The organism is Micromonospora sp. FIMYZ51, assembly GCF_038246755.1.
Classification (GTDB): Bacteria; Actinomycetota; Actinomycetes; order Mycobacteriales; family Micromonosporaceae; genus Micromonospora.
On the sequence record NZ_CP134706.1, the window covers coordinates 2435827 to 2493497 of the forward strand.

At 72.2% G+C, this 57671-nt stretch carries 52 protein-coding genes and 1 pseudogene (2 of these 53 only partly in view); 45 read left to right on the forward strand and 8 right to left on the reverse strand.

Translation table 11 applies throughout. From position 1 onward, the window contains the following. The 3 genes from alaS to mltG form a co-directional block, all read left to right on the forward strand. Nucleotides 1-2178, forward strand: partial view of an alanine--tRNA ligase gene (alaS, locus tag QQG74_RS11870; protein WP_341720342.1) — the 3' portion only. Its footprint begins 501 nt before the window's first position; 2178 of the gene's 2679 nt are visible here — the last part of the coding sequence; its start codon lies off the left edge, out of view; its stop codon occupies nt 2176-2178. An 87-nt stretch (nt 2179-2265) separates the two neighbouring features. Further along, nucleotides 2266-2727 carry a Holliday junction resolvase RuvX gene (gene ruvX / locus QQG74_RS11875; RefSeq protein WP_341720343.1) on the forward strand — a complete coding sequence of 154 codons (462 nt, stop codon included), beginning with the start codon at nt 2266-2268 and terminating at the stop codon, nt 2725-2727. Beyond that, entirely contained in the window at nt 2724-3905 is a 1182-nt protein-coding gene (gene mltG / locus QQG74_RS11880; protein ID WP_341720344.1) for an endolytic transglycosylase MltG, read from the forward strand. The genes ruvX and mltG overlap by 4 nt, the downstream gene beginning before the upstream one ends. Before the next feature lie 29 nt (nt 3906-3934). Here mltG and QQG74_RS11885 read toward each other — a convergent pair whose 3' ends face one another. Then, nucleotides 3935-5194: an endo-1,4-beta-xylanase gene (locus QQG74_RS11885; protein WP_341720345.1), complete on the reverse strand. Its 1260-nt coding sequence runs from the start codon at nt 5192-5194 to the stop codon at nt 3935-3937. 45 nt (nt 5195-5239) lie between these two features. Between QQG74_RS11885 and QQG74_RS11890 the strand changes: the two genes are divergently transcribed. Beyond that, nucleotides 5240-6058 carry a shikimate dehydrogenase gene (locus tag QQG74_RS11890; RefSeq protein ID WP_341720346.1) on the forward strand — a complete coding sequence of 273 codons (819 nt, stop codon included), beginning with the start codon at nt 5240-5242 and terminating at the stop codon, nt 6056-6058. Between the two features lie 33 nt (nt 6059-6091). Here the strand turns inward: QQG74_RS11890 and QQG74_RS11895 are convergent, their stop codons facing one another. Genes QQG74_RS11895 through QQG74_RS11905 form a run of 3 tightly spaced genes read right to left on the reverse strand, consistent with a single transcriptional unit; the run spans nt 6092 to nt 9706 of the window. After that, complete coding sequence (locus QQG74_RS11895; RefSeq protein ID WP_341720347.1) at nt 6092-8386, reverse strand: VWA domain-containing protein; 2295 nt, start codon at nt 8384-8386, stop codon at nt 6092-6094. A gap of 10 nt (nt 8387-8396) precedes the next feature. Beyond that, nucleotides 8397-9401, reverse strand: a complete 1005-nt coding sequence (locus tag QQG74_RS11900) for a hypothetical protein (protein WP_341720348.1) — start codon at nt 9399-9401, stop codon at nt 8397-8399. Next, on the reverse strand, nt 9398-9706 hold the full coding sequence (locus QQG74_RS11905; protein WP_341720349.1) for a CU044_2847 family protein: 309 nt from the start codon (nt 9704-9706) through the stop codon (nt 9398-9400). The genes QQG74_RS11900 and QQG74_RS11905 overlap by 4 nt, the downstream gene beginning before the upstream one ends. 125 nt (nt 9707-9831) lie before the next feature. Between QQG74_RS11905 and QQG74_RS11910 the strand changes: the two genes are divergently transcribed. The 13 genes and pseudogenes from QQG74_RS11910 (at nt 9832) to QQG74_RS11970 (ending at nt 24660) form a co-directional block, all read left to right on the forward strand. Continuing rightward, nucleotides 9832-10887: a hypothetical protein gene (locus tag QQG74_RS11910; protein ID WP_341720350.1), complete on the forward strand. Its 1056-nt coding sequence runs from the start codon at nt 9832-9834 to the stop codon at nt 10885-10887. Between the two features lie 198 nt (nt 10888-11085). Continuing rightward, nucleotides 11086-13026, forward strand: a complete 1941-nt coding sequence (locus QQG74_RS11915; protein ID WP_341721212.1) for a hypothetical protein — start codon at nt 11086-11088, stop codon at nt 13024-13026. A 50-nt stretch (nt 13027-13076) separates the two neighbouring features. Next, nucleotides 13077-14689 (forward strand): annotated as a pseudogene (locus tag QQG74_RS11920) (lipopolysaccharide biosynthesis protein). Between the two features lie 111 nt (nt 14690-14800). Continuing rightward, a complete protein-coding gene (locus QQG74_RS11925; RefSeq protein ID WP_341721213.1) occupies nt 14801-16042 on the forward strand; it encodes an O-antigen ligase domain-containing protein in 1242 nt (413 codons plus the stop codon). 221 nt (nt 16043-16263) lie between these two features. Beyond that, a complete protein-coding gene (locus tag QQG74_RS11930) occupies nt 16264-17862 on the forward strand; it encodes a lipopolysaccharide biosynthesis protein (RefSeq protein ID WP_341721214.1) in 1599 nt (532 codons plus the stop codon). Nucleotides 17863-17867: 5 nt separating this feature from the next. Then, nucleotides 17868-18770, forward strand: coding sequence for a sulfotransferase domain-containing protein (locus QQG74_RS11935; protein WP_341721215.1), 903 nt, complete (start codon nt 17868-17870; stop codon nt 18768-18770). After that, nucleotides 18767-20029 (forward strand): hypothetical protein, encoded by a 1263-nt coding sequence (locus tag QQG74_RS11940; protein ID WP_341720351.1) that lies wholly within the window; start codon nt 18767-18769, stop codon nt 20027-20029. Before QQG74_RS11935 ends, QQG74_RS11940 begins: the two co-directional genes overlap by 4 nt. Nucleotides 20030-20118: 89 nt before the next feature. Next, nucleotides 20119-20601 (forward strand): UDP-N-acetylglucosamine--LPS N-acetylglucosamine transferase, encoded by a 483-nt coding sequence (locus QQG74_RS11945; RefSeq protein WP_341720352.1) that lies wholly within the window; start codon nt 20119-20121, stop codon nt 20599-20601. Then, the gene (locus QQG74_RS11950; protein WP_341720353.1) at nt 20598-21209 is read left to right on the forward strand and encodes a glycosyltransferase; all 612 of its coding nucleotides are present in this window, start codon (nt 20598-20600) and stop codon (nt 21207-21209) included. The genes QQG74_RS11945 and QQG74_RS11950 overlap by 4 nt, the downstream gene beginning before the upstream one ends. After that, nucleotides 21206-22123 (forward strand): glycosyltransferase family 2 protein, encoded by a 918-nt coding sequence (locus tag QQG74_RS11955; RefSeq protein WP_341720354.1) that lies wholly within the window; start codon nt 21206-21208, stop codon nt 22121-22123. The genes QQG74_RS11950 and QQG74_RS11955 overlap by 4 nt, the downstream gene beginning before the upstream one ends. A 49-nt stretch (nt 22124-22172) precedes the next feature. Then, complete coding sequence (locus QQG74_RS11960) at nt 22173-22832, forward strand: class I SAM-dependent methyltransferase (protein ID WP_341720355.1); 660 nt, start codon at nt 22173-22175, stop codon at nt 22830-22832. Nucleotides 22833-22969: 137 nt separating this feature from the next. Further along, on the forward strand, nt 22970-24148 hold the full coding sequence (gene aroC, locus QQG74_RS11965; RefSeq protein WP_341720356.1) for a chorismate synthase: 1179 nt from the start codon (nt 22970-22972) through the stop codon (nt 24146-24148). Then, a complete protein-coding gene (locus tag QQG74_RS11970; RefSeq protein WP_341720357.1) occupies nt 24145-24660 on the forward strand; it encodes a shikimate kinase in 516 nt (171 codons plus the stop codon). The genes aroC and QQG74_RS11970 overlap by 4 nt, the downstream gene beginning before the upstream one ends. A gap of 62 nt (nt 24661-24722) precedes the next feature. Here QQG74_RS11970 and QQG74_RS11975 read toward each other — a convergent pair whose 3' ends face one another. Both QQG74_RS11975 and QQG74_RS11980 read right to left on the reverse strand, forming a co-directional pair. Further along, nucleotides 24723-25523: a cytochrome c oxidase assembly protein gene (locus QQG74_RS11975; RefSeq protein WP_341720358.1), complete on the reverse strand. Its 801-nt coding sequence runs from the start codon at nt 25521-25523 to the stop codon at nt 24723-24725. Continuing rightward, nucleotides 25520-26068: a DUF2243 domain-containing protein gene (locus QQG74_RS11980; RefSeq protein WP_341720359.1), complete on the reverse strand. Its 549-nt coding sequence runs from the start codon at nt 26066-26068 to the stop codon at nt 25520-25522. Before QQG74_RS11980 ends, QQG74_RS11975 begins: the two co-directional genes overlap by 4 nt. Nucleotides 26069-26203: 135 nt before the next feature. Here QQG74_RS11980 and aroB point away from each other — a divergent pair, with 135 nt between their 5' ends. From aroB to nusB, 4 genes are all read left to right on the forward strand, one after another. Next, nucleotides 26204-27280 (forward strand): 3-dehydroquinate synthase, encoded by a 1077-nt coding sequence (gene aroB, locus QQG74_RS11985; RefSeq protein WP_341720360.1) that lies wholly within the window; start codon nt 26204-26206, stop codon nt 27278-27280. A 118-nt stretch (nt 27281-27398) separates the two neighbouring features. Continuing rightward, entirely contained in the window at nt 27399-27857 is a 459-nt protein-coding gene (gene aroQ, locus QQG74_RS11990) for a type II 3-dehydroquinate dehydratase (protein ID WP_341720361.1), read from the forward strand. Between the two features lie 147 nt (nt 27858-28004). Next, complete coding sequence (efp, locus tag QQG74_RS11995; protein WP_341720362.1) at nt 28005-28562, forward strand: elongation factor P; 558 nt, start codon at nt 28005-28007, stop codon at nt 28560-28562. 23 nt (nt 28563-28585) lie between these two features. Continuing rightward, nucleotides 28586-28996: a transcription antitermination factor NusB gene (gene nusB, locus QQG74_RS12000; RefSeq protein ID WP_341721216.1), complete on the forward strand. Its 411-nt coding sequence runs from the start codon at nt 28586-28588 to the stop codon at nt 28994-28996. A 144-nt stretch (nt 28997-29140) separates the two neighbouring features. Here the strand turns inward: nusB and QQG74_RS12005 are convergent, their stop codons facing one another. Beyond that, nucleotides 29141-29629 carry a transcriptional regulator gene (locus QQG74_RS12005; protein ID WP_007458348.1) on the reverse strand — a complete coding sequence of 163 codons (489 nt, stop codon included), beginning with the start codon at nt 29627-29629 and terminating at the stop codon, nt 29141-29143. Nucleotides 29630-29942: 313 nt separating this feature from the next. Between QQG74_RS12005 and pyrR the strand changes: the two genes are divergently transcribed. From pyrR to QQG74_RS12100, 19 genes are all read left to right on the forward strand, one after another. Beyond that, nucleotides 29943-30527, forward strand: a complete 585-nt coding sequence (gene pyrR / locus QQG74_RS12010) for a bifunctional pyr operon transcriptional regulator/uracil phosphoribosyltransferase PyrR (protein WP_341720363.1) — start codon at nt 29943-29945, stop codon at nt 30525-30527. Nucleotides 30528-30582: 55 nt separating this feature from the next. Continuing rightward, the gene (locus QQG74_RS12015; protein ID WP_341720364.1) at nt 30583-31509 is read left to right on the forward strand and encodes an aspartate carbamoyltransferase catalytic subunit; all 927 of its coding nucleotides are present in this window, start codon (nt 30583-30585) and stop codon (nt 31507-31509) included. Then, nucleotides 31506-32783 carry a dihydroorotase gene (locus QQG74_RS12020; protein WP_341720365.1) on the forward strand — a complete coding sequence of 426 codons (1278 nt, stop codon included), beginning with the start codon at nt 31506-31508 and terminating at the stop codon, nt 32781-32783. Before QQG74_RS12015 ends, QQG74_RS12020 begins: the two co-directional genes overlap by 4 nt. 43 nt (nt 32784-32826) lie before the next feature. Further along, entirely contained in the window at nt 32827-34005 is a 1179-nt protein-coding gene (carA, locus tag QQG74_RS12025; RefSeq protein WP_341720366.1) for a glutamine-hydrolyzing carbamoyl-phosphate synthase small subunit, read from the forward strand. Continuing rightward, on the forward strand, nt 33998-37390 hold the full coding sequence (carB, locus tag QQG74_RS12030; RefSeq protein WP_341720367.1) for a carbamoyl-phosphate synthase large subunit: 3393 nt from the start codon (nt 33998-34000) through the stop codon (nt 37388-37390). The genes carA and carB overlap by 8 nt, the downstream gene beginning before the upstream one ends. Next, complete coding sequence (locus QQG74_RS12035) at nt 37387-38412, forward strand: quinone-dependent dihydroorotate dehydrogenase (protein ID WP_341720368.1); 1026 nt, start codon at nt 37387-37389, stop codon at nt 38410-38412. Before carB ends, QQG74_RS12035 begins: the two co-directional genes overlap by 4 nt. A gap of 127 nt (nt 38413-38539) precedes the next feature. After that, the gene (locus QQG74_RS12040) at nt 38540-39814 is read left to right on the forward strand and encodes an adenosylmethionine--8-amino-7-oxononanoate transaminase (protein WP_341720369.1); all 1275 of its coding nucleotides are present in this window, start codon (nt 38540-38542) and stop codon (nt 39812-39814) included. A gap of 77 nt (nt 39815-39891) precedes the next feature. Beyond that, complete coding sequence (pyrF, locus tag QQG74_RS12045; protein WP_341720370.1) at nt 39892-40728, forward strand: orotidine-5'-phosphate decarboxylase; 837 nt, start codon at nt 39892-39894, stop codon at nt 40726-40728. Nucleotides 40729-40899: 171 nt separating this feature from the next. Further along, entirely contained in the window at nt 40900-41217 is a 318-nt protein-coding gene (gene mihF, locus QQG74_RS12050; RefSeq protein WP_088962722.1) for an integration host factor, actinobacterial type, read from the forward strand. Between the two features lie 25 nt (nt 41218-41242). Beyond that, nucleotides 41243-41776 carry a guanylate kinase gene (locus tag QQG74_RS12055; RefSeq protein WP_341720371.1) on the forward strand — a complete coding sequence of 178 codons (534 nt, stop codon included), beginning with the start codon at nt 41243-41245 and terminating at the stop codon, nt 41774-41776. A gap of 52 nt (nt 41777-41828) precedes the next feature. Beyond that, nucleotides 41829-42092: a DNA-directed RNA polymerase subunit omega gene (gene rpoZ, locus QQG74_RS12060; RefSeq protein WP_007075826.1), complete on the forward strand. Its 264-nt coding sequence runs from the start codon at nt 41829-41831 to the stop codon at nt 42090-42092. Nucleotides 42093-42105: 13 nt separating this feature from the next. Next, nucleotides 42106-43317: a bifunctional phosphopantothenoylcysteine decarboxylase/phosphopantothenate--cysteine ligase CoaBC gene (coaBC, locus tag QQG74_RS12065; RefSeq protein WP_341720372.1), complete on the forward strand. Its 1212-nt coding sequence runs from the start codon at nt 42106-42108 to the stop codon at nt 43315-43317. An 87-nt stretch (nt 43318-43404) separates the two neighbouring features. Next, nucleotides 43405-44598 (forward strand): methionine adenosyltransferase, encoded by a 1194-nt coding sequence (metK, locus tag QQG74_RS12070; protein WP_341720373.1) that lies wholly within the window; start codon nt 43405-43407, stop codon nt 44596-44598. 65 nt (nt 44599-44663) lie between these two features. Beyond that, a complete protein-coding gene (locus tag QQG74_RS12075) occupies nt 44664-46592 on the forward strand; it encodes a primosomal protein N' (RefSeq protein ID WP_341720374.1) in 1929 nt (642 codons plus the stop codon). Nucleotides 46593-46731: 139 nt separating this feature from the next. After that, nucleotides 46732-47715 (forward strand): AAA family ATPase, encoded by a 984-nt coding sequence (locus QQG74_RS12080; protein WP_341720375.1) that lies wholly within the window; start codon nt 46732-46734, stop codon nt 47713-47715. Between the two features lie 46 nt (nt 47716-47761). Then, entirely contained in the window at nt 47762-49030 is a 1269-nt protein-coding gene (locus tag QQG74_RS12085) for a cytochrome P450 (RefSeq protein ID WP_341720376.1), read from the forward strand. Between the two features lie 43 nt (nt 49031-49073). Next, entirely contained in the window at nt 49074-49634 is a 561-nt protein-coding gene (gene def, locus QQG74_RS12090) for a peptide deformylase (RefSeq protein WP_341720377.1), read from the forward strand. Nucleotides 49635-49639: 5 nt separating this feature from the next. After that, nucleotides 49640-50566, forward strand: coding sequence for a methionyl-tRNA formyltransferase (gene fmt, locus QQG74_RS12095; protein ID WP_341720378.1), 927 nt, complete (start codon nt 49640-49642; stop codon nt 50564-50566). Further along, a complete protein-coding gene (locus QQG74_RS12100) occupies nt 50563-51978 on the forward strand; it encodes a transcription antitermination factor NusB (RefSeq protein WP_341720379.1) in 1416 nt (471 codons plus the stop codon). Before fmt ends, QQG74_RS12100 begins: the two co-directional genes overlap by 4 nt. A 131-nt stretch (nt 51979-52109) precedes the next feature. Here QQG74_RS12100 and QQG74_RS12105 read toward each other — a convergent pair whose 3' ends face one another. Further along, nucleotides 52110-52997 (reverse strand): septum formation family protein, encoded by an 888-nt coding sequence (locus QQG74_RS12105; protein ID WP_341720380.1) that lies wholly within the window; start codon nt 52995-52997, stop codon nt 52110-52112. A gap of 247 nt (nt 52998-53244) precedes the next feature. Between QQG74_RS12105 and rpe the strand changes: the two genes are divergently transcribed. From rpe to pnuC, 5 genes are all read left to right on the forward strand, one after another. After that, nucleotides 53245-53925: a ribulose-phosphate 3-epimerase gene (gene rpe / locus QQG74_RS12110; RefSeq protein ID WP_341720381.1), complete on the forward strand. Its 681-nt coding sequence runs from the start codon at nt 53245-53247 to the stop codon at nt 53923-53925. Nucleotide 53926: 1 nt separating this feature from the next. Further along, the gene (locus tag QQG74_RS12115) at nt 53927-54907 is read left to right on the forward strand and encodes a response regulator (RefSeq protein ID WP_341720382.1); all 981 of its coding nucleotides are present in this window, start codon (nt 53927-53929) and stop codon (nt 54905-54907) included. A 372-nt stretch (nt 54908-55279) separates the two neighbouring features. Further along, entirely contained in the window at nt 55280-56341 is a 1062-nt protein-coding gene (gene ribD, locus QQG74_RS12120; RefSeq protein WP_341720383.1) for a bifunctional diaminohydroxyphosphoribosylaminopyrimidine deaminase/5-amino-6-(5-phosphoribosylamino)uracil reductase RibD, read from the forward strand. A 2-nt stretch (nt 56342-56343) separates the two neighbouring features. Continuing rightward, entirely contained in the window at nt 56344-57030 is a 687-nt protein-coding gene (locus QQG74_RS12125; RefSeq protein WP_341720384.1) for a riboflavin synthase, read from the forward strand. Further along, nucleotides 57027-57671, forward strand: the 5' portion of a protein-coding gene (gene pnuC, locus QQG74_RS12130) for a nicotinamide riboside transporter PnuC (RefSeq protein WP_341720385.1). The gene runs 48 nt beyond the window's last position; only the first 645 of its 693 coding nucleotides appear in the window; it begins with the start codon at nt 57027-57029; its stop codon lies off the right edge, out of view. Before QQG74_RS12125 ends, pnuC begins: the two co-directional genes overlap by 4 nt.

Here is a 57671-nt window from a genome sequence, read left to right on the forward strand (position 1 = left end):
GCGGGCCCCTGCTCCGAGCTGTACTACGACCGGGGCCCGGAGTACGGCGCGGAGGGCGGCCCGGAGGTCGACGAGGACCGGTACCTGGAGTTCTGGAACCTCGTCTTCATGCAGTACGAGATCGCCGACGTCCGGAGCAAGGAGGACTTCCGGATCGTCGGTGAGCTGCCGAAGAAGAACATCGACACCGGCATGGGCCTGGAACGGATGGCCTCCATCCTCCAGGGCGTCGACAACCTCTACGAGATCGACGAGGTCCGGCCGATCCTGGACCGGGCGGCGGAGCTGACCGGCAAGCGGTACGGCGCGCACTCCGGGCAGGCGGCCAACCAGTCGCACCCCGACGACGTGCGGCTGCGGGTGATCGCCGACCACGTGCGTACCGCGCTGATGCTCATCGGTGACGGGGTGACCCCGAGCAACGAGGGCCGGGGGTACGTGCTGCGGCGGATCATGCGTCGGGCGATCCGCGCGGTGCGGCTGCTCGGCTGGCAGGAGCGGGCGCTGCCGGAGCTGCTGCCGGTGGCCCGGGACTGCATGGCCCCCTCCTACCCGGAGCTGGCCGCCGACTTCGACCGGATCTCGGCGTACGCGTACGCGGAAGAGGACGCCTTCCTCGCCACCTTGCGCGCCGGCACCACGATCCTGGACACCGCGATCGCCGAGACCCGCACCGCGGGCGGCCGGGCGCTCTCCGGGGAGAAGGCGTTCCAGCTGCACGACACGTACGGCTTCCCGATCGACCTGACCCTGGAGATCGCCGCCGAGCAGGGGCTCAACGTCGACCAGGAGGGCTTCCGCCGGTTGATGGCCGACCAGCGGGCCCGGGCCAAGGCCGACGCGCAGGCGCGCAAGACCGGGCACACCGACCTGTCGGCGTACCGCTCGGTGCTGGACAGCGGCGGGCCGGTGACCTTCACCGGCTACACCGAGGTCACCCGCGAGTCGACGGTACGCGCGGTGCTCGGCGCCGACGGGCCGCGCGCGGCGGCGGTCGAGGGCGACCTGGTGGAGCTGGTGCTCGACACCACCCCGTTCTACGCCGAGGGCGGTGGGCAGCAGCCCGACCACGGCATGATCACGGTCGGCGGTGGCCAGGTCGAGGTGCTCGACGTGCAGCAGCCGGTACCGGGGTTGATCGTGCACCGGGCCCGGGTGATCCGGGGCGAGGTGCGGGCGGGGGAGACCGGCTACGCCGAGATCGACACCAGCCGTCGGCGGGCCATCTCCCGGTCGCACACCGCGACCCACCTGGTGCACCAGACGATGCGTAACTTCCTCGGCGAGTCGGCGACCCAGGCCGGGTCGCTCAACGCGCCGGGCCGGCTGCGGTTCGACTTCAACACCGCGACCGGGGTGGCCCCGAGCGTGCTGCGTGACGTGGAGCAGCAGGTGAACGAGGTGTTGCTGGCCGACCTGGAGGTGCACGCCTTCATCACCTCGCTGGACGAGGCGCGCCGCATCGGCGCGATGGCGCTGTTCGGCGAGAAGTACGGCGAGCAGGTGCGGGTGGTCGAGGTCGGCGACTACGCCCGCGAGCTGTGCGGCGGCACCCACGTGTCCCGTTCCGGCCAGCTCGGCCTGGTGAAGATCCTCTCCGAGTCCTCGATCGGTTCCGGCGTACGCCGGGTCGAGGCGCTTGTCGGCATGGACGCGTTCAACTTCCTGGCCCGTGAGCACCTGCTGGTCGCCCGGCTCGCCGAGTTGTACCGGGTCCCGTCCGAGCAGGTCGCCGACCGGGTCGAGCAGACGGTCACCCAGCTGCGCGACGCCGAGAAGGAGTTGGAGAAGCTGCGCGCCCAGCTGGTGCTCGGCGGCGCGGCGGCGCTGGCGGCCCAGGCCAAGGACGTGCACGGGGTGGCGTACGTCGGCACCGAGGCGCCCGAGGGGGCGGCCGGCAACGACGTGCGGACCCTGGCCCAGGAGATCCGGGGCCGGATCGATCCGGCCCGACCCGGCGTGGTCGCGGTGGCGGCCCGCTCGAACGGCAAGGCGTCCCTGGTGGTGGCGGTGAACCCGGCCGCCCGTGGCCGCGGGCTGGCCGCGAACGATTTGGTCAAGGCGGCCTTCTCCGGTCGCGGCGGAGGCAGCCCGGATCTCGCCCAGGGTGGCGGTTTGCCCGAGTCGGAGGTGCCGAAGCTGCTGCTCACGGTCGAGAAGGCGATCGCCGAGGCGTGAGCGGGGCGGCGTGAGTCACCAGCGAGGTGAGTCAGGGCGGACCAGTCCGGTCCGCCCTGACCCGTCTGGGTGGGGAGGTGACGTGGTGTGACCGAGTTGTCCCGGGGCGTGCGTTTGGGCGTGGACGTGGGTCAGGTCCGGGTGGGGGTGTCCCGGTCCGATCCGCACGGGGTGCTCGCCACCCCGCTGTGCACCCTCGCTCGGGAGCAAAACCCCAGGTCAGACGCGGTGCCGTCGGACGTCGCCGAACTCGCCGCGCTGGTCGCCGAGCACGAGGCGGTCGAGGTGGTGGTGGGCCTACCGGTGAACCTCGCTGGTAAACATGGACCCGCAGCGGAGCACGTGAAGGCGTACGCTCGACTTCTGGCTGATGTGTTATCGCCGGTACCGGTGACGCTTACCGACGAGAGGATGTCCACGGTCGTGGCGAGTCGCAGGCTCGCCGAGCGGGGTGTCCGGGGGAGGCGACAACGCGCGGTGGTCGACCAGGCCGCCGCGGTGGAGATTCTGCAGAGCTGGCTGGATGCGCAGCGGAGGCGGACGCGATGATGGACGATCTGGATCTCGGGTTCGACGAGCGGGAGAGGGGGGAGAAGGGCAAGCACCGGCGCGGTCGCAAGCGTTCCGGCGGTGGTCGGGGCAAGACCGTGCTGGCCCTGCTGCTGGCGTTGGTGCTGCTCGGCGGCATCGGCGGTGGTGCCTACTACGGCTTCGACCGGATCCAGAACGCCCTCACCACGCCGGACTACGACGGCGACGGCACCGAGGAGGTGACCGTCCAGATCCCGCAGGGCGCGTTCCTGGCGGACATGGCCCTCGTGCTCTACGAGAACGACGTGGTCAAGAGCACCAAGGCGTTCGTCAACGCCGCCAACGACAACTCCCGCAGCCGCAACATCCAGCCCGGCACCTACAAGCTGCGCAAGCAGATGAGCGGGGAGAGCGCACTTGCCGCGATGCTCGATCCGGCCAACCGGATCGTCAACGGCATCACCATCCCCGAGGGGCGCACCGCCAAGGGCGTCTACAAGCTGCTCAGCGACCACACCGAAATTCCGGTAAAGGAGTTCGAGGCCGCCGCGAAGGACCCGGAGAAGCTCGGCGTACCGGACTGGTGGTTCGAGCGCACCGACGGCAAGAAGGCCAAGAAGTCGATCGAGGGTTTCCTCTTCCCGGACACCTACGAGATCCCGCCGGACGCCACCGCCGAGAGCATCCTCAAGCAGATGGTCGACCACTTCCTCACCGTCACCGGGCAGATGGAGTTCGCCGACCGGGTGCAGAAGGAACGCAAGATCAGCCCGTACGAGGCGTTGATCGTGGCCTCGCTCGCCCAAGCCGAGGCCGGCACCAAGAAGGACCTCGGCAAGGTTGCCCGAGTCGCGTACAACCGGGTCTACGGCGAATTCCCCTGCAACTGCCTGGAGATGGATGTCACGGTCAACTACTACCTGGAGTTGACCGGCCAGAAGACCAAGACTTCGGCACAGATGACGCAGGACGAGTTGGTGGACGAGACAACGCCGTACAGCCGTAAGCTGCGGGGCCTGGTGCCGACGCCGATCAACAACCCTGGCAAGGATGCCCTGGAAGGGGCGATGGATCCGCCTAAGGGAAATTGGTTCTTCTTCGTGGCCATCGACAAGGAGGGCAACTCTGCCTTCGCCGAGACCATTCAGCAGCACGAAAAGAACAAGGCGAAGGCCCGGGAGGCCGGCGTCCTGTGACGACCGGCACCCCCCGGGCCGCGTGCCGGTCAGGCCAGGTCGACAGTTGCGCTGGTCTCGGCGGCGTCGATGGTGAAGCGTGCGGTGCCCGCACCGGTGGCGACGGTGTAGTCGCCGAGAAAGCCCTCGACGGTGAGCTTGCCGTCCGCGTCGGTGCGCATGGTGGTGGCCGGTAGCCACCACTCGCCCTTGATCAGGGCTTCGAGGGCGTCGTACGACGGTTTGCGGCTGCCGTCGGCGCGGACCAGGCCGGCCGGGGCACCCAGCCACGCGCCCCGGTCGGTGAGCCCCCAGTAGTTGACGGACCGGACGGCGGGGTGCGCGAGCAGGCACCGGTAGTGCCGGACAATCTCCTCGGCCTGCCGGGCCTCGCCCTCGGGGGTGCTCGGCCAGTGCGGGATCTGGTAGTCGTTGAGGTCCTCGATCTCGGCCGGCATGAGGTGGCCGGAGACCAGCGTGGTCTCGGTCAGGTGCAGCGGCAGGCCGTAGCGGGCGAACCGGTCGAGCAACTCCGTCATCCGTTCCTCGCCCGGGTAGCCCTGGTGCATGTGGGTCTGCAACCCGATGGCGTCGATCCGGACGCCGGCTTCGAGAACCCCCTCGATCAGGCACTCGTAGGCCGAGCTGAGGTCGAAGTCGTTGATCAGCAGGGTGGCCGCCGGGTTGGCGGCGCGGGCCTCCTCGAACGCCATCCGCACCAGGTGGATCCGGCCCCGGGCCCGGGCCAGCGGCGTGATCGCGTTCTCCCCATTGGCGAAGACGGGCATGATCACCGCCTCGTTGATCGCGTCCCAGGTGTCGATCAGGCCGGCGAACCCGCCGACCAGGTCCCGGATGCGGACCCGTTGCAGCCGTTCCACCTCGTCGAGGTCGAGGCCGAGCAGCCAGGACGGCTGCACGGTGTGCCAGACGAGCGGGTGGCCCTTGACCGTCACGCCGCGCTCGGCCAGCCAGCGCGCCGTCTTCGTCAGGCGCTCGGTGTCGGGTGCGCCGCGTCGCGGCTCGTAACTGCCCCAGTAGAACGGCAGGGTCGCGGTGTTGAAGAGGTTGAGCCACAACTCGCCGAGCCGGTCCAGGTCCGGTTGGTCCGTACCGCCGAAGGGCTGGGCGGGCCCATCAGGGCGAGCGCCGCCGACCAGGTCGACGAAGTCGAAGCCGATGTTCCCGAAGCCGAAGGCGTGCCGCTGCTGGGCGACCGTCACCTCCGCGTCGGTGCGGGCCCGCCGATCCGGACCCCGGACGGTGAGCGTTATCTTTCCCATGCGATGCCGCAGTCCGCTGTCAGACATCGTTGGATGCTAGATGACGTTGTCCCCTGCTGTTGAGGAGTGCCGGTGGCCGGGTCAGTGCACAGGGCGGCGGTGGTGGGCAAGCCGATCGCACACTCGCTCTCCCCGGCGATCCACAATGCCGGCTACGTCGCCGCCGGCCTGACCGGGTGGTCGTACACCCGGATCGAGTGCGCGGCGGCGGAACTGCCGGATCTGGTCGCCGGCCTGGGGCCGGAGTGGGCCGGACTGTCGGTGACCATGCCGGGCAAGGAGGCCGCGCTGCGGGTGGCCGCCGAGGTGTCGCCGGTCGCCGCCGCGGTGGGTGCGGCAAACACGTTGGTACGCCGCCCGGACGGCTCCTGGTACGCGGACAACACCGACGTCAGCGGCATGGTCGAGGTGCTGACCGAGGCGGGCGTACGTCCCGGTGCGACGGTGACCGTGCTGGGCGCGGGCGGCACCGCGCGGGCCGCTCTCGCGGCGGCGGCCCGGCTGCGCGCGGCGGGCGTGGCCGTGGTGGGCCGCCGCCCCGAGGCGGTCGCCGAGTTGGCCGCGGTGGCCGACGCCCTGACGTTGCGCCTGGCCGCCGCGTCCTGGTCCGAGGCACCGGCGTTGGCCGACGCCGACGTGGTGATCTCCACGGTGCCGAAGGGCGCCGCCGACGAACTCGCCGGCACGGTGCGTTGGCGGCCGGAGACGGTGCTCTTCGACGCGATCTACGATCCCTGGCCGACCCCGCTGGCCGCCTCGGCCGCCTCGGCCGGCTGTCGGATCGTCTCCGGCCTGGACCTGCTGCTGGCCCAGGCGATCGGCCAGTTCGAACAGTTCACCGGCGTGCCTGCCCCGCGTGCCGCGATGTCGGCCGCCCTGCGCAGACCCTGACCGTCAGTCGGCGCCACTCGTTGCGGCGGCGGTTCATCGGGTGGCGAACCCGCGTGCGGTGAGGTGGCCGCCGCGTGCCCGGCCGAACTGGTTCAAGGTGTGCACGGCGTAGGCGAAGACGCCGACCGGTGCGCCCGCTCCCTCGAACGACGCCTGCCGGGTGCCCAGATTGCTGGCGAGCGACACCAGTTTGCCGAGGGTGACGCTGTCGGCGCGGAGTTGGGCCGACGGCACCGCGCTCTGTGCGGCCCGCAACGTCTGCACGTGCTGCTTCAGGCGTCGCGTCGCGCTCTCCTTGTCGTCCTCGTAGAGGTCGTCGAGCGCGTAGAAGGTGACCTCGCTGGTCCGCAGCCCGATGCCGTGGGTGAGGACGGTCTCCGCCGGGAGCTCACCGGCCGTGGCGAGCTCCACCTCGACGCGGCGGTTGTCGCGGGCGAGCGTGTCGAGGTACTGGACGGTCGCCCTGCCGAGTGCTCCGGCGGATGCGGGGTCGGGAAGTTGGAGTTCCAGCACGACCCAGTACGTCTCACCGTAGGCAAGATCCGGGGCGAAGATGCGGATGCCGTGCTCGTCGCGGATCAGGTCCGGCAGGTTCTCGACCCGGTACTCGTCGCGGGAGCGTTGCCGCGCCGCGGCGGCCTCGGCGTGCACCGCCGCCCGGCCCGCCGGGTCGGTGACCAGATCGTGGCCGTAGATGTGCCAGACCGTGGTCTCCGGCGGGATGTCGATCCGCAGCTGAATGTTGATCGCGGCCAGGCCGTCCCGCCGGGCCAGTTCCTCCGAGAGCGTGCTGGTGACGTCGGTCGCCTTCGTGACGAAGCTCCAGTGCCCGCCGCTGACCCCGGCCAGGGCGCGCAGCTCAGGCACCCGGGCGTCGGAGCCGAAGCCGAAGCAGGAGAGGGTGACGTCGCCCCGCATCCGGGCGGCGACATTTGCCCGAATGGTGATCCAGTTGGTCTCGCCGGAGGTCGGGTCACCGTCGGAGAAGAGGTAGACGCGGTTCACCGTGCCCGCTGCGGAGTGGCGCTCGATCTCGTCGAACGCGAACGACAGCCCGAGGTTGAGATCGGTGCCGCCGGCGGCACACAGGCCGGCGAGGAGTTGTCCCAGCCGGTCGTCGGAAAGGTCGGCCTTGCGGGTCGCCCGCAGCAGGGTGCGCGCCTGCTCGTTGAAGACGATGATGCCGAGCACGTCGCTCTCCCGGAGTTGGGCGTACAGCTCGCGGATGGCGACGATGGCGTCGTCGAGCTTCTCGCCCGTCATCGAGTAGCTGACATCGACGGCGAAGACGAAGTTCACCGACAGTGGCGTACCGGTCGGTTGACCCGACGGCGCCGACGCCCCGGCGCGCAACGCGATCTCGACCAGGTGGGTGGTCTGTTCGTACGCCGTGAACGAGCTGGGCACGGCGGTTGAGCCGTGGCTCACGGCGATCGCGCTGCCCGGCTCCGGCACCGGGATGCGGTCGGTGTCGGACGCGATGAAGTCGTCGAAGCGGATGCGGGTCTGGTCGATGAGCACACCCTGGTCGATCAGGTCCGCGATGCCGAGCGCCGGCCGGGTGCCGAAGGCGTTGTTCCGCCGGATGAACAGACCGTCGTGCGGCAACGGTCCGGTCCGCAGCATCGTCGGGGGCTCGTTGCGCATCGACGAGTTCGCCCTGACTCCCGCCGAGCGGCCGTGCTCGCGAGGGTGCCGGTAGCCCAGCTCCGAGGCGGTTGCCCTGCGCCGCGCATAGAGATGAACGCTTTCGGCCGCCGCCTCCCACAGATCATCATCATCATCATCGGGCCTGCTGGCAGCGTCCAAGGGCAGGTCGGCATCGTCCAGGGGCATGCCGGCGTCGCGCGGGAACGCGGGCAACATGGCGTCGTCCCGCCGGAGCATGCGTTCGAGTAACGGCAACTGCCAACTGCCGCCGGAACCGAGAATCTCGATCCGCGACTCGCTAAGCAGGTCCAGCAGGAATGCGCGCCACAGGTCGTCCGCCTGTTCTCCCGGGTCTCCGGGAAGATCCCGCAGCACGGTGAGCCACTCGTACGCCGGCAACACCTCCGATGGGCTGAACAGCAGCGTCCGGTCGCGGTCCCGCATGAGCTCACGAATCCGGTGGGAGGTCGCCGTCGCAACGGCCCGGTGCTCGTGGTGGCCCCTCGGGTGTGGGCATACCGGCACGGTCACCTCGCCGACGATCTGCCACCCCTGCGCGTCGGCGAAATCCCGATTCCCCCTGCTCGCGCCGTCGCGTCGGGGGTCGTCAGTGAACTCGTCGCACGGCCACAGGACGACGAGGACGCCGGGGCCGCCTTGCTTGCCGGTGCTGGACATCGGAGCCTCCTCAGCGCGAGTCGAACTCGGGTAGGGGACAGAGTCGGGTCAGTTCCGTCTCGGAGCGGATTCCTGGCGCGAGGAGCCCGTGTCGCTCGACGCAGCGGGTCCAGGCGTCCAGCTCGGGATCGAGTCCGCGGGACGTCGCGACAAGCCTCGCCGCAGCGGCCCGGTCGGCCGGATCGTTGGTCAACAGGAGCTGACTGATCTTGGCGCAGATGCTCGGCGGGTGCTGCCCGTCATGCGCCAGCGCCTCGTCCAGGTACGCCGCCGCGACAGGCCAGTTGCCCCGGGCCCGCGCCGCCCGGGCCCGCCAGAACCAGAACTCGGCGTCGCGGGCCTGCGTCGGAATCCGGGCCAGCACCCGGTCGGCGCCGTCCGGGTCGCGTACGCCGAGCCGCTCCCGGACCTCGGCGAAACGCGGGGCTGCGTCCTGCGCCAGCGGCAGGCCGAAGCGCTTGACGACGGTGTCGATCGGCACCGCGTAGAGCACGGTGGTCGCCGTCCGTCCCGCCGCGTTGCGTTGCCGACTGTGCACCTGCTCGCTGAGGACGCCGAGCACGGTGCCGGGGCGGTCGCGCAGCCGCACGGCGCTGCCGGAGTAGCCGCCGAAGTCGCCGAGTGCCTGGTCCACGTCGAGCTGGAGCATGGCCACCGGGGCGCCGCCGGCGTTGACGATGTCCCGGCGGGTGGCGGCGACCCGGCCGCTCAGTTGCGGATCGTTGGCGGCCGGCCGACTGGTCACGATCCACCTGGTGTCCACGCCCCCGGTGCCGGTCCGGAGGGCGCGGGCGGTCGCGGTGGCCAGCCACAGGACGGCGACGTCCAGTTCCGCGGCGTACTCGACGCGCTCTACCGGCACCGCCGCCGGTTGGCCGCCGGCCCGGACCCGGATCTGCGGGGCCGGCCGGCCAGCCAGCACGTGGGCCGCGGTGACCGCGACCTCCGGCAGACACAGGAAAGCGCTGCCGGACGCCCGCCCGTCCGGCTCCAACAGGATGGTCGCGTCGGTCATAAGCTGCGCTGGAAGGTGACCGTCACCTCGAACGTGGCCTCGGCCGAGGCTTTGCTGAGCACGACGCCGGCCTCCGCGACGAGCGCGACGCCGAAGGTGGCGGAGACCTCGGTCAGTCGCCAGTCGTCGACCGCGTCCAGTTCGGGCAGGCTCGCCGCGACGGCCCGGGCCCCGTCGACGACCGCCGCGCGGACGTCGTCGACGCGCTGGCCCAACCGTTCCGTCAGCCCGTCGCCCCAGCTGATCTCGCGTCCACTTCGCAGCTCGACGACCCGCACGCGGGTGTCCGGATCCACATCACCCATCAGGTTGCACCCACTTCGGCTGATCTCGCCACGGTGCCACCATTGTTCATCCGAGGATGGAGTTGTTCGATACCGGATCCGGTCAGAACTCGGACATCCGGTTGTCTCGGCGCAGGGGGTGGGGGGTGCGGAGAAGAAGGGCCTGGGGGCTCGGTGCGGTGGGGGCGACGGTGGCAGTGGTGGTGCTGCTCGGGGCGGACGCACCGTCGAGCCGGAGCGTGCCCGCGTCGGTGGGGGCGCACCGGTGCGGGGAGGTTTCGGCGAAGCTGGTGCCCTCCTGCGGTGCCTGGTGGGGGATGTACTCGCGGACCGACCCGGCGACCTGGGACCACGGCCGGGCCATCACCGACGTGGAGGAGCAGGTCGGGCGGAGGTTCGACATCGTGCACCGCTACCACGACTTCTCCGACGCCGGCAGCAACGGCGCCTTTCCGGATGCCTACCAGCAGCGGCAGATGCGCGAGGGACGGCTGATGTTCTTCGCCTGGGAGTCCCGGGTCTTCTCCTCCGGCACCGTGCTGACCTGGCGCGACGTCTACAGCGGACGGTACGACGCGACGATCGACGCGGTGGCCGGGCGGATCCGGGCCACCGGGGTTCCGGTCTTCCTCGGCTTCGACCACGAGCCGGAGGACGAGCCGGCCAAGGGCAGCGACGCGGACTTCGTCCGGGCCTGGCGCCACGTGCACGACCGGTTCGCGGCGGCGGGGGCCGACAACGCGGTCTGGGTCTGGACGGTGATGGGCTGGTCCGGGCACTACCACCGGTACGCCGACCTCTATCCCGGTGACCGCTACGTCGACTGGGTGGCCTGGGATCCGTACAACTTCCACGCCTGCACCGGCAACCCGATCTGGAAGAGTCCGAGCGACACCATCGGCCCCTTCTACCGCTGGCTGGACGAGCAGGGCATCGGTGCGGGCAAGCCGAGGATGCTCGCCGAGTTCGGCACGAACTTCGACGTCGGCGACCCGAGCGCCAAGCGGCGCTGGTTCGAGCAGTTCCCGGCGGCACTGCGCGCCCATCCCGAGATCAAGGCGGCGATCTACTTCAACTCGCCGGGGGTGACCCGGACGACGGGCACCTGCGACATGAGGATGAACCACGACGCGGCGGCGCTGGCCGGGTTCACCGCCGCCGGGCGCGACGGCTACCTGCGGCAGCCGACGAGAGGGCGTTGACCTGCTGCCGAGCCCGGGTCGGGCCGAGGTTGCGGCGGCACCGGTGTCCGGTTCCGGATTCGCTAAACGACCAATCGGCTGATATCGCCCTCCGTGGCCGACAGGGGACGCTAAGTGAATTGTCGTTCACTCTGGAGGCGTAGCGTGCCCAGAATTCCCCTTCCGTGGCATTCGGCCCGTCGCCGGGTCCGGGCCGGCGTGATCGCGTTGGTGACCGTCGCGACTGCGTTGGCCGTACCCACCGCGACAGCCACGGCGGCGGTGGTGCCGGTGCCCGCGCCGGGCACCCTGGTCTCCGCCGACCCGGCCGACCACACCCCGCACGCCCGCGACGGAGAGGCCCGTGCCTTCGCGCAGGTGGGCGAGACGGTCTTCGTCGGCGGCAGCTTCACCCAGATCCGGCAGACGGCCAGCTCGCCGTGGCTCGCCCGGCCCTACCTGTTCGGGTACCACCGCTCCACCGGGACGATCTCCACCACCTTCCTCCCGGTGCTCGACGGCGCGGTCAACTCCCTCGTCGCCGGGCCGGGCGGCACGTTGATCGTCGGCGGGGCCTTCAAGAACGTCAACGGCGTCGCCCGGCGCAACCTGGTGGCCCTCGACCCCACCACCGGCGCGACCCTCGCCAGCTGGATCGGCCGTTCGGACGGCGGGATGATCCGCGACATGGTGCTGTACCAGAATCACCTCTACCTGGCCGGCGCCTTCAACTGGATCAACGGTGCCGCGCACTCCGGCCTGGCCCGGCTGAACGCCACCACCGGTGCGGTCGACCCGGCCTTCACCGTCGACGCGACCGTCGGCCGGCACGGCACCGGGTCGTACGCCTGGACCATCGACATCACCCCGGACGGGCGCACCCTGGTCGCCGGGGGAAACTTCCAGTACGTCGACGGCCTGCCCCGCAACCAACTGGCGCTCATCTCGCTCGCCGGTACGCCGAGCGTGATCGACTGGAGTTCCGAGAAGTTCGTGCCGCCGTGCGCGGCACCGGAGCGGTTCACGCACTACGTGCAGGACGTTCGCTTCGGCGGGAACGGCAGTTGGTTCGTGGTCGGCACCAACGGCGGCGCGGGCTGGCCGGCCGCCTACTGCGACGCGCTGGTCCGCTTCGAGACCGCCGCCCGGGGCGGCGACCAACTGGGTACCTGGGTCAACTACACCGGCAATGACACGATCACCTCGGTCGAGGTGGCCGACAACGTCATCTACCTCGGCGGGCACTTCCGCTGGCTGAACAATCCGCACGCCACCGACGCGGCCGGGCCCGGCGCGGTGGACCGGCTCGGCATCGCCGCGGTCAGCCCGGCCACCGGCATGCCGGTGGCCTGGAACCCCGGCCGTCGGGGCGGCAGCGCGTTGCCGCCCGGCGCGAGCAACTGGGACTCCCAGGTGCCGGTGCTCTGGCGGGGCAGCGACGGCCTGTACTTCGGGCACAACTCCGACGGGATGGGCAACGAGTACCACGGCCGGCTCGGGGTCTTCCCGCTGGCCGGCGGGCGCGCCGTCGTGCTGCGCAACCCACCCACCGCGACCAGCGGTCACTTCTATCTCGGCGTCGGCGAGGGGCAACTCGCGAAGGTTCCGTTCAACGGCACCTCGCTGGGCACCGCCACCACGGTCAGCCAGCCGAACTACACCCAGGCGGGCGCGACCTGGCGGGTGGACGACCGGATCTACTGGTCGCACCGGGTGGCCGGTACGCCGACCGGTAGCCGGATCGACATCTCGATGTTCACCGGCGGCACCGTCGGCGTGCCATGGGAGTCCTCCGGCTACAACGCCTGGTTCAATCCGGCCCAGCTGACCGGTGCCTTCTATCTCGACGGGCGGCTCTACTACACGCGCAGCGGCGCGAACGGGTTGTACTACCGGTACTTCGAGCCGGACGGCAACTACCTCGGTGCCACCGAGTTCAGCCTGCCCACCACCGCGATCTGGTGGTCGTCGGTGCGCGGGCTGGCCTGGGTCGGCGGGCGGATCGTCTACGGCGCGACCGACGGCAACCTGCGCAGTCTTCCCTTCGACCCGACCCTGGCGCCCGCGCCGGTCGCCGACGGCGCCCAGAACACATTGCTCAGCCCCGCGAGTGCGGGGTTAAGCTGGGCCACCCCATCGATGTTCTTCTCCGTGCAGTGAGCCGCGACGGAGACCGCCGCACCGAAAGACCTGACCGACGGTGAAGCAGCATGACTGACCCATCGCACGGCCCGTGGCCCGCTGCGCCGCCCGTGGGCGAGGGCACGTCCGAGCGGACGCTTACCTTCAGCGACCTGATCCGGGTACCGCTGCACCGGATCGGGCTGGTGGCGGCGACCGCGGCGGTGGGCCTCGTCGCCATGTTCGGATACCTCGTCCTGGTGCCCGGCCGGTACACCGCGAGCGCGGTGGTGGCGGTCCGCCCGGTCGTCACCGACGCGTTCAGTCCCAGCGGGGCCGCCGCCGACCGGGCGGTGAACATGAACGTGGAGAGCGGCATCGCCACCGGGACCGAGGTGGTGCGGCGGCTGGCCGAGCGCAACGGGCAGGACCAGGGCGACGTACGCGACGCTCTCGCGGTCGAGGTGCCGACCGGCGGGCAGATCCTGCGCTTCTCCTACGGCGCGCGTTCGGTCGACGAGGCGGTCCGCAACGTCAACCTCGCCGCCGAGTCCTACCTGGACGTCCGGCGCTCGATGTACGAGCGCCAGCGCAACGAGATGCTCCGCTCCTACGACGAGAGCATCGCCAAGGTGGCCGCCCAGCAGGCGGCGGTACGCAAGCGGATGGCCAGGGCCGGTCCGGACAGCGGCGACGCGGCCGCAGCCGAACTCACCGGCCTCAACAGTCAGCTGACCCAGTTGAACTCGGCGCGCAGTGAGATCGCGGCGGTGGACGTCAACCCCGGGTGGGTCACCCGGGCCGCCGAGCCGGCGATGGTCTCGCCCGGCGGCGGGCGAAAGGCCCTGGTTCTGCTGGCGGGTCTGCTCGGTGGCGCGCTCGTCGGCGTGGTGCTCGCGTACGCCTGGGAATCGGTGGACCGGCGGGTCCGCTCGGCCGACGACGCGCGGCGCGCCAGCGGGCTGAACCTGCTCGGCACGGTCCGGGGCCGGGGCGGCATCGTCGGCCGTCGCAGCCCGGTGGACGCCGACATCAGATACGTCGCCATGGCCATCGCGGAGCGGATCCACCAACCGGCCCGGGTCACCCTGCTCAGCGCCCGGGAGGACCCGACCCCGATCACCGCCCGGCTGGCCGTCGCGCTCGCGGTCGCCGGGCGGGAGGTCTTCGTCGCCGACGACAGCGGCCGGCTGGACCGGCTGCGCGCCGCCGTGCTCGCCGACCGGGAGCGGCTGCCGGCGTACGTGGACCCGACGCGGCAGCCCCTGCCGAAACCGCGCCCACCGGCCGACCTCGACGGGGTCACCGAGCGGATCGGGCCCGCCCGCCGGCGCCCTCGCCCTACCCGGCCGGCACGCGGGTCCCGGCCGATCCGGACGCCACCCTCACCCTGCCCCGGCCGGTGACCGCCGCGGGCGGGCCGAACGGCCGGGACGCGGCCGACGGTGCGCTCCGGGTGGGTGCCGGCCAGATCCTGATCGGCACGTTCCGGCAGGGTGCCCACCAACCCCTGCTGCTGTTCAACGCGCCGCCGGCCGAGTCCGACGAGCGCGGGGTCGCGGTGGCCCGCCAGGGCAGCGCGGTGGTGGTGGTCGAACGGGACCGGACCCGTCAGAGCGAGCTGCGCCGGCTGGTGGAGCGGCTGCGGGCCGCCGGGGTGCACACGCTGGGCTTCGTACTGACCCGCGACGGGCGGGGCTGATCGGTGCCGGGCACCCGCGCGCCGGCGGCGACCGATCCGCTCGGCGACGGGCGGCCGGAGCCCGGGTGGCCGCCGCCGGCCCGTCCTGCGCCCCGACTACCGGGCTGGCCGCTGATGCTGATGTTCGGCCTGGTGCCGCTCTGGTGGGCGCTCGGCGTCTTCTACCTCGGCTGGTCGCTGCTCGGTGTGGTGCTGTTCGCGATGCTGGTGTTGCGGGGACGGGTACCGCTGCCACCGGCCACCGGGCTCTGGCTGCTCTTCCTGGCGCTCGTCGGGCTCAGCGCCACCCGGTTACCGGACCCGGTCGCGCTGGCCCCGTTCGGGCTGCGGCTGGGCTTCTACGTCACCGCCCTGGTGGTCGGCGTCTACGCGTACACGCTGGTGCGGGAAGGTGCCGACCCCGCGCGGGTGCTCCTGCCGCTCTGCGCGTTCTGGCTCGGTCTGGTCGCGCTGGGCTGGCTGGCCGTGCTGGCGCCGAGGTTGGCCCTGACCACCCCGGTCGAGCTGCTGCTGCCCGAATCGCTGGCTGGGCACGGGTACCTGCGGGACCTGGTGCACGTCGCGGTCACCGAGTACAGCCTGCGGTCACCGGACCCGATCTACCGGCCGGCGGCGCCGTTCCCGTACACAAACAACTACGGCAGCGCGTACGCGATGGCGCTGCCCTGCGCGGTGGCGTTCACCATGCTGCGCCGACGGGGTGCCCTGCGCTGGGTGGTGCTGGCGTCGCTGCCCCTGTCGCTGGTGCCCGCCTTCCTCACCCTGAACCGGGTGATGTTCGTCAGCCTCGGGGTGGGACTGGCGGTGCTCGGTGCCCGGGCCGCGCTGCGCGGCAACGTCCGGGTGGGGCTCTCCGTCCTCGGGGTGCTCCTCGCCGCGCTGCTCACCACCCTCTTCATCCCGGTCGCCAGGTTGATCGGTGACCGCGTCGCGGCAAGCGACACCAACGCCGACCGGTTCGCGCTCTACGCCGAGGTGGTACGCCGCATCGGCGCCTCACCGTGGCTCGGCTACGGCGCACCGGCCAACTCGGACACCGTCTCCGCGCAGGTGCCGATCGGCACCCAGGGCCAGCTCTGGATGGTGCTGTTCAGCCATGGCGTACCGGCGTTGGTCTGCTTCCTCGCCTGGTTCGTGCTGGCCACCGTGACCTGCGCCCGGGTCACCGGCGCCGCCGGGCAGTGGCTCGCGGTGGTGCCGGTGATCTGCCTGGCGCAGATCCCGTTCTACGGCATGGCGAGCCCGGCCCTCTCGGTCGCCTGCTTCGCCGTCGCCCTGGCGATGGCGCTCGTCGAACGGGAGGCGACGGCGCGCCGTGGCCGGCCCGCACCAGCGGCGGCGGTGCCCGCGTGAGCACCTCGTCGTCGCCAGCCGTCGGTGTGCCGCCGAACCGCCCCGACCTCGCCGCGCCGGCAGCCGATCCCGCCGTGCCGGTAGCCGACTCCGCCGTGCCGGTAGCCGACTCCGCCGTGCCGGTAGCCGATCCCGCCGTGCCGGTAGCCGACTCCGCCGTGCCGGTAGCCGACTCCGCCGTGCCGGTAGCCGATCCCGCCGTGCCGGTAGCCGACTCCGCCGTGCCGGTAGCCGGCTGCCTCGCCGGCCATGGGTCGGCACCCGATCGGTGCGCCGACGAGGCTGCGGGGGAGACCCGGCGCAGTGCCCGTGCGGCCTCGGCCAGCCTGCTCGGCGCGGCGGTGAACGGGCTGCTCGGCTTCCTGCTGGTGGTGGTCATCACCAGGGGCTACGGCGCCAGCGGGTCGGGTGCCTTCTTCGCGGCGATCGGGGTGGTGACGGTGGCCGCCGCGATCTGCACCCTGGGCGCGGAGACCGGGCTGATCTGGCTGCTGCCGCGCCGCCGCACCGGCGTCTCGGGCGACGCGGCCCGGCTACTGCCGGTGGCGCTGATCCCGCCCCTGACGGTGGCCGGCCTGGTCGGCGGCATCGGGCTGCTGGCGGCCGAACCGCTCGCCGACCGACTGCTGGGCACCGCCACCGTCGACGGTGCCGTGCTCATCGCGCTGAGCTGTGCCGCGATTCCCGTGGTGGTGGCCATGACGCTGCTGCTGGCCGCCCTGCGTTGCGTCCGGCCGCTGCGCGCCTACCTGACCGTGCAGTCGGTGCTGTTCCCGCTGGCCCGGCCCGTCCTGGTCGGCCTGGCGGTGCTCGCCGGCTGGGGGCTGGTGGCCGGGTTCGCCGGCTGGCTGGTGCCGGCCGGGCTCACCCTGCTGCTCTGCCTGACCCTGGTCACCGGTCCGCTCGGTGTCGGCCGGGGCGCCCTGCTGCGGCCGGCACCGGCCGACTGGCGTACCTTCTGGCGCTTCGCCCTGCCCCGGTCCGCCTCGGCGGCGATGGACGCCGGTGCGGTCTGGGTGGGGGTGCTGCTCACCTCGGTGCTCGCCGGACCGGCCGAGGCCGGTGTCTTCGGCGCGGTCGGGCGCTACATTCTCGCCGGTCAACTCGCCATGCAGGGCCTGCGGGTGGCGGTGTCGCCCCAGCTGTCCCGGCTGCTCGGTCAGGGGCGGCGGGCCACGGCGGCGACCGTGCACCGGCAGTTGACCGCCTGGGCCGTGCTGCTCTGCTGGCCGGTCTACCTGCTGCTGGCGCTGCACGGTGCGGCCTTCCTGGCGGTCTTCGGGGCGGATTTCGCCGCCGACGGCACCGTCGCGATGGCCGTGCTCGCGGTAGCGATGCTCGTGAACACCGGGGTCGGCAACGTGCAGAGCCTGCTGCTGATGAGCGGGCACAGCGGGCTGCACCTCGCGGCGACCTCCGCCGGCCTGCTGGTCACCGTCTCACTCGGGCTGCTGATGATCCCCGGTCACGGTGCGACCGGGGCGGCGCTGGCCTGGGCGGCGGGCATCGTGGTGGAGAACCTGATCGCGTACCGCACCGCCCGGGTGGTGGTCGGCCAGCCACTTGTCGACGCGCCGGTGCTGCGCGCCGCCGGGCTTGTCGTCCTCGGGGTGGGCGGGCCAGCCCTGCTGGGCCTGCTGGTGTCGGGCCGGGGTCCGCTCGGCCTGGCGGTGGCGGTGGGGCTGCCGGCCGCCGGTTGCCTCGGCCTGTTGACCCTGCCCCGGGTACGCGCCGGCATCGGTGCGGCCCTGGGACAACTACGCGGGCGCGAGCCGGCCGGGCCCGCCGTCGCGCCAGTGCCGTCGAAGAAGGGCAGGTGAGTGTCGTGTCGTCGCTGCGGGACCGGGTCAAGCAGGTGATACCGACCCAGGTGCGGTACCGCGTGCGGGAAGGTCTGGTCGACTACGGCGTACGCACCAGCGACCGCCGGCCGCTGCCGGACTTCCTCATCATCGGCACCAAGCGCGGCGGCACCACCTCGCTGTGGAATTACCTCATCCGGCATCCGCTGGTGCCCCGGCTCTTCCCGGCCTGGAACGCGAAGTCGTCGCACTACTTCGCGCAGAACTGGCGGCGCGGCGAGGCGTGGTACCGCTCGCACTTCCCGACCGAGCGCCAGCGGGAGGCGCTGGAACGCCGGTACGGCGGCCCGGTCCGGGTCGGCGAGGCGGCACCGCTGTACATGTTCCATCCGCTCGTGGCGGAACGGGTCGCCGCGCTGATGCCGGCGGTACGGCTCATCGTGCTGCTGCGTGATCCGGTGCAGCGGGCGTACTCGCACTGGAAGGAACGGCGCGCCAACGGCGTCGAGCCGCTGGACTTCGCCGCCGCGCTGGCCGCCGAGCCGGCGCGAACAGCGGGGGAACGGGACCGGCTGATCGCCGAGCCGGAGCAGGTGAGCCTCTGCTACGACTGGTACAGCTACCGGGCCCGGGGCCGCTATCTGGAGCACCTGGAGCCGTGGCTGGAGCGCTTCGACAGGTCCCAGTTCCTCTTCCTGCCCAGCGAGGACCTCTACCGCGACACCCGGGCGACCTTCCGACGGACCCTGGAGTTCCTCGGCCTGCCCCGGGTCGAGCCGGCCGGCTTCACGGTCTACAACGGCACCCACCCCGCTGCGCTTGAGCCGGCGACGCGGGCCGAGTTGACCGGGTACTACCGGCCGCACAACGAGGCGTTGCGGCAGCGGCTGGGACTGGCCCTCGACTGGCCGGACCGGGTGCCGTGACGGCGGCGGGCAGCGTCTCGACCGACCCCCGGTGCCGCGCCGACGGGTTGGGCTGGGTGAGCCGGGCCCTCTTCGACGACGACCGGATCGCGCTCCGCGTGGGCGGCGGGCCGCCGGCCGGATACGCCGTCGCGGCCCGGTACGCCGTTGTGCCGTCGGTCGACCGGGCCCGCTTCCTGCTGCCGCTCGGTGCGCCCCGGGTCACGGCGGCGGCGTTGCTGGCATACAACGCGCTGCGGCCGGTGACGGTCCGCCCGATCCGCGCCGCACTCGGCGTCGCGGCCCGGGCCGGGGTGGTGGAGTTGGCACCGTTTCCCGTCCTGACCGTCGCCGTCGCGGTCGGGCTCGACCCGGCCGAGGTGCTCCTCGCCGACCGGCTCGCCGTCCTGCTCGGCGGCGGCGTGCGGTACGCGGCGTGCGGCGTCCGCCCGCCGGACCCGAACCACAAACCCACCCTGCAACTCTTCGACGCCGCCGGGCGGCCACGCGGGTACGCCAAGATCGGTTGGAACCCGGCCACCCGGATCCTCGTCGCTCAGGAGGCGGCGGCACTGCGGGCGCTCACCGCAGTGGCCGGCGTCGCCGGTCACCCGCGCGTTCCCCGGCTGCTCGCCGAGACCACCCTGGGCCGGCGGGCGGTGACGGTGGTCGAACCGCTGCCGGCGACGGTGCGGCGGGTGCCGGCGGGCGCGGCGGCGGACCCGACCGCGGTGCTCGCGGTGGCCCGGCGACACCGGCCACCGGGCGAACCCCGACCGCTTGCCGGCTCCTCCTTCCTGGCCCGGCTGACCGCCGAGGCGCGCCGCGCCGCCGCCACGGTCGCGGGCGGGGCCCGGGCGGTGCGGGCCGTCGCCGCGCTGGCCCGTCGGCACGGCGACGGCACGGTCGAGTTCGGCCACTGGCACGGTGACTGGGTGCCGTGGAACCTCGGCCGGCACGGTGGGAACCTGATCGCCTGGGACTGGGAACACAGCGGGCCGGACGTACCCGTCGGGTTCGACCTGGTCCACGACGCCTTCCACCGCGCACTTGTGGGCCGGGGTGAACCGGTCGCCTCGGCGGTCGACCGGATGACGGCGGGGCTGGCCCGGCACGGTACGCGGCTGGGCCTGGACCGGCGGCGGCAGCGGCTGGTGGTCGACGCGTACCTGATGGAACTCTGGCTGCGTACGTGGCGGCTGGCCGAGGCCGGTGCCGGCTGGAACCGCCGGCTGCATCCCGCGTTGCTGGACGTCGTCGAACATCGACTCGGCGACTGATCGGCGACAGCGGAGGGTGGAAAGGAGGCCCCAAATACGATAAGTGTCGATGGCTTGCGGATTTCCAAGCGGACTTTGTGGGGAGTCGCGTGGACGCGAAAAAGAGGGAGCCCGGCGAACCACCGCTGTTGCTGCTGGTCGGCTCCAGCGGTGGCCATCTCGCCCAACTGCTGGCCCTGCGGCCCTGGTACGAGCAGCGGCGCAGGTGTTTCGTCACGTTCGACACCCCGGACGCGGTGTCGCTGCTCGCCGGCGAGGAACTGGTCCCGGCATACCACCCGACCACCCGGAGCCTGCGCAACCTGCTGCGCAACGGGGTGCTGGCGACCCGGGTGCTGCGCCGACGGCGGATCGCCGCGGTGGTCACCACCGGGGCGGGGCTGGCCGTCCCGTTCGTCGTCCTCGCCCGGCTGCGCGGCATCCCGACCGTCTACATCGAGGTCTACGACCGGATCGACACGCCGACGCTTACCGCCCGGCTGTGCCGGCCGTTCCTGTCCGTGATGCTCGTGCAGTGGGAGGAACAGCGCCGGCAGTACCCGGAGGCGACAGTCGTCGGGCCGCTGCTGTGAGCGCTTCCCACGAGCCCGTCGACCGGCGACCCCAACTGCTGGTGGCCGTGGGCGCCGACCGGCACCCCTTCGACCGGCTCGTCGACTGGCTGCGGCAGTGGTACGGCGAGGTGGCCGGTGCGGTCGTGCTCACCGTCCAGCACGGCTACACCCGGGTCACCGACCTGCCCGACGCGGTGCCGTTCCTCGGGCACGCCGAGTTGCAGAAGGCGATGGACCAGGCCGACCTGGTGGTGTGCCACGGCGGCCCGGCCACCATCCTGGAGGCCCGACGGCACGGGCACCTGCCGATCGTGGTGCCCCGCGATCCGGCGTACGGCGAGCACGTCGACGATCACCAGCAACTCTTCGCCCGCCGGCTCGGTGCGGCCGGGCTGATCGCGCTCTGCGAATCCCGGCAGGACCTGCTGGACGCGCTCGCCGCCGGTCTGGCCGACCGGTCCCGGTTCACCGTGGCCCGCGACGTCGACTCGGTCGACCGGCAGCGGGCCACGGCGCGCCGGGTGGGCACCATCGTCGACGACCTGATCGCCACCGCGCAGCGCCGCCACCGACCCCGCTGGCTGCCCCGGCGCGCCCCCGCGCACGACGAGGGGCGGCGGCGGTGAGGCGGTATCCGAGCGTGAGCGTCGTGGTGCCCACCCGGAACCGTCCGGAGTTGCTGCCCGCCGCGCTGCGGGCGGCCGTGGCGCAGGACTACCCCGGACCGGTCGAGGTGGTCGTGGTCTACGACCAGTGCGAGCCGGACCGGACGCCTGTCGAGTTCGCCGGTCCGCACCGGCCGGTGCGGGTGGTGACGAACACCCGCACCCCGGGTCTGGCCGGTGCCCGCAACAGCGGCGCCCTGGCCGCCACCGGCGAGTTGATCGCCTTCTGCGACGACGACGACGAGTGGCTGCCCGGCAAGTTGCGTGCCCAGGCCGAGGCCCTGACCGCCACCGGTGCCGCCTTCGCCACCTGCGGCATCCGGGTCAGCTACGACGGGCGCACCGTCGAGCGGGTACTGGAGCGCGACTCGATCAGCCTGGCCGACCTGCTCCGGGACCGGATGACCGAACTGCACCCGTCGACCTTCCTGGTCCGGGCCAGCGCACTGCGCGACGGCATCGGGCTTGTCGACGAGGAGATTCCGGGTGGCTACGCCGAGGACTACGACCTCCTGCTCCGGGCCGCCCGCGCCGCCCCGCTGGTCAACCTGCGCACCGCGTACGTGCTGGTGCGCTGGCACCGGCGGTCGTACTTCGCCAAGCGCTGGGACACCATCGCCACCGCGTTGCAGTGGCTGCTGGAGCGTCATCCCGAATTCGCCACCCAGCCGGCCGGTCAGGCCCGGGTCGCCGGGCAGATCGCCTTCGCCCGCGCCGCCTGCGGCGATTCTCGGGCCGCGTTGCGCTGGGCCCGGCGCACCATCCGTGGCAACCCCTGCGAAGCCCGGGCCTACCTGGCCCTGGCGGTGGCCGGGCGGATGGTCCGCCCCGACACGGTGCTGCGCACCCTGCACAAGCGCGGTCGGGGCATCTGAGTTGACCGGCCCACCCGCCCACCCCGCCAGCCGGAGGATCGACAAATCGATGGCACTGCACTCGCTCAGGTTCCGGTTCGTCGACTCACCCACCTCGTACGGGGCCCGGCGACGGGCCCGGCGGGCCGCCTGGCTCGCCGAGACGTACCCCGAACTCGCGCAGATGCGGGTGCTCGACCTCGGTGGGCGGGTCGAGAGCTGGGCCGGCATCCCGGTCCGACCGGCACACGTGCACGTGGTCAACCTCGAACCGGTGCCGGCGCAGCTGCCCGCCTGGGCCGCAGCGGACCGCGCGGACGCCTGCCAGCTGCCGAAACGGATCATGGCCAGCCGCTACGACCTCGTCTTCAGCAACAGCGTGCTGGAACACGTCGGCGGGTACGAGCGCCGTCGGCGGATGGCGGCGGCGGTCCGCGAGCTGGCCCCGGCGTACTGGGTCCAGACTCCCTACCGGTACTTCCCGATCGAGCCGCACTGGGTGGCGCCCGGCATGCAGTTCCTGCCGGTGCCGGCCCGGGTGGCGGTGGCCCGGCGCTGGCCGTTGGCGTACACCCCGGGGAAGTCCCACGAGGCCGCGATGCGGCAGGTGCTGAGCACCGAACTGATCGGCCGCGCGGAGCTGCGGCACCTCTTCCCGGATGCGACCATCCGCAACGAGCGGCTGCTGGGCCTGACCAAATCGATAATCGCGGTCCGCATCGCTCAGTGAATCTTGGACGACCTACGCCGAGCATAAGGGCGTTTCCCGACCAAGATCTCTGTTGCCCTCCGGATGCCGGCGTCCGCAGGGCGGGACGCGGCGGGCGATGCGGGGTGGCGGCGGCCGGACGTGACAGACTTGCCGCTGTGTTGCGTTGGTTGACCGCAGGGGAATCGCACGGACCCGCCCTCGTCGCATTGCTGGAGGGGGTGCCGGCCGGCGTCGAGGTGACCTCCACCGAGATCGCCGGAGAGCTGGCCCGCCGCCGGCTCGGCTACGGCCGGGGCGCGCGGATGTCCTTCGAGCAGGACGAGATCGAGGTCATCGGCGGCCTGCGGCACGGGGTGACGCTGGGCAGCCCGGTCGCCATCCGGGTCGGCAACTCCGAGTGGCCGAAGTGGCAGACGGTGATGGCCGCCGACCCGGTGGACGCCGACGAGTTGGCCCGGCAGGCCCGCAACGCGCCGCTCACCCGCCCCCGGCCCGGCCACGCCGACCTGGCCGGCATGCAGAAGTACGGCCACACCGACGCCCGGCCGATCCTGGAGCGGGCCAGCGCGCGGGAGACCGCCGCCCGGGTCGCCGTCGGCACGGTGGCCAAGGCGCTGCTGCGGCAGGCACTCGACATCGAGATCGTCTCGCACGTGGTGGAGCTGGGACCGGTCGCCGTCAAGCCGGGGCTGCGGCCCCGCCCGGAGGACGCCGCCCGGATCGACGCCGACCCGCTGCGCTGCCTCGACCCGGAGGCCAGCGCCCGGATGGTCGCCGAGGTGGACGCCGCGAAGAAGGCCGCCGACACCCTCGGCGGCGTGGTCGAAGTGCTGGCGTACGGCGTACCGCCCGGTCTGGGTAGTCACGTGCAGTGGGACCGCAAGCTCGACGCCCGGCTGGCCACCGCGCTGATGTCGATCCAGGCGATCAAGGGTGTGGAGATCGGCGACGGCTGGCAGCAGGCCCGGTCCCGGGGTTCCGAGGCGCACGACGAGATCATCCCCACCGCCACCGGTGTCCGCCGGGTCACCGACCGGGCCGGCGGCCTGGAGGGCGGCATCACCACCGGCGAACCGCTGCGGGTCAAGGCCGCGATGAAGCCGATCTCCTCGCTGAACCGGGCCCTGGCGACGGTGGACATCACCACCGGTGAACCGGCTACCGCGATCAACCAGCGCTCCGACGTCTGCGCGGTGCCCGCCGCCGCCGTCGTCGCCGAGGCGATGGTCGCGTTGGTGCTCGCCGAGGCGGCGGTGGAGAAGTTCGGCGGCGACTCGGTCACCGAGATCCGCCGCAACCTGACCGGCTACCTGGACGCGCTGGTGATCCGGTGACCGGTGCCACCCGCCCGGTCTGCGTACTGGTCGGCGCGCCCGGCTCGGGCAAGACCACCGTCGGGCAGGCCCTGGCGGCTGCGCTCGGCGTCGAGTTCCGGGACACCGATGTCGACATCGAGCGCCTCGCCGGCAAGCCGATCCCGGAGATCTTCATCGACGAGGGGGAGGCACACTTCCGCGCCCTCGAACGGGCGGCGGTGGCTGCGGCGCTGGCCTCCTGCACCGGGGTACTCGCCCTCGGCGGTGGCGCGGTGCTGGCCGAGGAGAACCGCGCCGCCCTGCTCGGGCACCGGGTGGTGCATCTCTCCGTCGAGCTGCCCGACGCGGTGAAGCGGGTCGGGCTCGGTGTCGGCCGGCCACTGCTGGCGATCAACCCGCGCGCCACCCTCAAGCACCTGATGGACCAGCGCCGCCCGCTCTACGCCGAGGTCGCCACCGCGACCGTGCACACCGACGGCCGTACCCCCGCCGACATCGCCGCCGAGATCGCCACCCTGGTCCAGGAGTAAGGAAGGGCCCCTTGTTAACGCCTCAGGTATAGCAAGGGCCCCCTATTAACGGCTGGTGCTGATCAACCGCCGGTGCTGAGCGCGACAGCCGGCGCGCGGTGTTGGCGCGGCTCCGGACGCCAGCTGATCAGAAGCGCGAGCGCCAGCAGGAGTTCGGCGAGGTCGCCGCCGTAGTACATGACCGTGGCACCGGCGCGCAGCTGGTCCGGCGGGGCCGGCACGTCGACGAGCAGTCCCGCGTACAACAGTTGGGCCAGGCTGGCGTGCGCGGCCACCGCGACGCCGAGCACCACCAGCCGGACCGGCACCCGGGGTCGGTGCCCGGCGGGCTCCGGCCCGGCGATCGACCAGGTGAACAGCAATCCGCTGAGTAGGAAATGCAGGTTGACCAGGTCGTGCAGCGCCGGGCTGGCGAGCGTGGCGCGGTACAGCGGCGTGAGATAGAGCAGCCAGAGCCCACCGGCGGTGAGCAGCAGCCCGGTTACCGGGTGGGTGAGCACCCGCACCGCCGGTCGGCGCAGCACGCGCAGCGCCGCCCGACCGGCCTGCCGGTTGACGGTACGCAACGCCAGGATGCCCGGCGCGCCGAGCACCAGCCCCAGCGGGGCCAGCATGCCGAGCAGAAGGTGCTGCCACATGTGTGCGGCGAACCCGTCCACCGGCAGCAGCAGGGCGATGGCGAGCAGGGCGCACCCGACGGCGAAGGCCGCCGTCCGCCAGTGGTTCCAGCCGGCCCGGTCCGGGGCGCGCTGGCGCAGCGCGGCGGCCAGGTAGACCCAGCCGGCAAGCAGGGGTACGAGCAGTGCCGGACCGACGGTCGTGGCGTGCTCGGTGCCGTGCGCCGAGACCAGGGCGAGATTCACCCGTGTCGCCCCCGGGCCGGCGTCTGCTCCTGGTCGGCGCAGACGTCCACGGCGGTGGCGCGACGCTGCACCAGCCAGCCGACGACGATGAGCACGACACCCAGCGCGAGGAAGCCGAGATCCCACCAGAGCTGGTGTTCCCCGGCGCGGACGTGGTGGATGCCCAGGATGTGATGGTCGATGATGCCCTCGACCAGGTTGAACAGTCCCCAGCCGACCAGGACCCAGCCCCACAGCATCGGCGAGCGCCACAGCCGGCCCCGGGATCGGGTCACCCGGGCGTACAGCATCGCCAGGCCGGTGAGCACAGCTACCCAGGTGACCACGTGGAACAGGCCGTCCCAGAGGGTGTTCATCTGTAGTCCGGCGACGGTGTCCACCGGGTAATCGCGTACCCCGATGTTGTCGTTGCCGGTGCTGCTGAGCATGTGGTGCCACTGAAAGACCTGGTGCAGCAGGATGCCATCGACGAAGCCGCCAAGGCCGACGCCGAGGATGGTGGCCGGCAGCCGGATGTCTGCGCCGTCGATGGTCCGCTCCATCATGCCGTCCCCTTTGCTCCGCATGGTGATCCGGGCTGCCCATGCCCGTTCCCTGAATCGGTAAACCTCCGTTCCAACCCTCGGGCACGCGGTGGTGGTGCCGGCCCGTACCACGGTCGGTGGGCTAGGCTCCCGGCGATGAACGAGGTGACCCGGATCTCGGTCGGCGGCGAGCGGCCGTACGACGTGCTGGTCGGACGCGATCTGCTGGACACGCTGCCCGGCCTGTTGCCGGACGCCACCCGGGTGGCGGTGCTGCACGCCCCGCCGCTGAAGGAACTGGCCGACGCCATCGGCGCCCGGCTCGACGCGGCCGGGATGACACCGTTGTCGATCGAGGTGCCGGACGCCGAGGCCGGCAAGCAGGTCGAGGTGGCGGCGCAGTGTTGGGACCGGCTGGGTGCGGCCGGGTTCACCCGTACCGACGCGGTGGTCGGGCTGGGCGGTGGCGCGGTGACCGACCTGGCCGGGTTCGTGGCCGCCTGCTGGCTGCGTGGGGTGCGCTGGGTGCCGGTGGCGACCTCGCTGCTCGGCATGGTGGACGCGGCGGTGGGCGGCAAGACCGGGATCAACACGGCGGCCGGCAAGAACCTCGTCGGCGCCTTTCATCCGCCGGTCGGCGTGCTGGCCGACCTTGCCACGCTGGACACCCTGCCCCCGGCGGATCTGGCCGCCGGCCTGGCCGAGGTGGTCAAGTGCGGGTTCATCGCCGACCCGGTCATTCTGGAACTCGTCGAGCGGGACCCGGCGTCGGCCATGGACCCGGCCGGCCCGGTGGTCCGGGAGCTGATCGAGCGGGCGATCCAGGTCAAGGCCGACGTGGTCGGCGGGGACCTGCGCGAGTCGGGGATCCGGGAGGTGCTCAACTACGGGCACACCCTGGCGCACGCGATCGAAAAGGTGGAGGACTACCGCTGGCGGCACGGTCACGCGGTCGCGGTCGGCCTGGTGTACGCCGCCGAGCTGGCCCGGCTGGCTGGTCGGCTGGATGCCGCCACCGCGCGTCGACACCGCGCGGCGGTTGCCGCGCTCGGGCTGCCTACCGGCTATCCGGCCGACGCCTGGCCCCAGTTGCTGGCCGCCATGCGGGTCGACAAGAAGGCCCGTGGCAACACCCTGCGCTTCGTGGTGCTCGACGGGCTGGCCCGGCCGGCCATCCTGGCGGGCCCGGACGACGATCTGCTGCACGCGGCCTACCGCGCGGTGGCCCAGTGAGCGCGAGGAGTGAGCCGGTTTTGCGAGCCCCGCAGTCGCGAACGAAGGTAGGCCCGGTGAGCGCGAGGAGTGAGCCGGTTTTGCGAGCCCCGCAGTCGCGAACGGAGGTGGGCCCAGCGTGAGGGTGTACGTGCTCAACGGGCCGAACCTGGGCCGGCTCGGTACCCGCCAGGTCGACGTCTACGGCGCCACCAGCTACGCCGATCTGGTCGAACTCTGCGAGTCGACCGGGCGGGACCTCGGCCTGGACGTCTCCGTCCGGCAGACCGACGCCGAGCACGAGTTGATCGGCTGGCTGCATACCGCGGCGGACGAGCAGGCCGCGGTGGTGCTCAACCCGGCGGCCTGGTCGCACTACTCGATCGCCGTACGGGATGCCTGTGCGTTGCTGCGCGGGCCCCTGGTGGAGGTGCACATCTCCAATATTCATGCGCGCGAGGAGTTCCGGCACCACTCGGTGATCTCGGCGGTGGCCACCGGGGTGATCTGTGGTCTCGGTGTGGACGGCTATCGCCTCGCCCTGCACCACGTCGCCACCCTGGCGCGCCGCGCCGGCCGCGCGGACCAGTCGGGATGATCCGCTTCGGCGACTCTCCGTGATGACCGGCACCGACGGGGGCCCGATCGCGGCCGTGCGGACCCGGCGGACGGTGGCGGAAAGCGGGTAGTGCGGCGGCTAGTAGACTTGCCAGGTCTGTCCGCCAAATCATGATCAAGGCAGGAAATGGCCACCACCAACGACCTGAAGAACGGCCTGGTACTCAACCTCGACGGAGAACTCTGGTCCGTCGTCGAGTTCCAGCACGTCAAGCCTGGTAAGGGTGGTGCGTTCGTGCGTACCACGCTGAAGAATGTGCTCTCCGGCAAGGTGGTCGACAAGACCTTCAACGCGGGCACCAAGGTCGAGACCGCGACCGTGGACAAGCGCACGATGCAGTACCTCTACGCCGACGGCGAGGACTACGTCTTCATGGATCTGGAGACGTTCGACCAGATCACGGTCCTGGGTGGGACGGTCGGCGAGGCCGCGAACTACCTGCTGCCCGAGGCCGAGGCGATCGTGGCGACGCACGAGGGGGTGCCGCTCTACGTCGAGCTGCCGACCTCCGTCGTGCTGGAGGTCACCTACACCGAGCCGGGCCTTCAGGGTGACCGCTCGACCGGCGGCAACAAGCCGGCGACCGTGGAGACCGGCGCGACCGTGCAGGTGCCGCTCTTCATCACCACCGGAGAGAAGATCAAGGTCGACACCCGCGACGGCCGTTACCTCGGCCGCGCCTGATGGCCGAGGGTCCGAAGCAGCCGATGCCGGCGCGCCGCAAGGCGCGCAAGCGGGCGCTGGACGTGCTCTTCGAGGCCGACCTGCGGGACCGTCCGCCGGCCGAGGTGCTCGCCGGTTACATCGAGCGGATCGCCACGCCCCGCCCGGAGCATCTGGGTTACGCGGTCGGTCTGGTCGAGGGCGTGGCCGGGCACCTGGACCGGATCGACGAGCTGATCGCCAGCTACGCCGAGGGCTGGACGCTGGATCGGATGCCGGTGGTCGACCGCAACCTCGCCCGGATCGCGGTCTACGAGTTGCTTTACCTGGACGAGATCGACGACGGGGTGGCGATCAGCGAGGCCGTCGAGCTGGCTCGACAGATGTCGACCGATGATTCGCCCCGTTTCCTCAACGGGTTGCTCGGCCGGATCGCCGAGTACGCCACCCGCTGAGGGTCGGCGGTTGGCGGCTCCCGCCAGCTGGCGAGCGAGACGTCGGGCGCCGAGCGAGACGTCGGGCTGGGGAGCTAGATCGGCCGGCGAGCTAGATCTAGAAGGGCCCGTGCCGTTGCGGCACGGGCCCTTTCGCTACGTTGTTCAGCTGGCGAAGAACGCCCGCGGGTCGGCGACCAGCACGCCGTGCTCGGTCAGCCGCTCGATCAGGCCGGAGGGTGAGGCGTCGTAGACGATCGCGAGGGCGCGCAGGTCGTCGGCGCGGATCGAGAGGACCCGGCCGTTGTAGTCACCGCGCTGCTGCTGGATGGCCCGGGCGTAGCGAGCCACGTAGGCCAGGTCCTCGCTGGCCTCGTCGTAGAGCCGCTCCAGGTCCAGCACGATCTTGCTGGTGGGCTCGTGCCGCACCCCGCTGCCGTCGGGCAGTAGCTCCGAGACCGGAACGCGGTAGAACTCGGCCAACTCGGCCAGGCGGGACACCGTGACGGCCCGGTCGCCGCGCTCGTACGAGCCGACCACCACTGCCTTCCAGCGCCCGTTCGACTTCTCCTCCACACCTTGCAGGGACAGGCCCTGCTGCTGGCGGATGGAGCGCAGGCGGGCGCCCAGAGACTTGGCGTATTCAGAGGGCATTGACACTCCCAGTGCTGCTCGGGGTTCTCCCAGCGATCGCTACGGAGCGTGACGGTACGGGGATTCGCACACCGGGTCAAGTGGTCGTGACCTTACCGTTGACGCCGCGGGCGACTTGTCCTGTTTCGCCTGCTGAATCGATCCCGGTTCCGGTGACGCTCCGGGGTGGTCCGGGCCACTCCTGCCCGGCCCTGGTCACGACGCCGACCACTGGTAACGTGGCCGCAGCCTCCGCCGACCGCCCCGCGATCGGCCTGGAGTTATCCGACGTCCTTTAACGACCCGTCCCGTGAGGCGGGAAAGGAGGTCTGCCGTGGCCCACCCATCGGCTGCCCATCCGTCGCCACCGCGACAACCCTCGGTGAAGGTGATCCTGACCAGCGCTGACGTTCAGCGCGTGGTGGACCGGATCGCGCACCAGATTCTCGAGAAGACCCAGGGTGCGGCGGACACCGTTCTGCTCGGCATCCCGACCCGGGGCGCACCCCTGGCCCACCGGCTCGCCGCCCGGATCAGCGCCTTCGAAGATGTCGCCGTGCCGGTCGGTGTGCTCGACATCACCCTCTACCGCGACGACCTGCGCCGGCACGCGACCCGCGCGGTCGGCCCCACCCAATTGCCGCCCGGCGGGATCGACGGCATGCGGGTGGTTCTGGTCGACGACGTGCTGTTCTCCGGGCGTACGGTGCGGGCCGCCCTCGACGCGCTGGGTGACCTCGGCCGGCCGGCCTGCGTCCAGCTCGCTGTCCTGGTCGACCGGGGGCACCGGCAGCTGCCGATCCGGGCCGACTACGTGGGCAAGAACATTCCGACCGCACTCGCCGAGAACGTCAAGGTGACGCTGGCGGAGACTGACGGTACCGACGAGGTCCGGCTCCACGCGGGGACGCCCCGGTGAGCGCGAGGAGTGCAGCGCAGCGGAGCCCCGCAGTCGCGAACGAAAGGCGGGAACCGTGATCAGGCACCTGCTCTCCGGCGCCGACCTCGACGCCGACACCGCCATCCAGATCCTGGACACCGCCGGGGAGATGGCCGCGGTGGCCGGCCGCGAGGTCAAGAAGCTGCCCGCGCTGCGTGGCCGGACGGTGGTGAACCTCTTCTACGAGGATTCCACCCGCACCCGCATCTCCTTCGAGGCGGCGGCCAAGCGGCTCTCCGCCGATGTGATCAACTTTTCGGCCAAGGGGTCCAGCGTCGCCAAGGGCGAGAGCCTGAAGGACACCGCGTTGACCCTCCAGGCGATGGGCGCCGACGCGGTCGTGGTCCGGCACTCCGCCTCGGGCGCACCGCACCGGCTCGCCGACTGGGTGGACGGTTCGGTGGTCAACGCCGGTGACGGCACCCACGAGCATCCCACCCAGGCGCTGCTGGACGCGTACACGATGCGGTCCCGGCTGGGCCGGCTGGCCGGCCTGTCGGTCGCGGTGGTCGGCGACGTGCTGCACTCCCGGGTGGCCCGCTCCAACGTGCTGCTGCTCTCCACGCTCGGGGCCAAGGTCACCCTGGTCGGGCCGCCCACCCTGATTCCGGTCGACATCGCCGCGGCGCTCGCCCCCGGCACCGACGTCTGCTACGACCTGGACGCGGTGCTGCCGTCGGCGGACGTGGTGATGATGCTGCGGGTGCAGCGGGAGCGGATGACCGACTCGTACTTCCCGTCCGCCCGTGAGTACGCCCGCCGGTACGGCCTGGACGGCGCACGGCTGCGCCGGATGCCGAGTCACGCGATCGTCATGCATCCCGGCCCGATGAACCGGGGCATGGAGATCACCCCGGAGGTGGCCGACTCGCCCCGCTCCACCATCGTTGAACAGGTCGCCAACGGGGTTTCCGTCCGGATGGCCGTCCTCTACCTGCTGCTCGGGGGTAACAACCGGTGAACTCGTACCTGATCAGGAACGTCAGCGTGCTCGGTGCCGCACCGACCGACCTGCTGTTGCGCGACGGCGTTGTCGCCGAGGCCGGCGCGGGGCTCACCGCGCCGGGCGCGACGGTGGTCGACGGGGACGGGCTGGTCGCCCTGCCCGGCCTGGTGGACCTGCACACGCACCTGCGCGAGCCGGGCCGGGAGGACGCCGAGACGGTCGAGACCGGTTCCCGGGCGGCGGCGCTGGGCGGCTACACCGCGGTCTGCGCGATGGCGAACACCTCGCCGGTGGCGGACACGGCCGGCGTGGTGGAGCAGGTCTGGCGGCTCGGCCGGGAGGCCGGCCTGGTCGACGTGCAGCCGATCGGTGCGGTCACCGTCGGCCTGGCCGGTGAGCGCCTGGCCGAACTGGGCGCGATGGCCGACTCCGCCGCCCGGGTGCGGATCTTCTCCGACGACGGGCACTGCGTCGCCGACCCGATGCTGATGCGCCGCGCCCTGGAGTACGTCAAGGCGTTCGACGGGATCATCGCCCAGCACGCCGAGGAGCCCCGGCTCACCGAGGGCGCGCAGATGCACGAGGGCGAGGTCTCCACCCGGCTGGGCCTGACCGGCTGGCCGGCGGTGGCCGAGGAGGCGATCATCGCCCGGGACGTGCTGCTGGCCGAGCACGTCGGCAGCCGGTTGCACGTCTGTCACGTCTCGACCGCCGGCAGCGTCGAGGTGCTGCGGCACGCCAAGGCCCGGGGGGTACGGGTCACCGCCGAGGTGACGCCGCACCACCTGCTGCTCACCGATGCCCGGGCCGAGAGTTACGACCCGGTGTTCAAGGTCAACCCGCCGCTGCGTACCGCCACCGACATCGCCGCCCTGCGGGGCGCGCTTGTCGACGGGGTGATCGACATCATCGCCACCGACCACGCCCCGCACGCGATGGAGGACAAGGAGTGCGAGTGGGCGTACGCCCGGCCGGGCATGCTCGGGCTGGAGACGGCGCTGTCCATCGCGCTCGACGTGCTCGGTCCCGAGTGGGACCTGATCGCCGAGCGGATGTCCCGGACCCCGGCCCGGATCGCCGGGCTGACCGAGCACGGCCGGGATCCCGCCCCCGGCGCGCCGGCCAACCTGACCCTTGTCGACCCGGCGGCCCGCCGGGTGATCGACCCGGCGGAGTCGGCAAGTCGCAGCCGCAACACCCCGTACGCCCGGATGACGCTGCCGGGTCGCATCGTGGCGACCTTCCTGCGTGGCGAGGCGACGGTGCTGGACGGAAAGGCAGTCAAGTGAGCGCAGCCCAGCGGAGCACCGCAGTCCGGATCGGAGGCGCGGCATGAGTCGTAGGCGTCAAGCGATTCTCGTCCTGGAGGACGGGCGCACGTTCCAGGGCGAGGCGTACGGCAGCGTCGGGGAGACCTTCGGCGAGGCGGTCTTCAACACCGGGATGACCGGTTACCAGGAGACGCTCACCGACCCGTCGTACCACCGCCAGGTGGTGGTGCAGACCGCCCCGCACATCGGCAACACCGGGGTCAACGGCGAGGACGACGAGTCGCGGCGGATCTGGGTGGCCGGTTACGTGGTGCGTGACCCGGCCCGGGTGAGCTCGAACTGGCGGGCCACCGGCGGGCTGGAGGACCGGCTGGCCACCGAGGGTGTGGTCGGCATCAGCGGGGTGGACACCCGGGCGCTGACCCGGCACCTGCGGGAGCGTGGCGCGATGCGGGTCGGCATCTCCAGCGTCGCCGACGACCCGCGTGCGCTGCTGGCCCGGGTACGCCAGTCGCCGCAGATGCTCGGCGCGGACCTCTCCGCCGAGGTGACCACCACGGCGCCGTACGTGGTGCCTGCCGAGGGCGAGCACCGGTTCACCGTCGCCGCCCTCGACCTGGGCATCAAGCGCAACGTGCCGCGTCGGCTCGCCGCCCGCGGCGTGACCACGCACGTCCTGCCGGCGAACTCGACAATCGAGGATCTGCTCGCCACCGGCGCGGACGCGGTCTTCTTCTCGCCCGGACCGGGCGACCCGGCCACCGCCGATGCTCCGGTCAAGTTGGCCCGCGAGGTGCTGCGCCGGCAGGTGCCGCTCTTCGGTATCTGCTTCGGCAGTCAGATCCTCGGTCGGGCGCTCGGCTTCGGCACCTACAAGCTCGGCTACGGCCACCGGGGCATCAACCAGCCGGTACTCGACCGGGTCACCGGCAAGGTGGAGGTGACCAGCCACAACCACGGCTTCGCGGTCGAGGTGCCGGGGGTGCGGCCGGGCGCGCCGGTGCCGGATCAGGTGATCGAGACCGAGTTCGGCGGCGTACAGGTAAGCCATCTCTGCCTCAACGACAACGTGGTCGAGGGGTTGCGGGCCCGGGACGTGCCCGCCTTCACCGTCCAGTACCACCCGGAGGCGGCGGCCGGTCCGCACGACGCGGACTACCTCTTCGACCGCTTCGCGGAGTTGATCGAGGGTCGGGCGCACCGCGACCGGACCCACAGCGAGGGGCGCGCGAATGCCTAAGCGGAGCGATCTGAAGCACATCCTGGTGATCGGCTCCGGGCCGATCGTCATCGGGCAGGCGTGCGAGTTCGACTATTCCGGCACCCAGGCGTGCCGGGTGCTGCGTAACGAGGGGATCCGGGTCAGCCTGGTCAACTCGAACCCGGCCACGATCATGACTGATCCGGAGTTCGCCGACGCCACCTACGTCGAGCCGATCACTCCGGAGTTCGTCGAGCTGGTCATCGCCAAGGAGCGGCCGGACGCCGTACTGCCAACCCTCGGCGGGCAGACCGCGCTGAACACCGCGGTCGCGTTGCACGAGGCCGGGGTACTTGACAAGTACGGTGTCGAGCTGATCGGCGCCGACATCGACGCGATCCGCCGCGGCGAGGACCGGCAGCTGTTCAAGGAGATCGTCGCCAAGGCCGGCGTACGGATCGGGATCGAGGACCCGGCGAGCCTGGTGCCGCGCTCGCGGGTGTGTCACTCGATGGACGAGGTCCGCGAGACCGTTGCCGAGTTGGGCCTGCCGGTGGTGATCCGGCCGTCGTTCACCATGGGTGGCCTGGGGTCGGGCATGGCGCACACCGACGCCGACCTGGAGCGCATCGCCGGTGCCGGGCTGGCCGCGAGCCCGGTGCACGAGGTGCTGATCGAGGAGAGCGTGCTCGGCTGGAAGGAGTACGAACTCGAACTCATGCGGGACCGCCACGACAACGTGGTGGTGGTCTGCTCGATCGAGAACCTCGACCCGATGGGCGTGCACACCGGCGACAGCGTGACCGTGGCGCCGGCCATGACGCTCACCGACCGGGAATACCAGCGCCTGCGTGACCTGGGCATCGCGGTACTGCGCGAGGTCGGGGTGGACACCGGTGGCTGCAACATCCAGTTCGCGGTCAACCCGGCCGACGGCCGGATCGTCGTGATCGAGATGAACCCCCGGGTGTCCCGCTCCTCGGCGCTTGCCTCCAAGGCGACCGGCTTCCCGATCGCGAAGATCGCCGCGAAGCTGGCCATCGGCTACACCCTCGACGAGATCCCCAACGACATCACGTTGAAGACGCCGGCCGCGTTCGAGCCGACGCTTGACTACGTGGTGGTGAAGATCCCCCGGTTCGCGTTCGAGAAGTTCCCCGGCGCCGACCCGGAGTTGACCACCACGATGAAGTCCGTCGGCGAGGCGATGAGCCTCGGGCGCAACTTCACCGAGGCGCTGAACAAGGCGATGCGCTCGATGGAGACCAAGGCCGCCGGGTTCTGGACCGTCGCGGACCCGCCGGGCGCGACGAAGGAGAACACCCTCGCCGCGCTGGGTACGCCGCACGACGGGCGGCTCTACACGGTGGAGCGGGCGCTGCGGCTGGGCGCCTCGATCGGCGAGGTCGCCACCGCCTCGGGCGGGATCGACCCGTGGTTCCTGGACCAGATCGCCGCCCTGGTCGAGCTGCGCGCCGAGATCGTGGCCGCCCCGGTGCTCGACGCCAACCTGCTGCGGCGGGCCAAGCGGGCCGGTCTCTCCGACGGGCAGCTGGCCGCACTGCGTCCGGAACTGGCCGCCGAGGACGGCGTGCGCAGGCTGCGGCACCGGCTCGGCATCCGGCCGGTCTACAAGACCGTGGACACCTGCGCGGCCGAGTTCGAGGCCGCCACGCCGTACCACTACTCGTCCTACGACGCGGAGACCGAGGTGGTCGGCTCGGCCCGGCCCAAGGTGCTGATCCTCGGTTCCGGACCGAACCGGATCGGGCAAGGCATCGAGTTCGACTACTCCTGCGTGCACGCGGTCCAGGCGCTGCGCAGCGCGCCGCTCGGCACCACAGTGGCCGCCGCTGCCGAGGGCGTCGGTACCGGCTTCGAGACCGTCATGGTCAACTGCAATCCGGAGACGGTCTCCACCGACTACGACACCGCCGACCGGCTCTACTTCGAGCCGCTGACCTTCGAGGACGTGCTTGAGGTCTGGCACGCCGAGGACTCCTCCGGCCGGGCCGCCGGTGGGCCGGGTGTGGTCGGGGTGATCGTGCAGCTCGGCGGGCAGACCCCGCTGGGGCTGGCGCAGCGGCTCAAGAATGCCGGTGTGCCGGTGGTCGGCACCTCCCCGGAGTCGATCCACCTGGCCGAGGAGCGCGGCGCGTTCGGGTCGCTGCTGGCCCGGGCCGGTCTGCGTGCCCCGGCCCACGGCACCGCCACCTCATACGAGGAGGCGAAGGAGATCGCCGATGAAATCGGCTACCCGGTGCTGGTCCGCCCCTCGTACGTGCTCGGCGGGCGGGGCATGGAGATCGTCTACGACGACGTGACGCTGCGTGACTACATCGGCCGGGCCACCGACATCTCGCCGGACCACCCGGTGCTTGTGGACCGGTTCCTCGACGACGCCATCGAGATCGACGTGGACGCGCTCTGCGACGCCGATGGCGAGGTCTACCTCGGCGGGATCATGGAGCACATCGAGGAGGCCGGCATCCACTCCGGCGACTCCTCCTGCGCGCTGCCGCCGATCACCCTGGCCGGTTCGCACGTGGCCCAGGTCCGCCGGTACACCGAGGCGATCGCGCGGGGCATCGGCGTACGCGGCCTGCTCAACGTGCAGTACGCGCTGAAGGACGACACGCTGTACGTGCTGGAGGCCAATCCACGCGCCTCGCGTACCGTGCCGTTCGTCTCCAAGGCCACGGCGGTGCCGCTGGCCAAGGCGGCGGCCCGGATCGCGCTCGGCGCGACAATCGCCGAACTGCGCGACGAGGGGCTGCTGCCGGCCACCGGGGACGGTGGCACGCTGCCGCCGGACGCGCCGGTCGCGGTCAAGGAGGCCGTGTTGCCGTTCAAGCGGTTCCGCACGCCCGCCGGTAAGGGGGTGGATTCGCTGCTCGGCCCGGAGATGAAGTCGACCGGCGAGGTGATGGGCATCGACACCGCCTTCGGGCACGCCTTCGCCAAGTCGCAGTCGGCGGCGTACGGCTCGCTGCCGACCTCGGGCCGGATCTTCGTCTCGGTGGCGAACCGGGACAAGCGCGGGATGATCTTCCCGGTGAAGCGCCTGGCCGACCTGGGCTTCGAGATCGTCGCGACCAGTGGCACCGCCGAGGTGCTGCGCCGGCACGGCATCGCCTGCGAGCAGGTGCCCAAGCACTACGAGGCCGGCTCCGACGACGACGCGGTCTCGTTGATCCTCGGCGGCCACGTGGCCCTGGTGATCAACACTCCGCAGGGCTCCGGCGCCAGCGCCCGCTCCGACGGCTACGAGATCCGCAGCGCCGCCGTCACCGCGGACATCCCGTGCATCACCACCGTGCCGGGTGCCGCCGCCGCGGTGATGGGCATCGAGGCCCGCATCCGGGGCGACATGCAGGTTCGTCCGCTCCAGGATCTGCACGCCACGCTGCGGGCGCGGGTGTGATGTTCGAACGGACGGTGCGCCGCGGGCTGTTCCGGATCGGTGGCGGCGACGCCGAGGCGGCGCACGAGTGGACGCTGCGGCGGTTGTCGGCGCTGGCCGGCCGGCCGGTCGCGTTGGCGGCGTTGCGGGCCCGGTACGCGGTGGCGGCGCCGCGCACGGTGTTCGGGGTGCGCTTTCCCAACCCGGTCGGCCTGGCCGCCGGGATGGACAAGGACGGGGTGGCGCTGCCGGCCTGGCCCGCGCTGGGCTTCGGCTTCGTGGAGGTCGGCACGGTCACCGCGCACCCGCAGCCGGGCAACCCCCGGCCGCGGCTGTTCCGGCTGCCGGACAGCGAGGCAGTGATCAACCGGATGGGCTTCAACAACGCCGGCGCGGCAGCGCTGGCGGCGCGGCTGGCGGCGTTGCGCCGCCCGCTCGGCGTACCGCTGGGGATCTCGCTCGGCAAGTCCAAGGTGACCGCGCTTGAGGACGCAGTGGAGGATTACCGCGCGTCGTACCGGGCGTTGCGCGGGCACGGCGACTACTTCGCGGTAAACGTCTCCTCGCCGAACACCCCCGGGCTGCGCGCCCTTCAGGACCGCGAGCACCTGGACGCCTTGCTGGCCGCGTTGGTGGGGGAGAAGCCGGTGCTGGTGAAGATCGCCCCGGACCTGACCGAGCCGGCGATCGCCGAGCTGTTGGAGGTGTGTCTGGCCCGGGGCGCGGCCGGGGTGATCGCCACGAACACCACGCTCGGCCGCGACGGGCTCGCCCCGGCCGACCGGGGGCGGGCCGGCGAGGCTGGCGGCCTGTCCGGCCGTCCGCTCTCCGACCGGGCCCGACAGGTGGTCGCCTTCGTCCATGCCGAGACCGGCGGCCGGCTGCCGATCGTCGGGGTCGGTGGCATCGTCGACCCGGACGGCGCCGCGCGGATGTTCGACGCCGGTGCCAGCCTGGTGCAGCTCTACACCGGCTTCATCTACCGCGGCCCGGCCCTGCCCCGCGCGGTCGCCCGCGCGATCCGCCCCACCCCCACCCCCTAACCCCCAACCCCTAACCCCTAACCCCCACCCACCCTTCCCGCGATCATGCACTTTGTGTCGGGGCAGACAGGGCATACAGGGCAGAACGGCGACCAAATGTGCAAGATCGCGGAAAGGGGGCGGAGGGGTGCGGGCTGAGGAGATTCTCGCGGCCGATGCCGCGCACGTCTGGCATCCGTACGCCGCGTTGCCGCCGGCTGTGCCGCCGTACGTGGTGGAGTCGGCCGAGGGGGTACGGCTGCGGTTGGCCGACGGGCGCGAGCTGGTGGACGGGATGTCGTCCTGGTGGGCGGCGATTCACGGTTACCGGCATCCGGTGCTCGACGCGGCGGTCACCGATCAGCTCGGCCGGATGAGCCACGTGATGTTCGGCGGGCTGACCCACGCGCCCGCCGTGGAGTTGGCCCGCACCCTGGTCGAGCTGACTCCGGACGGGTTGGAGCACGTGTTCCTGGCCGACTCCGGCTCGGTGAGCGTCGAGGTCGCGGTCAAGATGTGCCTGCAATACCAGCGCGCCGTCGGCCGGCCGCACCGCCACCGGCTGGGCACCTGGCGGGGCGGCTATCACGGCGACACCTTCCACCCGATGAGTGTCTGCGATCCCGAGGGCGGGATGCACCACCTCTGGCGGGACGTGCTGCCCCGGCAGGTCTTCGCCCCGATGCCACCGGCCGACTACGGGTCCACCTCCGATCCGGCGTACGAGGCGGCGCTGGTCGAGGCGGTCGAGCGGCACGCCGACGAACTGGCGGCGGTGATCGTCGAGCCGGTCGTGCAGGGAGCCGGCGGGATGCGCTTTCACCATCCGCACTATCTGCGGGTGCTGCGCGAGGTGACCCGGGCCCACGACGTGCTGCTGATCTTCGACGAGATCGCCACCGGGTTCGGCCGTACCGGGACGATGTTCGCCGCCGAGCACGCCGGGGTGACGCCGGACGTGCTCTGCGTCGGCAAGGCCCTCACCGGTGGCTACCTGACCCTGGCCGCCGCACTCTGCACGGCGGAGATCGCCCGGGGCATCCGGTCGGGCGGCGTGTTGGCGCATGGCCCGACGTTCATGGGCAATCCGCTCGCCTGCGCGGTCGCCAACGCCTCGCTGGGGCTGCTGCGGGACGGGACGTGGGCGACCCAGGTGTCGAGGCTCCAGCGGGGGCTGCGGGCCGGCCTGGAGCCGCTACGAACGCTGCCAGGCGTGGTGGACGTGCGGGTCCTCGGCGGGATCGGCGTGGTGCAGCTCGATCACCAGGTGGACGTCGCAGCGGCCACGGCCGCCGCGGTGGCCCAGGGGGTGTGGCTGCGCCCGTTCCGGGATCTGGTCTACACGATGCCGCCGTACGTCACCGACGACGCCGACCTGGCGCTGATCGCGGCCGGAGTCGCGGCGGCGGTCACGGCGGGCTGAGTAGTCAGCCAACTTTCTCGCCCTGAATTGAGTAGCCGAACAGCGCAAGTTAAGCACAAGAGAAAGGCACTGGCGGAATGGAGAGCTTCGGCGCCCGATTGCATCGGGCCGTCAGCGAGCGGGGGCCGCTCTGCGTCGGGATCGACCCGCATCCCGGACTGTTGGCTCGCTGGGGCCTTGCCGACGATGTCGAGGGGTTGAGCCGGTTTTCCCGGACCGTCGTGGACGCCCTCGGTGACCGGGTTGCGGTGGTCAAGCCCCAGTCGGCGTTCTTCGAGCGATTCGGGTCCCAAGGGCTGGCGGTACTTGAGTCAACTATCCGACAGTTACGAGAACGGGGCTCGCTCGTTCTGCTCGACGTCAAGCGCGGCGACATCGGATCGACGGTCCGCGCGTACGCCTCGGCGTACCTTGACCCATCCAGCTCCATGTATGTCGACGCGATCACCGCAAGCCCTTTCCTGGGGGTCGGATCGCTCGCTCCGATGTTCGAACTGGCCGCCGAACACGGCGGCGGAGTTTTCGTTCTGGCGCTCACCTCCAACCCCGAGGGCGCCTCGGTCCAGCGGGCCCGAACCGCCGACGGACGCAGCGTCGCGCAGCTGGTGATCGACGAGGTTTCCCAGCTCAACGCGGGTGCGCAGCCACTTGGAAGCATCGGATTGGTGGTCGGTGCGACGGTCGGTGAGACCGGTTGTGACCTGTCGGCGGTGAACGGTCCACTGCTCGCGCCGGGCCTCGGAGCACAGGGCGGCACGGCGGCGGATCTGCGGATCGTTTTCGGTCCGGCACTGCCCTCGGTGCTGCCGTCGTACTCCCGCGAGGTGCTCGGCGCGGGGCCGGACCCGGCGGCCCTGCGGGCCGCAGCGGACCGCGCGGTGGCCGACTGCCGGACCGCCCTGGCGATGTCATGACTGACTGACGGGTCGGTCACTTTGTGGTGATGGCCGCGCGCCCACGTTGCCGAAAGCTCCGTTGACCGCTAGTTTTCCCCGCGCTGGGAACCCCTTGGTTCACAGCGACACCACGTTTCACAGATGCGGCGGAGCGTCCCGCCCGTCGCGATAGGGACCTGAGGAGAACTGGTGCCGCTCCCGTCACTGACCCCTGAGCAGCGCGCAGCCGCGCTGGAGAAGGCCGCGGAGATCCGCAAAGCCCGTGCCGAGCTGAAGGAGCAGCTCAAGCAGGGCAAGACCACCCTCGCTGCTGTACTTGAGCGGGCCGAGTCCGACGACGTCGTCGGCAAGCTCAAGGTGTCGGCCGTGCTTCAGGCGATGCCTGGCATCGGCAAGATCCGGGCCACCCAGATCATGGAGAAGCTCAAGATCGCCGACAGCCGTCGCCTGCGTGGCCTCGGCGAGCAGCAGCGCAAGGCCCTGCTTGGGGAGTTCGCTGCCAACTGAGCACGGCTGCGTGTAGAAACAAGCAGTGAGCTTGGATGACGAGGCGCGCCCGGCGACTCGGCTCACTGTCCTGGCCAGCCCATCCGGTGCCGGCAGGGAGAGTGTCGTCGAGTTGGTCCGGGCGCGTTCTCCGTCAGTGTGGACGCCGGTCACGCTCACCACCCGGCCGCGCCGGGAGGGCGAGCTGGACGGCGTCCAGCGACACTTCGTCGCGCCGGCGGAGTTCGACCGCCGGATGGCCGCCGGTGAACTGCTGGAGTGGAGCCGGTTCGGGGCCTACCGCCGGGGCATCGAGATCGCCCCGCTGCGCCGTCGGGTCGCCGCCGGGCAGCCGGTCCTCCTCCCGTTGGACCTCGACGGGGCGCTACTGGTCCGGGCCGCGTGGCCCGAGGCGCGACTCGTGCTACTCCATCCGTCCGGATCGCTTCCGGGCGGGACCGCGACGGTGGCCTTCGACCGTTGCCTGTCCTACGACCGAACCGAGCGCGTTGTGGATGAGCTGGTAGGATTTATCGGTTCTTCCTTCCTGGCTCCGGCCTGGCCGCGTTCGCGCGGTTGAGCGCCGGCACCGCGGTAACGCGGTCCGTGCGAGAGACGCAGAGGTTTTATCCGTGGGATCCATCGCCAACCCCGAAGGCATCACCAACCCGCCGATCGACGAGCTCCTGGAGAAGACGACGTCGAAGTACGCGCTCGTCATCTTCGCCGCCAAGCGTGCGCGTCAGGTAAACGCCTACTACAGCCAGCTCGGCGAGGGCCTGCTGGAGTACGTCGGCCCGCTGGTCGAGACCACTCCCCAGGAGAAGCCGCTCTCCATCGCGATGCGCGAGATCAACGCGGGACTACTCACCGCCGAGCCGACCGACCAGCCGTAACCTCCGGGCCCCGATGAGCGCCCGGATCATCCTCGGCGTCGGTGGCGGGATCGCTGCCTACAAGGCGTGCGAGCTGCTGCGCCTGTTCACCGAGTCAGGCCATTCGGTACGGGTCGTGCCGACCGCCGCCGCGCTGCGGTTCGTCGGCGCACCGACCTGGGCGGCGCTCTCCGGCCAGCCGGTCGCCGAGGACGTCTGGTCCGACGTGCACGAGGTGCCGCACGTGCGGCTGGGGCAGCAGGCCGACCTGGTGGTGGTCGCGCCCGCCACCGCCGACCTGCTGGCCAAGGCCGCCCAGGGCCTCGCTGACGACCTGCTCACCAACACGCTGCTCACCGCCCGCTGTCCGGTGCTGCTGGCACCGGCCATGCACACCGAGATGTGGGAGCACCCGGCGACCGTGGCCAACGTCGCCACGTTGCGGTCCCGGGGTGTGCGGGTGATCGAGCCCGCGACGGGCCGGCTCACCGGCGCCGACACCGGGAAGGGCCGACTGCCCGACCCGGCGGAGATCTTCGCGGTGGCCCGGCGGACGTTGGCCCGCGGTGCCGGCGCACCGGCCGACCTGACCGGCCGGCACGTGGTGGTCACCGCCGGTGGCACCCGGGAACCGCTGGACCCGGTGCGGTTCCTCGGTAACCGCTCCTCCGGCAAGCAGGGCTACGCGTTCGCCCGTTCCGCCGTCGCTCGTGGTGCCCGGGTCACGTTGATCTCGGCGAACGTGGCGTTGCCCGATCCGGCCGGGGCGGATCTGATTCGGGTGGGCAGCACCGCCGAACTGCGCGAGGCGACGCTGAAGGCGGCGGTGGACGCCGACGTGGTGGTGATGGCGGCGGCTCCGGCCGATTTCCGCCCGGCGACGTACTCACCTGGCAAAATCAAGAAGTCGGACGACGACGCGGCGCCCAGGATCGACCTCGTGACCAACCCGGACATCGCCGCCGAGTTGGGCCAGCGCCGTCGACCGGGGCAGGTGCTCGTGGTGTTCGCCGCCGAAACCGGCGACGCGGAGGCAAACGGGCGGGCCAAGCTCAACCGCAAACGGGCCGATCTCATCGTGATCAACGAGGTCGGCCTGAACAAGGTCTTCGGCGCGGACACCAACGCGGCCACTGTCATCGATGTGGACGGTGCGGTCACCCGGCTGCCCGAACGCGCCAAGGAGGAGTTGGCCGACGGCGTGTGGGACTTGGTGGTCGCCCGATTGGCGGACGCGGCCTCCTGACCGCGGGACCGGTGGACAACTGTCGACCACTACTGACGGCGGGTGATTACACTGCCGCAGAACGACATCCAATTATTTAGGAGTGCCGTGACACGCCGCCTCTTCACGTCCGAATCGGTCACGGAAGGCCACCCGGACAAGATTGCCGACCAGATCAGTGACGGCATCCTTGACGCCCTGCTCAGCCAGGACCCGCACAGTCGGGTGGCCGTCGAGACACTGATCACCACAGGTCAGGTCCACGTTGCCGGCGAGGTGACCACCAAGGCGTACGCCGACATCCCGACGATCGTCCGGGAGACCATCCTCGGCATCGGCTACGACTCGTCGAAGAAGGGCTTCGACGGCGCGTCGTGCGGCGTCAGCGTCTCGATCGGCTCCCAGTCGCCGGACATCGCCCAGGGCGTCGACAACGCATTCGAGCTGCGGACCGGCGCGTCCGAGAGCGCTCTGGACGCGCAGGGCGCCGGTGACCAGGGCATGATGTTCGGCTTCGCCTGCTCGGAGACGCCCGAGTTGATGCCGCTGCCGATCGCGCTGGCGCACCGGTTGGCCCGCCGGTTGGCGGCGGTCCGCAAGGACGGCACCGTCCCGTACCTGCGGCCCGACGGCAAGACCCAGGTCACCATCGAGTACGACGGACTGCGGCCGGTGCGACTCAACACGGTCGTCGTCTCCAGCCAGCACGCCGCGGACATCTCGCTGGACTCGCTGCTCACGCCGGACGTGCGCGACCACGTCATCGCGCCCGAGCTGGAGAGCCTCGGCCTGGACACCGAGGGGTACCGGCTGCTGGTCAACCCGACCGGCCGGTTCGAGATCGGCGGCCCGATGGGTGACGCCGGCCTGACCGGCCGCAAGATCATCGTGGACACCTACGGGGGCTACGCCCGGCACGGTGGTGGCGCCTTCTCCGGCAAGGACCCGTCGAAGGTCGACCGGTCCGCCGCGTACGCCATGCGGTGGGTGGCCAAGAACGTGGTCGCCGCCGGCCTGGCCGAGCGCTGCGAGGTGCAGGTCGCGTACGCGATCGGCAAGGCGCACCCGGTAAGCCTCTTCATCGAGACGTTCGGCACCGAGACCGTGCCCGTCACCTCGATCGAGAAGGCGGTCAACGAGATCTTCGACCTGCGTCCGGCCGCCATCATCCGGGACCTGCACCTGCTGCGTCCGATCTACGCGCAGACCGCCGCGTACGGCCACTTCGGCCGCGAGCTGGCGGAACTGAGCTGGGAGAACACCGACCGGGCCGCCGACCTCAAGTCGGCCGCGGGAGCCTGACCGGCAAACGGCGAGACGACCGGCGGCCCGCGGACGGGTCGCCGGTCGCTCGTGTCTGCGTCGATGTGCCGCTGGCCCACCTGGATCGCCCGTTCGACTATCTGGTCCCGCAGACGCTGGCGGCCGACGCGCTGCCCGGCGTGCGGGTGAAGGTGCGCTTCGCCGGCCAGCTCGTCGACGGCTGGCTGCTGGAACGCGCCGAGCGTTCCGACCATCCCCGGCTGGCGTACCTGGAGAAGGTGGTCTCGCCGGTGCCGGTGCTCTCGCCCGAGGTGGCCGGGCTGGCCCGGGCCGTCGCCGACCGGTACGCCGGCAGCCTGGCCGACGTCCTGCGCCTCGCCGTCCCGCCCCGGCACGCCCGGGTGGAGAAGGAGCTGATCGCCCAGGCCCCGGCGGCCGAAGCGCCGGAAACCGGCGACGCAGCAGCTGCCGGCAGCGTGCCGGAGCCGGGCGGGTGGCGGGACTATCCGGCCGGGCCGGCGCTACTGCGTGCGCTCGCCGAAGGCCGCGCGCCCCGGGCTGTGTGGTCGGCGTTGCCGGGGGAGGACTGGGCGGCCCGCTACGCCGATGTGGTCGCCGCCACCGTGGCCGCCGGCCGGGGCGCGCTCGTGGTGGTCGCCGACGGGCGGGACCTGGACCGCCTCGACGCGGCGCTGACCGCGACACTCGGCCCGGATCGGCACGTCTGCCTCTCCGCCGCGCTCGGGCCGGCGCGGCGCTACCGTGCCTTCCTCACCGCCCGTCGATCCGCCGCACCGGTGGTGATCGGCACCCGGGCGGCCATGTTCGCCCCGGTGGCCCGGCTGGGACTGGTGGCCATCTGGGACGACGGTGACGACCTGCACGCCGAGCCCCGGGCCCCGTACCCGCACGCCCGGGACGTGCTGCTCACCCGGGCCCGGCTCGAAGCGGCCGGGGCGCTGGTCGGCGGCTACACCCGCACCGCCGAGGCGCAGCTGCTGGTGGAGACGGGGTGGGCCCGCGAGGTGGTCGCGGACCGGGCGGTGCTGCGCTCGCGTACGCCCGCTGTCGCGCCGACCGGCGACGATCCGCAGTTGGCCCGGGACCCGGCGGCGGCCACCGCCCGACTGCCCAGCCTGGCCTGGACCGCCGCCCGCGAGGCGTTGCGGGCGGAGCTGCCGGTCCTGGTCCAGGTGCCCCGGCGCGGCTACCTGCCCTCGGTGGCCTGCGCCGAGTGCCGTGCCCCGGCCCGCTGCCCGCACTGCGCCGGTCCACTGGCGTTGCCGTCGGCCGGCGGGGCGCCGGCCTGCCGCTGGTGTGGCCGGGTCGCCGCCGCGTACGCCTGCCCGCATTGCGGCGGGCGGCGGCTGCGCGCCTCGGTCGTCGGTGCCCGGCGCACCGCCGAGGAGTTGGGCCGGGCCTTTCCCGATGTGCCGGTACGCACCTCCGGGCGGGACGAGGTGCTGGCCGCGGTGCCCAGCGGTGCCGGCCTGGTGATCGCCACCCCGGGGGCCGAACCGGTCGCGGCCGGCGGCTACGGTGCCGTGCTGCTGCTGGACACCTGGGCCCTGCTCACCCGCGCCGACCTGCGTGCCGGCGAGGAGGCGCTGCGGCGCTGGACGGCCGCCGCCGCGTTGGCCCGACCGGCTGCCGCCGGTGGCCGGGTGGTCGTGGTGGCCGACGGCGCACTCGCGCCGGTGCAGGCGCTGCTGCGCTGGGACGCGCCCTGGTTCGCCGCGCGGGAGCTGGCTGAGCGGCGGGAGTTGGGTTTCCCGCCGGCGGTGCGGATGGCAAGTGTCACCGGCCTGCCCGCGGCCGTGGCCGACCTGCTGGCCCAGGCGCGGCTGCCCGACGGGGCGGAACTGCTCGGCCCGGTACCGGCCGACGGTGAGCGGGAGCGGATGCTGGTACGGGTGCCCCGGGCCCGGGCGGCGGCGCTGGCCGAGGCGTTGCACGTGGCGGCGGGGGTGCGCAGCGCCCGCAAGGCGGCGGATCCGGTCCGCCTCCAGATCGACCCGCTCGCGCTCTTCTGACCGGCCGTCGCCACGGGTGGCGATCGGGGCGGCCACCGGTGAGGGTGGTAGCATCGCCCGTCATGCCGACGACGGCGGGACCACGTCGGTCCGGCGCGATAACGATCTTAATCAGCCGGTGATCAGGGGTGTACCAGTCGTGACCGTTCGTCAGTCCATCGTCTTCAACGGTGACCTCGGCAGCGGCAAGAGCACCGTCTCGGTGGTGATTGCCGAGCGGCTCGGGCTGCGCCGGGTCAGCGTCGGCGATCTCTACCGGCAGATGGCCCAGGAGCGGCAGATGACCGCGCTCCAGCTGAACCTGCACGCCGAGCTGGACCAGGCCGTCGACGGCTACGTGGACCAACTCCAGCGGGACATCGCCGCCTCCGGCGAGAGCCTGGTCATGGATTCCCGGCTGGCCTGGCACTTCTTCACCGACGCGCTCAAGGTGCACATGATCACCGAGCCGGGTGAGGCGGCCCGGCGGGTGTTGTTGCGCCCCTCGGGCCCGGCCGAGAGCTACACCTCGCTGGAGGAGGCGAAGGCCCGGCTGCGGGAGCGCAGCGAGAGCGAGCGCGGCCGGTTCCTGGTCCGCTACGGCGTGGACAAGGCGCGACTGCGCAACTACGACCTGATCTGCGACACCACCCGGGCCTCGGCCGACGAGGTGGTCGAGCGGATCATCGACGCGTACGAGGGCCGCCTCGCCCCCGACGTGCTGCGCGGCGCGCCGCCGCTGCTGCTGCTCGACCCGGCCCGGGTCTACCCGACCGAGGACGTCGCGGGGCTGCGCGGGCTCTGGGACTCGTCCGTCTCCGACGAGGTCGCGACGGCCGGCGAGACCGGCCTGGAGCCGCTGGAGATCGGCTACACCGGCGAGTACTTCTTCGTGGTCAACGGGCACCGTCGGCTCAGCGCCGCCCTGCGTAACGGGTTCCGGCTGGTGCCCGGCCGGCTGGTCGCCGAGGTCGACGAGCCGGTGGTCGGCGACATCAGCGCCATCGACTACTTCGCCGCGCAGGCCCGGCCCAGCCTGATCCACGACTGGGAGGCCGCCCACGAGATCCGCCTGCCGCTGCCGGAGCACGCCCTGCTCGCCGGCGACGCGGTGTTGGCCGGGGAGACGGGCAGCGCCGGCTGAGCACGCGCGGGCATGATGGAGCCTTCGGCGCAACGGGGAGGCCATCATGGACGCCGTCGAGGCATTCGCATCGCTCATGTCGCCCGCGGGGCGCATCGACCCGTACCCGGCGTACGAGCGGCTACGGGCCCACGGTCCGGTGGTCCAGGCCGGCCCGGACCTCTACGCGGTCACCGGTTACGCGGAGATCGACGAACTCCTCCGGGACGCCCGGATCCGGGTGCTCGACGATCAGCTCCGCGACGACGTCCTGCCGGAGTGGCGGAACAGTCCCGCCGTGTCGTCGATCGCCCGGTCGATGCTGCGTACCAACCCGCCCGACCACAGCCGGATGCGGCGGTTGGCCGCCGGAGCGTTCACCCCGCGCCGGATCGGGGCCATGCGCGAGGTGGTGGCGGCGCAGGCCGGCGAGCTGATCGAGACGATGGCGGCGGCCGGCCGAAACGGGACACCTGTCGACTTCATGGCCGAGTTCGCCTACCCGCTACCGGTCGGGGTGATCTGTGCGCTGCTCGGCGTGCCGACCGCCGACCGCCCGCTGTTCCGCCGCTGGGCGGCCGACCTCACCGGCGTCCTGGAGCCGGAGATCACCCCGGCCGAACTGGCGGTGGCGGACGCGGGTGCCACGCAACTGCGTGACTACTTCACCGAGCTGGTGGCCGCCCGCCGTCGGCGTCCGGCCGACGACCTGACCACCGCGCTGGTGCAGGCGTACGACGCCGATGACCGGCTCTCCGGCGAGGAACTGCTGGCCAACCTGGTGATCCTGCTTGTCGCCGGCTTCGAGACCACCACCAACCTGCTCGGCAACGGCCTGGCGGTGCTGCTGGCGCATCCGGGGGCTGCCGAGGGGCTGCGCCGGCATCCGGAGCACGCCCCGGCCTACGTCGACGAGCTGTTGCGCTACGACTCGCCGGTGCAGCTGACCACCCGCACCAGCGGCGCGGCGGTCCGGATCGGCGGCGTCGAGCTGCCCGCCGGCAGTTGGCTCCTGCTGCTGTTCGGCGCGGCCAACCGGGACCCCCGGCGCTATCCGGAGCCCGACCGCTTCGACCCGTGGCGGGCCCTGCTGAACCCGCTCTCCTTCGGCGCGGGGCCGCACTACTGCCTCGGTGCCGGGCTGGCCCGGCTGGAGGCGCAGGTCGCCTTCCCGCTGCTGCTGCGCCGGCTGCCCGAGCTGGCCCCGGCCGGTGCGTCCCGACGCCGGATCCGGTTGACCCTGCGGGGCTACGACGTCCTGCCGATCACCGTGGGTGAGCCGGCGCCGGCCGCCGATCATGGTGCGCCGGCCGGGACGGTCCCGGGCACTCCGTAGACTGGTACGGCACTCGCCGTTCCACCGTAAGGAGCCAATCCGCGTGACCGTCCAGCCCATCCGTCTGTTCGGGGATCCGGTGCTGCGCACGCCGGCCGATCCGGTGGTCGATTTCGACGCCGAGCTGCGCAAGCTCATCACCGACCTGACCGACACCATGCGTGAGCAGAACGGGGCCGGCCTCGCCGCGCCGCAGCTCGGCGTGGGCCTGCGGGTGTTCACGTTCCACGTCGACGACGTGCTCGGTCACCTGGTGAATCCGGTCCTGGAGTTTCCCGACGAGGAGGAGCAGGACGGCCCGGAGGGCTGCCTCTCCATCCCCGGGCTGTACTTCGACACCAAGCGCCGGCAGAACGTGGTCGCCAAGGGCTTCACCGGCCACGGCGACCCGGTGCAGATCGTCGGCACCGGGCTGATGGCGCGCTGCGTGCAGCACGAGACCGATCACCTCGACGGGGTGCTCTTCATCGACCGGCTGGATTCGGCCGGCCGCAAGGAGGCGATGAAGGCGATCCGCCAGGCCGAGTGGTACGACGCCGCCGCACCACCCACGGTCAAGCTGAGTCCGCACGTGGCCGGCAGCCCCTTCGGCCTGGGGCGGTGACCCGGATGCGTGTGATCTTCGCCGGTACGCCGGCCGTCGCCGTTCCCGCCCTCGCCGCCGTGGCCGCCTCCCGGCACGAGTTGGTCGCCGTGGTCACCCGGCCGGACGCCCCGGCCGGGCGCGGCCGTGGCCTGGTCCGCTCGCCGGTCGGTGCCTGGGCCGACGAGCGCGGCATCGAGGTGCTGACTCCGGCCCGCCCGCGTGAGCCCGAGTTCCTGGACCGGCTGCGTGAGCTGGCTGTGGACTGTGTCCCGGTGGTGGCCTACGGTGCGCTGGTGCCGCCGGTGGCGCTGGCGATTCCTCGGCACGGCTGGGTGAACCTGCACTTCTCGCTGCTGCCGGCGTGGCGTGGTGCCGCACCGGTGCAGCACGCCGTGCTGCACGGCGACGAGCTGACCGGGGCCAGCGTCTTCCAACTGGAGGAGGGGCTGGACACCGGGCCGGTCTACGGCACACTCACCGACGAGATCCGGCCCAGCGACACCTCCGGTGACCTGCTGGAACGACTGGCGCACACCGGCGCAGGGCTGCTTGTGGCGGTGCTTGACGCGCTGGCCGACGGCACCGCCCGGGCCGAGCCGCAGCCCGCCGACGGGGTCTCCCTGGCACCGAAGCTGACGGTCGAGGACGCCCGGGTCCGCTGGTCCGACCCGGCCTTCGCGGTGGACCGGCGGATCCGTGCCTGCACTCCGGCGCCCGGCCCCTGGACCACCTTCCGTGGCGAGCGGGTCAAGCTGGGTCCGGTCACCCCGGCCCCCGACGCCCCCGACCTGAAGCCGGGGGAGCTGCTTGTGGAGAAGGCGCGGGTGCTGGCGGGCACGGCCACCGTGCCGGTCCGGCTCGGCGAGGTGCGGGCGGCGGGCAAGCGGGCCATGCCGGCGACCGACTGGGCGCGCGGTGCCCGGGTCAGCGCCGGGGAGGAGTTCGCGTGAGGGACACCGCTCCCCGCCGGGGGACGGATCGGCGGGGACCGCGTGCCGCGCGGCCGACGATGGACCGGCCACGGCATGCCGCGTACGAGGCGGTCGCGGCGGTCAACCGCGATGACGCGTACGCCAACCTGGTGTTGCCGGCGATCCTGCGCGAGCAGGGGCTGGTCGGTCGGGATGCCGCCTTCGCCACCGAGCTGACCTACGGCACCCTGCGTCGCGTCGGCACCCTCGACGCGATCCTCACCGCCGCCGCCGGTCGGGACGTGCAACGGATCGACCCGCCGGTACGCGACGCGCTGCGGATCGGCGCGTACCAGCTGCTGCACACCCGGGTGCCGGCGCATGCGGCGGTCTCCTCGACCGTCGACCTGGTCCGGACGGTCGGTCCGGGAGCCACCGGTTTCGCCAACGCGGTGCTGCGCGAGGTCGCCGAGCGGGACGCCGACGACTGGGTGGCGCGGCTGGCCCCGCCGTGGGAGACCGATCCGATCGGTCACCTCGCCCTGGCCTACAGCCATCCACAGTGGATTATCCGGGCGTTTTCCGAGGCGCTCGGCGGAGACCTCGGCGAGACCACCCGGCTGCTGATCGAGGACAACGAACGCCCGCCGGTGCACCTGTGCGCCCGTCCGGGCCTCGCCGACCCGGTCGAGTTGGCCGAGCAGGCCGGTGGTGCGCCGGGTGCCTTCTCGCCGTACGCCGTCTATCTCGACGGCGGTGCCCCGGGCGACCTGCCGGCGGTGGCCGACGGGCGGGCGCACGTCCAGGACGAAGGCTCCCAACTGGTCGCGACCGCCCTGGCCGTGGCGCCGGTGGACGGCCCGGACGGCCGCTGGCTCGACCTGTGCGCCGGGCCGGGCGGCAAGTCGGGGCTGCTCGGCGCGATCGCCGCGCAGCGCGGTGCCCGGTTGACCGCGGTGGAGGTGGCCGAACACCGGGCCCGGCTGGTCGCCAGCGCGACCCAGGGCCTGCCGGTGACCGTGCTGAACACCGACGGGCGGCTGGTCGGCACCGAGCCGAAGCTGCCGGAGGAGCACTTCGACCGGGTGCTTGTCGACGCGCCGTGCACCGGTCTGGGCTCGCTGCGCCGCCGGCCCGAGTCACGCTGGCGGCGGCAGCCCTCGGACCTGCCGGCCCTGACCCGGTTGCAGCGCGAGCTGCTCGCGGCAGGTCTGCGGGCGGTCCGGCCCGGCGGGGTGGTGGCCTATGTGACCTGTTCGCCGCACACCGTGGAGACCCATGTGTCGGTGACCGAGGCGGCCCGCCGCAGCGGCACGTCGGTGGACTTCGTGGACGCCCGGCCGTTGCTGCCGGCCGGCATGCCGGGCCTCGGTGACGGCCCGACGGTGCAACTGTGGCCGCACCGGCACGGCACCGACGCCATGTTCCTCGCCCTGCTGCGCCGCAGCTGACCGCCGCCGGCCCGCGACCAGCATCGGCGTCGCGGGCCCGGCGCGGGCACCCCCCGGCGGCACGGACGCTGGCAACCCGGCGGCGGCGCGAGTCGTCGCGCGAGCGCCGGAGGATCCAGGCGGAGCGCCGGTCAGGTCACGGGTAGGCCCTGCGGACCGACGCCGCGCATCGAACCGGTGAGCTTGCGGTCGTCGCTCCACAGGATGCAGCGCACCCCCCGGTCGCCCTCCTCCCATTCCCGCTGCGACGGCGGATAGAAGATGGAGCCGGCGCGGTAGGGCAGGTCGGCGTTGTTGGGTACGTCGGCGTAGGCGGCGATCAGTTCCATGCAGCGCTTGTGTGCCTGGCCTGCGGAGTTGGTGAACTCCTCCCAGGCCATGTCCTCTTCGACGTACACGCCGACGAACTCGGCGCCGTGCGGCTCGGTGCACAGCACCGGGGCCATGTAGTTCAGGCTGTTGCCGATGAGCTTCGGGTCGAAGCAGCGGTGCACCAGCGGCGAGTTGCCGATCAGCGCGCCACGCAGGCTGCCGGTGCGGTTCACCGGTCGGGTGTTGTCGATGCTGTCGGTCTCGCTCAGGTCGCAGCGGAACCACCGGGCACCGCCGTTCCACGCCGCCACCGAGGGCAGGGCGATGTTGAGCGTCAGCCGGGCGATGTGCCAGTCCCCGCCGAGCACCAACCGGGCCCGCTGGTCGCACTCGGCGCGGGCGGTGCGCAGTGCCGCCGAACCCGGCTCGGGTCGCGGACCCTGGGCCGCCGATCCGGTGAACGTGCCGACGTGCACCGTCTCGGCCAGATGGTTGCGGGCGCAGTCCACGGTCTCGTAGGTGCTCGCCTGCACGATCGCGGTGACCCGGGGCAGGCAGGCGTCGGTGGCCGGGACGAACATCGTCGGCGCACGCAACGCGGGCCAGTCGTTGGTGAGGTCACCGTCCGTGCCGCTCGGCCGTACGCAGCCGCCCAGCAGGAGCACCGTCACGCCGGCCAGCGCCAGCGCCGCGAGCCACCGTCGCATCGTTCGCCCTTTCCGAGAGCCGCCGCCCGGATGTCGGCTCCCGCGCCCACCGGCCTGCACCATACCGCCACCGTCCCCGATGGAGTGTTGTCGCCATTGGGCCGGTCGGCCAGTCGGGATCCCAGGTCGTGCCGTTCCGTCGGCCCGATGGGGCCCATTCTGTACCACCGGTCACCTTCGGGTCACGGGGTGTCTCGATTGGTGCCGTGCCGCCGACGGCTGGTGGCCGCGTTCGTACACTGGCCCTGTGACCGTACCGCCGCCGATCGTCGCGCCAAGCATCCTGGCCGCCGATTTCGCCCGCCTCGCCGAAGAGGTCCGTGCCGTCGAGACCGCCGCGGACTGGTTGCACGTCGATGTGATGGACAACCACTTCGTGCCGAACCTGACCATCGGGCTGCCGGTGGTGCAGAGCCTGCGGGCCGCCACCGAGCTGCCGTTCGACGTGCACCTGATGATCAACGATCCGCGCCGGTGGGCACCCGGCTACGCGGACGCCGGTGCCTACAACGTGACCTTCCACGCCGAGGCCTGCGACGACCCCGTGTCGCTGGCCAAGGATCTGCGCGCGGCGGGTGCCAAGGCGGGGCTGGCGATCGACCGGGACACCCCGATCGAGCCGTACCTCGACCTGTTGCCGAGCTTCGACACGCTGCTGATCATGACGATCAAGGCCGGGTTCGGCGGGCAACGGTTCATCCCGGAGCTGCTGGAGAAGGTCCGCACCGCGCGTCGGCACGTCGACGCCGGCCACCTCGAACTGCGCATCGAGGTCGACGGCGGGATCGCCGCCGACACCATCGAGCAGGCGGCGGCGGCCGGTGCCGACGCGTTCGTCGCCGGCACCGCCGTCTACGGCGCGGACGACCCGGCCGAGGCGGTACGCCGGCTGCGCGGGCTGGCGGAGCGTGCGGCTGCCGGGGCCTGACGTGGAGCCCACCGGCGACCGCAAGGACGTGATCCTCGTCGTCGACGACGACGAGGACATCGCCCGCTTCGTCGAGTTCAACCTACGGCTGCACGGCTTCGATGTGGTCACGGCCGGCGACGGCCAGGAGGCGCTCGACGTGATCGAGCGCCAGCGGCCCGACCTGGCCGTGGTCGACCTGATGATGCCGCGGATCGACGGCCTGGAGCTGACCAGGCGGCTGCGGGCCGACCCGATGACCGCCGCGCTGCCGGTGATCATGCTGACCGCGAAGGGGATGACCCAGGACAAGGTAAACGGGCTCAGCGCGGGCGCCGACGACTACCTGGTCAAGCCCTTCGACACCCTGGAGTTGCTGGCCCGGGTGACCTCGACCCTGCGGCGCAACAAGGAGTTCCGCGAGGTCTCCCCGCTGACCGGCCTGCCGGGCAACAGTCGCATTCGGCGGGAGATCGCCGACCGGGTCCGCAGCGGAACCGACTACGCGGTCGGCTACATCGACATCGACCGCTTCAAGAGCGTCAACGACCGGTACGGCTTCGTCCGGGGCGACGACTTCATCTCCGCGCTGGCGCGCAGCCTGCACCGGGCGGTGGTCTCGGTGGCCCTGCCGCCGGCCTTCCTCGGTCACGTGGGCGGCGACGACTTCGTCTTCGTCTGCACCCCGGAACAGGTCCTGCCGCTCACCTCGCGGGTGTCGGCCGACTTCGAGAAGGCCGCGGACGCGCTCTACGACCCGACCGACCGGGAGCGCGGCTACGTCGAGCTGAAGGACCGGCGCGGCAACATCCGCCGGGCCGCCCTGGTCACCCTCTCCATCGGGGTTTCCGTTTCCGACGCCGACAAACGCATCGCCAGCCCGCTGGAGGCGATGACGATCGCCTCCGAGATGAAGACGGTGGCCAAGAGCCAACCCGGCTCGTACGTGGCGGTGGACCGCCGCCGCGGGGTCGGTGACCCGAACCACCGTCATGTGAAGTAGCTCCCCCGGGTGGCCCAACCCCCCGGTCGACGTGTAAAACTTCCCTCAGTACCCACCACGCGCTGGCGGGACTCGGTGTAATTCCGAACCGGCGGTGATCCACGGCCCGACCGTGGTAAGCCCGCGACCCGGGAGCGGTTCGTCCGCCCGGTGGACCTGGTGAGAATCCGGGGCCGACGGTTGGGTGCGGCTCAGACCGCGCCCAGACAGTCCGGATGGGAGACAGCGCGCGGGACGGAAGGGCCGTGCGGCTCGCCGGGTTTCGGCGTGTGCGCACCGCTCACCGGGTCGGCTCTGCCGTACCCGGACTCCGCCTGCCCGTCCGCCTCCCGCCCCGCCCGCGCGAGCCGAGCGAGAGGGCAGGGCCAGGCGATGGCGAGCGTCTCCGTCGACGAGGCGATGCGGCGCGCGATCGAACTCGCGGCGCGCGGGCTCGGCACGACCAGTCCCAACCCCGTTGTCGGCTGTGTGCTGCTCGACGCCGACGGTGAGGTGGTCGGCGAGGGCTTCCACGCGTACGCCGGGGGCCCGCACGCCGAGATCGTCGCGCTGGCCCAGGCCGGTCACCGCGCCAAGGGCGGCACCGCCGTGGTCACCCTGGAACCCTGTGACCACACCGGCCGCACCGGTCCCTGTAGCCTCGCGCTGGTGCAGGCGGGCGTGGCCCGCGTCGTCATCGCGGTACCCGACCCCAACCCGGTCGCCACCGGTGGCGCCGCGACCCTGCGCGCCGCCGGCGTCCGGGTGGACGTGGGGGTACGCGGCACCGAGGCGGAGAACGGCAACGTGGCCTGGCTGACCGCCATGCGCCGGGGCTGGCCGTACGTGATCTGGAAGTACGCGGCGACGCTGGACGGGCGTTCGGCGGCGGCCGACGGCACCAGCATGTGGATCACCTCCGAGGCGGCGCGGATGGACGTGCACGCGCTGCGCGCCACCGTCGACGCGGTGGTGGTCGGCGTCGGCACGGTGCTCGCCGACGATCCCCGGCTCACGGTGCGCAACCTGCGCGACGGCAGCCTGGCCATCCGGCAACCGCTGCGGGTGGTGGTCGACTCGGCCGGGCGTACCCCGGCCGACGCCCAGGTCCGCGACGGTGCCGCCCGCACCTGGATCGCCACCGCGGCGGAGGTCGGTGCCGGGGCGGACGGCGGCGTCGACCTGCCCGCGCTGCTGGCGGCCCTGCATGCCCGGGGAGTACGGGCCGTGCTGCTGGAGGGCGGTCCCCGGCTGGCCGGGGCGTTCCTCGCCGCCGGTCTGGTCGACCGGGTCGTCGGCTATCTCGCGCCCCGGCTGCTCGGCGCCGGCCCCGCCGCGCTTGTCGACGCGGGCGTGACCACCATCGCCGAGGCGATCGACCTGGAGATCATCGACGTTACGCAGATCGGTCCGGACCTGCGGATCACCGCGTTTCCCCGCAAAAGGGAGGGCTAGGCATGTTCACCGGCATCGTCGAGGAACTGGGCGAGGTCGTCGGGGTGACCCCGACGGCGGAGGACTCGGCCCGGGTGGCCGTCCGGGGCCCGCTGGTCGCCTCCGACGCCCGGCACGGCGACTCGATCGCGGTCAACGGCGTCTGTCTGACCGTGGTCGACGTCGACGGCGGGGTGTTCACCGCCGACGTGATGGGTGAGACGCTGCGCCGCTCGGCGCTGGGTGCGCTGCGCGCCGGGGATCCGGTCAACCTGGAACGCGCCGCCGCGCTCGGCAGCCGCCTCGGCGGCCACCTGGTGCAGGGGCACGTCGACGGGGTGGGGGAGGTGCTCTCGCGCGAGCCCGCGCCGCGCTGGGAGACGGTCCGGTTCCGGCTGCCCGCCGCCCTGGCCCGGTACGTGGTGGAGAAGGGCTCGATCACCGTGGACGGGGTCTCGTTGACCGTGGCCGAGGTCGGCACCGACTGGTTCACCGTCGGTCTGATCCCGACCACGCTCTCGCTGACCACGCTTGGTACCCGGGCCGTGGGCGACCCGGTCAACCTGGAGGCCGACGTGCTGGCCAAGTACGTGGAGCGGCTGCTCGGCGCCCGCGCGGAGGCCGGCACCGCCCCGGCCGCCGGCCTCGGCAGCGCGGCCGACACCGCGTCCCCGCTGGGCGGCAGCGGACCCGGGCCGGTGCGGTCATGACCGGCGCGCTCGGCTGGCTGCTCACCGCCGAGGTGCATTTCGGCGGCTCACCGGTGCTGGTGCGGGAGATCGTCGGCAACGTCTTCGGGCTCGGCTCGGCGCTGCTCGGCCTGCGCCGGCTGGTCTGGGCCTGGCCGCTGGGCATGATCGGCAACGCGCTGCTGTTCACCGTCTTCCTCGGTGGTGCCTTCGCCACCCCGCAGGCCCACGACCTGTACGGGCAGGCCGGTCGGCAGGTCTTCTTCTTCGGGGTCAGCCTCTACGGCTGGTGGCGCTGGTCGCGTACCCGTCGGCTCGGCACCGCCGCCGACGGGGCGGCGGTCACGCCCCGCTGGGCCACCGGCACCGAGCGGCTCGGGCTGCTCGCCGCCGCGGTGGTCGGCACCGCGGTGGCGTACCCGGTGCTGGCCGCGCTGGGTTCCTGGGGCCCGCTGCCCGACGCCTGGATCCTCACCGGCAGCCTGCTGGCCACGTACGGGATGGCCCGGGGCTGGGTGGACTTCTGGCTGATCTGGATCGCGGTGGACGCCGTCGGCGTGCCGCTGCTGCTGCGCGGCGGTTTCTACCCGTCGGCGGCGATGTACCTGGGTTACGGCGCGTTCTGCGTCTGGGGCCTGGTCAGCTGGTGGCGGACCTCGCGG

What these genes read in the sequence shown, in the direction of transcription:
- mltG (WP_341720344.1), top strand. Translation starts at nt 2,724, where the DNA reads ATGATGGACGATCTGGATCTCGGGTTCGACGAGCGGGAGAGGGGGGAG.
- QQG74_RS11885 (WP_341720345.1), bottom strand. Translation starts at nt 5,194, where the DNA reads ATGTCTGACAGCGGACTGCGGCATCGCATGGGAAAGATAACGCTCACC.
- QQG74_RS11895 (WP_341720347.1), bottom strand. Translation starts at nt 8,386, where the DNA reads ATGTCCAGCACCGGCAAGCAAGGCGGCCCCGGCGTCCTCGTCGTCCTG.
- QQG74_RS11900 (WP_341720348.1), bottom strand. Translation starts at nt 9,401, where the DNA reads ATGACCGACGCGACCATCCTGTTGGAGCCGGACGGGCGGGCGTCCGGC.
- QQG74_RS11905 (WP_341720349.1), bottom strand. Translation starts at nt 9,706, where the DNA reads ATGGGTGATGTGGATCCGGACACCCGCGTGCGGGTCGTCGAGCTGCGA.
- QQG74_RS11960 (WP_341720355.1), top strand. Translation starts at nt 22,173, where the DNA reads ATGGCACTGCACTCGCTCAGGTTCCGGTTCGTCGACTCACCCACCTCG.
- QQG74_RS11980 (WP_341720359.1), bottom strand. Translation starts at nt 26,068, where the DNA reads ATGATGGAGCGGACCATCGACGGCGCAGACATCCGGCTGCCGGCCACC.
- aroB (WP_341720360.1), top strand. Translation starts at nt 26,204, where the DNA reads ATGAACGAGGTGACCCGGATCTCGGTCGGCGGCGAGCGGCCGTACGAC.
- efp (WP_341720362.1), top strand. Translation starts at nt 28,005, where the DNA reads ATGGCCACCACCAACGACCTGAAGAACGGCCTGGTACTCAACCTCGAC.
- nusB (WP_341721216.1), top strand. Translation starts at nt 28,586, where the DNA reads ATGCCGGCGCGCCGCAAGGCGCGCAAGCGGGCGCTGGACGTGCTCTTC.
- QQG74_RS12005 (WP_007458348.1), bottom strand. Translation starts at nt 29,629, where the DNA reads ATGCCCTCTGAATACGCCAAGTCTCTGGGCGCCCGCCTGCGCTCCATC.
- carA (WP_341720366.1), top strand. Translation starts at nt 32,827, where the DNA reads ATGAGTCGTAGGCGTCAAGCGATTCTCGTCCTGGAGGACGGGCGCACG.
- carB (WP_341720367.1), top strand. Translation starts at nt 33,998, where the DNA reads ATGCCTAAGCGGAGCGATCTGAAGCACATCCTGGTGATCGGCTCCGGG.
- pyrF (WP_341720370.1), top strand. Translation starts at nt 39,892, where the DNA reads ATGGAGAGCTTCGGCGCCCGATTGCATCGGGCCGTCAGCGAGCGGGGG.
- coaBC (WP_341720372.1), top strand. Translation starts at nt 42,106, where the DNA reads ATGAGCGCCCGGATCATCCTCGGCGTCGGTGGCGGGATCGCTGCCTAC.
- QQG74_RS12085 (WP_341720376.1), top strand. Translation starts at nt 47,762, where the DNA reads ATGGACGCCGTCGAGGCATTCGCATCGCTCATGTCGCCCGCGGGGCGC.
- fmt (WP_341720378.1), top strand. Translation starts at nt 49,640, where the DNA reads ATGCGTGTGATCTTCGCCGGTACGCCGGCCGTCGCCGTTCCCGCCCTC.
- QQG74_RS12105 (WP_341720380.1), bottom strand. Translation starts at nt 52,997, where the DNA reads ATGCGACGGTGGCTCGCGGCGCTGGCGCTGGCCGGCGTGACGGTGCTC.
- ribD (WP_341720383.1), top strand. Translation starts at nt 55,280, where the DNA reads ATGGCGAGCGTCTCCGTCGACGAGGCGATGCGGCGCGCGATCGAACTC.
- QQG74_RS12125 (WP_341720384.1), top strand. Translation starts at nt 56,344, where the DNA reads ATGTTCACCGGCATCGTCGAGGAACTGGGCGAGGTCGTCGGGGTGACC.